The following is a 57671-nucleotide window of genomic DNA, read 5'->3' as shown; positions in this document are numbered from 1 at the left end:
TTTGCAGCGATTAGCAAAATTGGTCTGACACGCAATATATCAGTGCGACCATCAGTGATCTTTGGGGATGATACACTATTTATGGTTCCCTTGACTTTGGATTTCTCTCCCCGCACAGCAGGTTCGGTGGGCAATAGAACCTTTGCTATATCTCCTTATATAGGTGCTGGTGTTGCCATTGAAGCTAATCTCGATACTGATATTGGATTACTGCTAACTGGTGGTGTAGACCTTCCTATTGGTTCTCGATTTACGGTGACAGGTGGTGTAAATGCTGCTTTTCTAGATGAAACTGATGTAGGGCTACTATTAGGAGTTGGCTACAACTTCTAAGTAAATAGAAGAAAAACACGCGATAGGGTAGCACAGATGTGCTACCCTATTGTATTCAAAAAAATTGAAAACAACTATAATAGTAGGTTTGTATCAAACTGTATTAAGGTCGCTTGATGGCTAAAGTAAGCCCATCAGCGATCGGGACGAGGGAGAGCGTTACCCGTTCGTCATGATGTAACTTCTTGTTGAGCGCCCGGATAGCTTGGGTGCTTTCATCTTGATTTTCTGGGTTAGCAACTTGTCCTGACCATAAAACATTATCAATAGCAATCAATCCACCTGGACGCAACAATTGCAGCGATCGCTCATAATATCCATCATAATTTTCTTTATCAGCATCAATAAAAGCAAAATCAAATGTCTCGGCTTGTCCAGTTGCCAACAGATGATCTAAAGTTTCTAAAGCTGGTGCCAAGCGCAGATCGATTTTATCGGCAACCCCAGCCTCTTGCCAATATCGGCGGGCGATCGCAGTAAATTCTTCACTCACATCAGCAGCGATTATCTTCCCATCAGTCGGTAGCGCCAAAGCTACAGAAAGTGAGCTATAACCAGTAAATACTCCAACTTCCAGGGTTTTCTTGGCTCCAATAAGCTGCACCAAAAGTCTCATAAACTGCCCTTGTTCTGGTGAAATCTGCATTCCACTTCGCGGATGGCTGGCGGTTTCTTGGCGCAACTTCAAAAGAATCTCCGGTTCCCGCAACGAAACGGATAAAAGGTAATTATAGAGTTGGTGATCAAGACCTATAGATTGTTTTGGCATAGTAGGTAAAAGGATTGAAAGAATCTACAGTTATACTATCGCCTAAGAGTGGTTTATCAAGAATGCCCAGTCAGCTTAATCTCTATTGTCTTCGTCTGTAGCAAAAATAAAAAGGCATTAGCTTCAAGAAATTCTTAAGATTTGGGAAGACTAACTTTATATTGATGCGGTTATGGCTGACCTATAGCAATGAAGATTTCTCAGAAACTGGTTGGAAGTTTTGTTAGTGTTTCTTTATTAACAAGTGTTGTTGGTGGAGTTGCAATCACTCAAAGCCAAAAAATAGCTGAAAAGTTAGCGATCGCCGAAGCTGAACACGTTGCCCAAGTGCTTGCTGTTTCCATCGCTCACGATGCTTATTACGATAAAAAATCTATTACTCTTGAAGATTCAGACGAACTGCAACACTACGTAAATTTGCTGCATGATCTACAAAAGCGCGACCTCGTGGTAGTCAATCGGCAGAAGCAAATTTTGGCCGATGCCGTGCCTGAAAATGTCGGCACCATTTTTGAGCATGACCAAGGTAACGAAATTTACCAAACGATCCAGGATGGTAACCTTAGAAGTTTTTTGGAAAAGAGTGTCGATTATCCCCAAGGGATTAAACTCATTGTCACTCCCCTGAAAAATGAACAAAATCAGATCAATGGTGCTGTGATTCTAGAGTGGTCATCGCTGTATGACGAGGCAATTGCCCAAGCTAGACCTACAATGATTGTAATCAGTATAACCAGTTTAAGCTGTATCATTTTGGCATTGAGTCTAGGATGGCAAATTTCGAGCAGCATTGCTAAACCACTGCAATTAGTGACAGCAGTAGCGCAGCAAGTAACCCAAGAGTCTAACTTTGACCTGCAAGTACCTGTCATCACCAAGGATGAAACAGGCATTTTAGCGACTGCGTTCAACGATCTGATTAAACGTGTGAAAACACTGCTGACTGAAAAAGAGCAGCATTCAACAGAACTTCAACAAGCTTTAACTCAGCTTCACAAAACTCAACTTCAACTAGTCCAAACCGAAAAAATGTCGAGCTTAGGGCAACTGGTTGCTGGAGTTGCCCATGAAATTAACAATCCTGTGAGTTTTATTCATGGCAATATTACTTATATTGATAACTATACTCAAGACTTGCTGAAATTGGTTCAGGCGTATCAGGCGCACTACCCAAATCCGCCTCAAACGCTCCAAGCAACTTTGGATGAGGTGGAACTCGACTTTCTCAATGAAGACCTGTTCAAGCTGCTGCAATCAATGAAAGTTGGTACTGAGCGGATTGGGCAGATTGTTTTATCTCTGCGTAACTTCTCCCGCCTGGATGAATCTGAATTTAAAACTGTTGACCTTCATGAGGGTATTGAAAATACGTTACTGATTTTGCAACATCGCCTCAAGGCAAAACTAGAGTCTCCTGCAATTGAAGTGGTTAAAAATTACAGTCAATTGCCTTCAGTTGAGTGCTGTGCTGGACAACTGAATCAGGCATTTATGAACTTACTGGCGAATGCGATCGATACTTTGGAGGAATCTGCTCGACATCAGAGGAAAAGCAATCTACAAATACAGCCTGGTACAATTTGGATTTCAACTCAAGTGACTGCTGATAATCAGGTACAGATTGCGATCGCCGATAATGGTTCCGGGATACCTAAAACATTACAAACACGCATTTTTGATCCCTTTTTCACGACAAAACCCATCGGTAAAGGTACAGGCTTGGGCTTATCCATCAGCTACCAGATTGTCACGCAAAAGCATCATGGTAAAATGTGGTATAATTCCACACCAGGAGAGGGTACCAAATTTGTGATTGAAATCCCAATTTGCCAACCTTAACACAGCAACAAAAGCTACTGATGACAGTGGCATTTATAAGTCTTTAACCGTACATGATATTAAACCTCATGTCATGCCTTTTTCCGATTAGTCAAGCACCTGCTGCGGAAATATGGTTATCCAGCAGAAAATCAAGAGAAGGCGATGGTACTGCTACAGACGAGCAATTCGGAAATTTAAAAACTTGCCAAAATGGCAACCAGATTCTAATTAACCAAGTTAAATTGTACAAAGATAAACGACTTCAAGGGTTTTGTTATCAGGGACTACCACGTAAGTAAATTCCTTTTGTAAAACACTATTTATTAAGTGATTTACAAGAAAAAACTATCTCTACCAATTATTTGCAGAGGTTTTTCATCAGCAGATAAATATTAATAATCAGGTTTGGTATTTGCTGCAACAGGATTATAAATGCTTATGGGCGTTGTGGTTGAAGATACGTAGGATGTGTTAGCGACAGCGTAACGCATCAAAGCTGTGATAATAGTGCGTTACGAACTCCGTTCTAACACACTCTACAATACCTAATTTCGTTCAAAAATCAAATAGTAATCCTATAATCAGGTTTGGTATTTGCTGCAACAGGATTATTAAATGCTTATGGGCGTTGTTGTTGAAGTACGCATTAACCCTAAAATGAGGGCAACGTCTGTATACATTCCTGTTCACTTCAGCAGCAAATGGCTGAGTGGGAGTTTGAAAGCTGACTGATATGCTTCCTCCCACTCTCTTTTTATTTTTCTATTGATAAATAAAGTTTCTCTGCCCGTAACTATGAATTATTGGTCAGTATCCCGTAAAAACTCAATAATTGCTGCATTCAGCACTTCAAAAGCACCAGAAGAGGCATCATGATAACAGTTAGACAAAATTTGTAATTTAGAATTGGGGATATACTGATGCAGTTTTTCACCATGACTAGCAGGAAACCAACTATCTTGATCCCCCCACAAAACTAATGTAGGACACTTAATTGCACTTAGGTTATTTTGAATTTTGGTGAGCATATTCGGCTTATTTTCTTGCCAATTCTCAATTTCTCTCGCTGCTATTTGTAATTCTTCAGCGACCTTTGCAACTGTACCAGGTAGCTCAATAAACGGGTAAGTTATCCAAAAGACATCTTCCTGTGTCAAAATTGATGGATCAAATAATACTCTACGTCTTTCTATCGCCATAATTTCTCTAAATAGAGGTGCAAACAAATATGCAAGACGTAAAGAATCAATTGTTTGGATTATTTCTAAAGGCGTTTGGGCAAGCAACCACATAGCCCAATGGGGTAGACGTTCGGCAAATATAGGTACGTTTACGACTACAAGCTGCGCGACTAACTGCGGATTTTCTTGAGCAATGGCAAGGGCAATCAATCCCCCCAAAGATTCAGCCACAATTACTGCGGGTTCGTCACATAATGCTTCAATAACTCTTTTAAACTCAATAACTTGATGACCGTTGTGTTCTCTACGCGAAAATGGTTTTTCAGAAAAACCAAAGCATTTAGCATCAAAACAAATTACTCGAAAATATTTAGATAATGGTGCTATACTATGACGCCAATTATAGCTCCAGCTACCCATACCATGTAATAAAATTAGTGGTTTACCTTTACCTTTTTCGCCATAAGCAATTTGTACAGGATACCCTTGTGCATCAGTAATAATTAGACTTTGCCGCCCTTTAGGAAAAGTAGCTTGCCACCAATCTTTCATTCCGTTATCAATAAATAATTTAACCGCCAGTTAAGGCGTTCCACAGCATTCTAACTAGTATTACTGGTAATGCTACTAAAACAATGGCAATCAGCAACAATCCTACCAAAACACCAAAGATAAACCACCTGTCTGCACTTTTTTGCTGGCTAGGAAACTTTAAGTAATCTTCCAACAGCTTGATATTATTAGTGTTAGCTCGCCAGGCAAAATCAAAAAAGTCGCCCAAAACTGGGACAGCGCCTACTAAGCCATCAATGATCACATTTAGAACCATTTTGCTTAAAGTGGCTCTAGATACACCTAGCCGCGCTGCTTCTAGGATGATGTAGCTAGAAAACATGATTCCTAAAAAATCACCACCAATAGGTATTAATCCTAAAATTGGATCTAGACCAAAACCAATCTGTGTACCAGGAATGGTAATAACATTATCTAGCAGCCGACTTAACTGGCGTAGGCGCTTCAAGGTGGGTGCTTTGGCATCAGGTTCAATCATCGAAAATCGAAAAGGAGAATCAGGCATGAAGGCGATCGCTAAGTTTGTCTTGAATCGTTAGATATTCTACTCCCCTATTGAACTTTTGCAAAAATTTTCTCAGGGATTTATAACGATATTTACAAATTAATGTTTTTTACGAGATCCTGACGTGCTTTTGGGCGCATATCTTCGCCGACAGTTACGTTCAACTGATCGCCGATTAACAGAACCGCAGCACTCATCGATAGCCAAAGCATTAAAACTATCACAGCCCCTACTGCACCATAGACTTTATTATAATTCCCAAAGTTCGCCACATAAAGCCGAAATAGAGCAGACAATATTGCCCAGAAAACAGCTGCTAAAATTGCTCCAGGCATCATTGGTGTGCCTGAGTTCCACTGGCTTGGGCCATAGCGATAGACAAAGCTAAAAGCAACAGCAACAATACTTAAAGCTAAAGGCCAGCGTAACAGCTGCCAAAGATGCAACAAGATGAGCAAAGAACTATTTCCGCGCACTACCATTCCCAGCAGCAAATCGCTGGTAAACACTAAGAAAGAAGCCAACACTAAAAGCAACATAGTACCGACTGTCAATCCCAGAGAGACGAGCTTGGCTTTCCAAAAGGGACGGATGTTTTCTGAAGGAATTTGATGGATTTGGTCGAAGGCAGTCATAGCAGTACTCACTGCCCCAGAAGCAGTCCAAATTGCTAATACGAAGCTCAGAGAAAATAAACCAGTGTTTTTAGAGTTGGTAATTTCTGTAGTGGCAAAATCACGAATCAGAGCCAGGGCTTGGTCAGGTAAAACTTGACTCAGTTGTGCCGCCAGTTGTTTAAAAGTAGCTTGTAAAGATTCTGCCAATAAGCCAATGGCTGTAACGATCGCAAGAATTGCCGGAAACAGCGATAACATAGCATTGAAGGCGATTTCTGAGGCGAGTCCAAAAAGTCGTCTTTCCATTGTCCTAGCAAAAGTTTTTTTGAGAGTGTGCCAATTGAGGTGGCGAAAGAAGCGTAAAAAACGAGGCTTTGGCATGATTTAGAGTTAAAACTAGTTAGCTTTATTAACTACTTTGCCAAATTTTGCGTAGCGATCGCATTTATCTTTTTTCCGCAATAATACTTAGTGGGGAGTGGGGAGTGGGGAGTAGGGAGTAGAGGGGGCAGGGGAAGAAAACTAATGACAAATGACAAATGACAAATGACCAATGACTAATGACTAATGACAAATTATTTATGAATCAAGATTTAACGCAAGAGTGGTTGACCGAAATCCAGACACTCAAAGAGCAGATGGCGGGGCTTCAGAGCGATCGCGATTCTGCTTGGGAAAGTGCCCAAAAATGGCGTCAGCTTTACAACACAGAAGCAGAACAACGGCGCACGGATGCTCAATTGTCCCAACAGGCGATCGCATCCCTCAAGGCAGAATTGCACAAACTTCAGGGTCTTGAGATGGAGACACTGGCTGCTGGAACACCAGTAACAGCGATCCAACAAGAAATAGAACAACTAAAATCTGTAGAGGAATTGCAAGCTAAACTCATCGCCGTAATCAAAGAACGCGATCGCCTCTTGCAAGCTTTGAAAACTGAGCAGGATAACCACGCTCAAACCCGCAATAGCCTTACTACTGCCTTGGGTGATGCTATTGATAGCTTGACACAAGAACGAGCCGCAGCAGAAAAAGAGAGTAAATAAGCTTTTTTGAATTAAAAATTCTTTTCCCCTGCCCCCTGCCCCTATTCTTGTCTCGGCTGAATGCCAGATACGAGTAATGCCTCTATCGATTTGCTATCTAGGGGTTTAGAGAAGAAATATCCCTGTGCGTGCTTGCATTTCATGGCTCTAAGTAGTGCCAGTTGCTCTACAGTTTCTACGCCCTCTGCTATTACATCTATATTTAGACTCTGGGCTAGGGTGATGATCGCTTGAACAATTTCCAAGTTTTCGCCGTTAGCACCAATTTTGGTAACAAAAGAACGATCAATCTTCAAGGCATTACTTGCAAAGCGGTGCAGGTAGCTCAAAGATGAATAGCCTATACCAAAATCATCTAAGTGTATTTGGATATTCATCTCTTGCAGTTGCAAGAGCATAAAAGTTGCTGATTGCATATTCTCCATCAGTACGCTTTCGGTAATCTCCAGCTTTAAATTGCTGCCTTCCAGACCAGTCTCTTGCATAATTTGGGAAATATGCTCAATTAGCCCAGACTGTGAAAACTGTTTAGTGGAAAGATTTACACTGATTGTCAAGGGTGGGTCAGCAGGAAATTGTATTTGCCAAGCACGCATCTGCCGACAAGCTTCGCTCAGTACCCAATAACCAATAGGGATAATCAACCCAGTTTCTTCTGCTAGTGGAATAAAGTTGTCTGGAGAAACTAAGCCCTGTTGCGGGTGCTGCCAACGAACGAGAGCCTCGAAGCCAATAATTTTGTAAGTTTCTAACAACACAATTGGCTGGTAGTAAACCTGAAACTCTTGGCGTTCAATTGCCCCCCGTAGATCCATCTCTAACTCTAATAGCTCCGTTACTTGCCTGTACATGCTTGAGTCAAATATCTCATGGCGTGCCTTACCCAATGCCTTAGCACGATACATTGCAATGTCAGCATCGCGCAGTAGTTCTTCTGGTAAGTTGTAATTACCCTTATTTAAAGCGATGCCAATGCTAACGGTGGTAAATACCTCATATCCACTAAGTTGGAACGCAGATGTCAAAGCTTCGTGTATCCGCTCCACTACGCCAATTACGTCATTGATGTTGTTGAGATCCTCAAGCAAAATTGTAAACTCATCTCCCCCTAGACGCGCAACTGTATCTCCAGCACGCAGGCAGTTCTCCAGCCTGCGAGCAAGGGCAGTTAGTAATTGATCGCCAATTGTAAGGCCAAGACTGTCGTTGACAACTTTGAAGCGATCTAGGTTAGGACTTACGCAAAAATTGCTAAAAAGCTTAATTTCTCGAACCGCCAAGACGCCAAGAGCGCCGAGAATTCGTAGAGTGTGCGTAAGTCCTATAGGTCTAGAAAGAGAACAGCAAATGTATAGTTTGTACGTCGTTTTGACAGCATCAGCGCCCGTTCTAGTCGTTCCATAAATAAGGCGCGATTTGGCAAACCGGTTAGTATGTCGTGAAAAGCGTCATAAATTAATTGCGCCTCTGCAACTTTTAGAGCAGTAATGTTCCGAGAAATACTTAAAACAAAAAATACTGAGCCATCGCTAGCTAATTCAGGCACAAGACGGGTATGGTAATGTTTTGTTTGGGAAGCGATCGCTAAACTGCATTCAAACTCCGTCTCTTGCTTAGTTTCAAAAACTTGCCCAAGCTTGCGATCGTATATCCGACAAAATTCTTCTGGCAGATTTAACTCTGCGTTTGTTTTGCCAATAAATGTTTCGGCTGATATTCCTGTAACCTTTTCGATAACTGGATTAACGTAAACGTAGCGCAATTGAGTATTAAATCGGGAAATAATATCAGGTGCATTTTCAACTAGTGCTTTGAATTCTTGCTGGCGACGCGCTAGTGCCTTCAATATCTGCTGACGCTCGGTGATATCCTGAAAAACGCAAACTGCACCCGTGATCTTACCGTTGTCATCTTTAATCGCTGCAACACTATCATCAATTGGGATTTCTGTACCGTTTTTAGTAATCAGTATCGTTTTTTCTGGTAGACCGACATTAACGCCAGACTCAAGGACTTGCTTGATCGGACTTTCAATTATTATCCGAGTCTCTTCATGAGCAATATTGAATATTTCTGTTGCTTCTTTACCAAACGCATCAGAATAATTCCAACCCGTCAGTTCCTCCGCCATAGGATTCATAAAAGTTATAGATCCAGATGCATCGCTAGTAATTACAGCATCTCCAATACTTTTAAGTACAGTAGTCAACCATTGTTCATTCTGTTTTAATTTTTTTTCCGTTCGATGTTTGGAAAGTGTAATTTCAATAGTGAACTTTAATTCCTTTTCTTTGAAAGGCTTGAGAATGTAGCCAAATGGCTCTGTTTCTTTTGCTCGATTCAATGTTGATTCATCTGCATTAGCAGTAAGATATATTACTGGAATTTTAAAAATATTATGAATTATTTGAGCGGCCTCCACACCGTCCATCTTTCCTTTGAGATGAATATCCATTAAAACTAAATCTAGAGAATTATCTGCTGCTTTCTTAATTGCTTCTTCTCCAGAATCGGCAAGCCCCATAACAGTGTATCCAAATTTTCTTAGCCGATTTTGTATATCCATTGCTACGATGATTTCATCTTCAACAACTAATATATTTACTGCGCTCATGATTTTTAAACTTATAGTTTCAGAAATTCTTAGTTGGGAATATAATTTTATACTCTACTCCGTTATAGCTGATAAAATCGATATTGCCTTGTAGCTGATGTGTTAGACCTTTGACTAATCGCAAACCTAATGATTCTGTAGCTTGAAAGTCAAAATCTTGGGCAAAACCGACACCATTATCACTGATAGTAAGTTTAAATAAATTTGCTTCTATGGAGCAGAAGTCAATACAAATTTCTCCCAATTCTCTTTGGGGAAAGGCATATTTTAGGGAATTTGAAATAAGTTCATTGATAATCAAGCCGCAAGGAATAGCTGCATCAATGGCTAAAAAAACCTCCTCAACATTCATTTTTAAGGTAATAGCACTGGAATTAACGTTATATGAATAAAATAAATTAGTTACTAAATCTTGGATATAATCAGCAAAATTAATCTTTGCTAAATCTTGAGATTGATATAATTTCTCGTGGATCAGAGCCATTGAGTCAATCCGGTTCTGACTATCTTTGAATACCTCAAGGGCTTGATTGTCCTTGATATACTCTGCTTGCAGGTTGAGCAGACTAGAAATAATCTGCAAATTATTTTTGACCCGGTGATGAATTTCTTTTAATAGCACCTCTTTCTCTTGAAGCGATGCTTTAATCTGCTCCTCTGCTTGTTTACGCTCCCGTCTCACTAGTGCCTCACGTAACTCGCGGGCAACAGCAGGGATAAGTCTTGCTAAATTGCCTTTGATGATGTAATCATGGGCACCAGCTTTCATGGCTGCTACTGCGGTATCTTCACCAATAGTGCCTGAGACAATAATAAATGGCAAGTCAAGTCCACTTTCCTTGACTTGCTTTAATGCAGCAGGAGCGCTAAAGGTGGGCATAGAATAATCGCAGATGACAATATCCCATGTTTCCCCTGCGATCGCAGCTTTCATGGCTGTGGGTGTATCAATCCGTTCAAAGGTTACTTGATAGCCACCACGTTGAAGTTCACGCAGCATCAACAAAGCGTCATCTTCTGAATCCTCAACAAGTAATACGCGCAGTGGTATACCCATGTAATTCGTAATTCGTAATTAAGAAAGTCAGCCCTGCCCCCTGCTTATACCCCGATACAGTTCAGTTAAGCTTTTTTCTCTCCCCCTGCCTCCTCTGCCTCCCCTGCTCCCCCTGCCTGCCTTAACAGATAAATTTGCTTAACTAAACCGTATTGGCTTATACCCTTGGCGGTGATTCGTTTAACACAAACCAGTACAATCCTAGTTGTCGCACTGCTTCACTGAATTGAGAAAAGTCTACTGGTTTACGAACATAGCTGTTGGCACCCAAGCTATAACCATTGATTAAGTCTTGCTCCTCTTTGGAGGAAGTGAGAATGACGACGGGAAGGATTTTTGTCCTTTCGTCGGTTCGCAGGTGTCGCAAAACTTCCAAACCATCCATTTTAGGCAACTTCAAATCTAGCAGGATGAGATTTGGCATAACGCTCATGTCGCGATCAGCGTATATACCTTTACCAAAGAGGTAATCTAGGGCTTCTACCCCATCGCGTGCCACTATTACCTCGTTCAGAATATTGTTTTTCTTGAGTGCGCGTAGGGTTAGCGCTTCATCATCAGGATTATCTTCTACAAGTAAAATCATGTTGTGTGTTCTCCTATAGATTAGAGGGTGAAGTAAAATGTTGCGCCTTGCTCGACTGCACTTTGGGCCCAGACACGGCCACCATGACGGTGGACAATGCGCTGCACAGTAGCTAGTCCGATGCCAGTGCTTTCAAACTCAGTCATGGCGTGCAGGCGCTGAAAAGCACCGAAGAGTTTGTCAATATAGGCCATATCGAAGCCTGTGCCATCATCACGGACAAAATACACATAGGTGTCATCTTGCTGTAAAAGCCCAAATTCTATGCGTGCTTTTTGATTTTTCCCTGTAAACTTCCACGCATTACCCAGTAGGTTTTCTAGCACGATCCGTAAAAGATGAGTATCACCATTGGCAACCAATCCCGGTGTAATTACAAACTCTACTTGGCGTTCTGGTTGTGTTTTGTGCAACTCTGTGGCGATCGCTTCTACCAGTGCGCTCAGATCCACATTTTCATAACGCATCTCACTACGCGTCAGTCGTGACAGATTCAGTAAATCGTCGATCAGTTGTGCCATTCGCTGGGTGGCTGCACGCACTCGCTGGAGGTAGTTTTGGCCTAGTGCGTCGAGGTTATCACTATAATCTTCTAGTAGCGCTTGGCTAAAGCCGTCGATGCTCCGCAAGGGGGCCCGCAGATCGTGAGACACAGAATAACTAAATGCTTCCATCTCTTTATTAGTGGCTTCGAGTTGTGCTGTGCGTTCTGCAACTCGCCCCTCAAGCTCGACGTTCAAGCGCAGAATCTCTGACTCTGCCCTTTTACGCTCATTAATTTCAGTTTGCAATTCTTCGTTAGTGTTTCTCAGTTCGGCAGTCCGTTTGCTAACCTCTATTTCTAACTCATCACGAGCTTTTTGCAGAGAATTTTCCATCCGCTTGCGTTTGGCGAGTTCCTGATTGGTGATCATGGCTGCTAAACCGACGATCGCAGAAGCAATAACGCTGCCAAAAATAGTCAGCAAAGTTGTTTGATGAGCGCTGATGTTCGCCTCTATCGACCTCTGTTTTAACAACTCATTCTCTTCTTTCTCCATATCTCTAGTCAGCATTCGGATGTCCTCCATGATCTGCTGACCCTGATCTGTCTGAAGTATTTGCAGCGCGGATTCTAAATTTTTGCTCCTGGCGTTAATCGCCTGTTCCATCAAAACTAGTTTTTTGGCAACCAGGGGTTCAAGGCGATCAAGCCGCCGTTGTTGATTGGGGTTATCCGCAGTCAATTGCCGCAAAGTCTTAATTTTCTGAGTAATCTCGCTAGTTGCAGTGCGATAGGGTTCTAAATACCGTTCTTTACCCGTGAGAAGATAGCCCCGTTGTCCAGTTTCTGCATCTTTAATCTGTGACATAACTTCTTTAGTCTTTTCCAGCACCTCGCGTGTATGTGTTACCCATTGAGCGTTTTCTCGATACTGAAGCAAACTAAGATACGAAATTACACCAACACCAGTCATAATTGCGACTGCTATTAGAAAGCTGCCCGTATTCTTTTTGTAAATAGCCCATTCCATTTTTTACCTTCCTAGTTGAAAAAGTAGCTGCTGACTAAATTGGTAAAAACGGTGAGCCAGCTCTGTAGACGGGTAACACCTATTAGTGCAGCGTTAACGACCTTAGAAAGTCCTTACCCCCTACCCCTAAGCAAGCTACGCGTTAGCGTCGTACCCCACAGAAGGAGAAGAGTGACTAGCAGCTCAAGTCCAAGCGGCTATATCTTCGTTCTAACCAAACAAGACACATGAAAAAATTGGCTTGCTGAATAAGAAAACCTATATAGAGACGCGATATACGCGATATATCACGTATCTACATCTTGATTCATACTCTAAATCAGTAATGCCAAAAGTTTTTCACGGTACTACTCGTCATAGTCGTGCTAACTGATACCAAGTTTCTTAACTTCTAGAGCAAATTAGGTCTAATTTCTAATAGCTCTAATAAAGGATACCTACATTAATTAATTATTGGGAGCGTATATTTCCTGACTCATAAGAAGGCAAATAATAAACTTTATTGAATTATTCAGTATATCCCGCAGCCATTTTCTAGATATTTTCGCTTGCATAAATCATGTAAATATGCTATTTGAATTCAGGAATTACACTTAAAAAGCTTTACCTATATTAGCTTGATATCAGCTTGATTTACTGAATGTTTAGACTAAATAGAGACATAAAGTAGTGTCAGTGACGCTTCAGAATTGCTGGAATAAAGTAAAAATAATAGGGTCTGGGGATAATTAACTTATGCAACCAACTCAAGGCAAGGTAAAGTACCCATGTTTAGGCCCTTAATTATGATTGTTACTGCCGCTATACTTTTTAGCAGTTCCTTGACGCTGGCACAGACTAAAAACCCCAAAGTACCGGATAAATTTCCTCCTAATCCCCTAGAAATTACCACACCCGATCCACTGCTACCACGTCTGCCCAAAGATAAACAGCCGTTAACTCTCCAAGAACAGCAAAAGTTAGAACCGGCGCTAGATGCATTAAATCAAGAAGCAGCAGCGAAACTGCAAGCAGGAGATCAGGTGACTGCGTTTGAAATTTGGAACCGGGAACTTCGTTTGCGCCGCTTTTTAGGTTCATTAGCAGAGGTACAAGCACTATCACGAGTCGGGGCGATCGCCTGGAAGCAAAATGATGCACAAGAAGTACAATATATAACGCAGCGATTGCAAGCAATTCAAAAACAGGCACAATCTCAGAAAACAACTGCCCCAATTGATCTCCAATTGTGGCGATCGCTAGGTCAAGCTTATCAAAATGTGCGATCGCCACAACTCGCTGCTGAAGCTTACGACCAAGTTTTACTAGTGGTGCGGCAGCAAAAAGATACAACAGCACTCATAGAAACCCTCAAGACAATTGGAGAGGTACATTTGAGTTGGTTTGATTACCCCAAAGCTGCGCCAATCTACGAGGAATTGTTGAGTTTAGCTAGTTCTCAAGGCGAACGTGTAAACGAGGTAATATATCTCCAACAACTGGCTGAAATTTACGACCGGACAAACCAACCACAGCAGTCTTTGAATGTACTTAATAAACTAGTAGAAATTTACGTTAGTGAAAATAATCTTACTGAAATACCAGAATTAAAGCTAGCGATCGCTTCAGATTATGAATCTCTAGCAAAGAAAGATCCTAACTTACTGCTAGAAGCTTTTAATAATTATCAAGAAGCTTATACTACTGCTTGGCAATTAAAGGAGTACGTTCGTGCTGGTGAAGCTTTACAGAAGTTAATTGCGCTGTATCGTTCTCAAGGACAAACAGACGAGGCTTTGCAGGCTAGCCAAATTCTTGTGGAAACAGAGACGCAAGCGGCCAATTTTTACGGGCTGATGCAAGCTTATGACCAAATTGGGCAATTGTATCTAGAACGCAAAGAATTTCCTCAAGCACTAACAGCTTTTCAAAAAGGGTTAGAAGTAGCGCAACAACTCAAACATGAGGAAGCATACTTTGCTGGGCAAATTAAAAAAGTCTCGAAAGAAAATTTTTAATACCAATTATGTATAGGAATCCGGTTTGATTTCTGAAAATATACGTAGGATGTGTTAGCACAGAGAGTACGGCATCAAACCCTTGATAATAGTGCGTTACGAACTCCGTTCTAACACACTCTACAATACTTAATTTCGTTCAAAAATCAAATAGTAATCCTATATAAAGATGTACAGAATATTAAACGAACCGCCAAGTACGCCAAAAATAGAGAGTTACTCATTTAGTACAGCTTCACATTAAATTGGTATCAATTACAATGTAATTTTGAAAACCAGCGTAGGCGCAGCCCGCCTTCGGCATCGCTTTACCATTAAAGCCGCAAACGCTTATACCAATTCTCCAAAAGGATGCAACAGATATAAATTACGAAAGCCTACTGCATCTAAGTTTTTTAATTGCGTAAAGCCTGCGGCATAGCTGCGCTTAGAGTGTAGCGGGGCGTTAGCCCATTGCGTTAGCGTAGCGGGGCGTAGCCCATTGCGAATTGCGAATTGGTATTATTTGCTAAGATTTTCAGTGCGACAACATTGAAACAGGGCAACTTCTCATCACTATGCCAACATCTACAATTGACGATAAAGATGCAGCAGCTATCCAAGCTGCCAGAATTGGGGTTGCAATATGCGATCGCACCGCCTGGGGACGTATCAAAGTAGCTGGCGACGATCGCCTCAACTTCTTACACAACCAAAGTACTAACAATTTCCAAATACTTAAGCCAGGACAAGGTTGTGATACAGTTTTCGTGACTTCCACAGCCAGAACAATTGATTTAGCAACCGCCTACGTTAGAGAAGATGCAGTAATCCTGCTAGTTTCACCCAACCGCCGCCAATATCTCATGGAATGGCTGGATAAATATATTTTCTTTGCCGATAAAGTGGAATTATCTGATATTACAGAATACACCAACACCTTCAGCCTCATTGGCCCACGAAGCGACGCTGTTTTAGAAAAGTTGGGTATTGGCGAACTCATCGGGCAACCTTACGGAAGTCACAAAGTATACACCATTGCTCCGGCTGAAGGAGTGCGGATTGCTGTGGGTAGTGGGTTAGCTGCTCCCGGATATACTTTTACTTTCCCCAATACTGACAAAGCAACAGTGTGGAATAAATTGTTAGAAGCTGGGGCAGTAGAAATGAGCGATCGCGCTTGGGATGCCTTGCGAATATTACAAGGCCGCCCCGCCCCAGATGCGGAACTTACAGATGATTACAATCCTCTGGAAGTTGGTTTGTGGCAAACAATTTCTTTTACTAAAGGTTGCTATATTGGGCAAGAAACTATTGCTCGATTAAATACATATAAAGGTGTAAAACAACACCTTTTGGGTATAAGACTCAGTGCCCCTGCTGAAGTTGGAAGTGCGATCGCAGTTGGAGATGAAAAGGTCGGCAAACTTACCAGTTATACAGAAACGGCTGATGGTTACTTTGGATTAGGTTACATTCGCACTAAAGCGGGTGGCGTGGGGTTAAAAGTCAAAGTGGGAGAAACTGAAGGTGAAGTCATAGAAATCCCGTTTGTTTCTCATGATTACCCATAACTAATTCAAGTCAAAATATCTTCTTCTTTATTCCTAGCGCCGTAACAAAATTCATCTACCCAAGAAGCTATACTACGGGCATTAGTGGTTTCTAGATTCACTTTGCTCTTAACATTTTCTGGTTGAATATTCGGGCGTTTGCTGTTGCTTTTAACCTCAGTAGTAATTGCTAGCAATGCTCCTGAAGGGAGCCGCCCAAGGGGCGATGTCTGACGACAAGCTGCAAAGCAGCTACGCACCGGTTTACCATTACTATTAATCTCAGTGGTAATTGCCAATGATGCGCCCACAGGGATTCGGACAGATGACGCGTTGCTATTAAGCTCAGTAGCTAATGCCACAGATGGCATAGTTTTGGCTTTAGTGTTAACCTCACTGGTCATTGTCGCCGATCCTCGTGAAGGCAACTGACCAGAGTGCCAGCGTACTGGTTGATGTTCCCTTAGCAAACCAGAGGATGGCGTTTTTACCGGAGTATCTGGAGCAATTTTAGTTGCAGCTACTACCAACTCCGGTTTGCGTGTGCGAACTACCTCAGTAGTAGCTGTAATCGATGGCACAAGTTCATCGGCGCGTGATAAGTTGGGATCTAGAGTCTTGGCAAGAGAATGAAGCGCAATCTTGCTGGCAGTTAGAGCCGATGACAAATATTTATCTTCAAAATGCTTCTCATCTGGCGACTTGCTTTCAACTTGGCTTATTGCCATAGAATGGTCTAATTTCATTAAATGTAACTCTTCATCAGGGTTGAAGTTAAGACCTAAAGCGGCGACTATTTTATCTGGATCGTTATTCAGCTCCAACATAAAAGCAAGTATTTCATCAAACTGGGGTTCTAAAACAGACAGTGTTGCCAAAATAAAACCGGACAAAGGACGGCGCAGACCATCGTAAGTGCCCCAAATTCGCATTTTGACCAGCCACGAAATATTTTGCTCGTAGTAACTCAGCCATTTTTGTTTTAAGGATTGACGCAGCTCTTGGATATTCATTGGATGCCTCACTTCAGTCAACAAGATTGCAGAGATTGATATTATTAATTAGTTTGATTTCTGGGGATGAAACCGATAATAGAGCATCTGTTGAACTCTTTGACCACCTAGCAAATGATTTTCTATCAGTAGAGATACTTCATGGGGTTGAACGCCGCTATACCAGATCATATCGGGTAATACCAGCACCATCGGCCCATTGCCGCATTGTCCCAAACAGCTGCTAGCAGTTACTGTTACACCAGGGATTGGCAAAGATGCAAAAGCTGCTAAAACCTTAACTGCACCTTGCTTTTTGCAAGTGCGATTTTGACAAACCCGCACACACTTAGGAGCAGATGGTTGGTCTATTGTAGGGAAGTTTGATGGTTGAGTTATGTTTGACATTTTTTAACGAACCACAGAGGCGCAGAGGACACAGAGGAGAGAGAGATGGGGAGAGAGGGAGATGAGGGAGAATAAATAACCCATGCCCCATGCCCAATGCCCAATTCCCCATAATTAATCTATTGAAAGTCCTTTTGAGGCTAGCCATTCAGGGTTAAATATCCGCGACTGATACCGGGAACCACTATCACATAAGATAGTGACAATGGTATGTCCTGGCCCCAACTGCTTCGCTAAAGCAACAGCCGCGCCGACATTAATACCCGTTGAGCCGCCCATTAACAGCCCATCTTTTCTTAGCAGTTGGTAAACTACCCGTAAAGCTTCTTGGTCATCGATTTGAATGGCATCATCGGCAGGTGCGCCTTCCATATTGGCTGTGACACGACCATTACCAATGCCTTCAGTGATGGAATTTCCTTCTACATTGAGTTCGCCGGTTTTGACATAGCTATAAAGTGCACTACCCAGTGGATCGGCAACAACGCATTTAATCGCCGGATTTTGTTCTTTCAAGTACAACGCTACACCAGCATAAGTACCAGCAGTACCAGTTGCAGTTGTCCATGCATCTATTTTACCATCTGTCTGTGTCCAAATTTCCGGCCCTGTGGTTTCGTAGTGGGCGCGGCGGTTGGCTAAGTTATCAAACTGATTCGCCCAAATAGCGTTTTCCAACTCAGCAGCAACTCTGCCAGATAGCTTAACATAGTTGTTTGGGTCTTTATAGGGTACAGCAGGGACGCGACGAACTTCTGCGCCTAGTGCTGTCAGTGCGTCTATTTTTTCTTGTGACTGAGTATCGGGAATAATAATTAGGCATTTGTAGCCTTTGGCGTTGCAAATATGCGCCAGCCCAATGCCAGTATTACCAGCAGTTCCTTCTACAACTGTGCCACCGGGTTTGAGTAAACCTTTCTCTTCTGCATCTTCAATAATATAAAGTGCGGCGCGGTCTTTGACGGAACCGCCAGGATTGAGAAATTCAGCTTTAGCGAGGATTTCACATCCTGTTTCTTCACTGAAACTGTTTAAGCGAATTAGGGGTGTGTTACCAACAGCGCCGACGAAGCCATTCTTAATATCCATTTTGGCTATACCTGTGTGAGTATCTATAAAAATTTTGGCTTATAGCGATCGCATAATTTACAACTAATTTGCCTAAAATCCCATATCGCATTTCCCCACTCAGCAAGCCAACAATAATCATAGTTGTCTAAGCGATCGCATCTGGTAATCTGATATTCAGGGTTAGCATAAGCTGGATATATTGTCGCCAATTAATTCTAGATTAACGCGATCGCATTTCCCCTTATTCACTCGTTGAAACTTGACTGCGGTCAAACAACCACCCATCGCCGACAATCTCCTCTAGGCGTTGATTGAGTCGGGGGAGGAAATATTCTGGATCGTTTAGCCGTTGCTGAGTAAACCAATGTTGCTTGCAAAATGTTCGCTTCTTCCTGCTCAAACCCTAGTAGCGCAACTCTGGGATCTTCAGGAGAAGTCGCCATGAACAGCAACCGCAATGGGCGATTTTGCACGCCAATCACTTGAGTTTGACGCTGCTGCACAGAACGCACTGGTAAGACGGAAATATCCTCGCGTTCTAGTAAAAACCCTCCACCATCATGTAGCAATTCCCAAGGCAAATGTGCCAATCCCAAGGCTACCCGTTCGGTTTCGGGGTTCAACCCCTGCGCTTCGCTGGTTTGAATCAAATCTAGATAAATCGTTTGCTCATCCGCGTCATTCAGCGACTTTCTCAGCCATCCCTCATTACCATCCAGCCATTGATAAAGTCGCCGTCCCAACTGCTTGAGATCGGGTAAGCTATCTTTTTGTTGAGAATAATAATTTTGCTCACACAAATCAATGAGCTTTCCCAACTCCGTTTTATCCAGGCGACGTGAGCCATAATCACAGCGTAGTTCAAAAGTTTGCTGTTGGCTGAGGGCGAAGGTGAAGTTTAGGGGCATGGCTGACAGCAGTGGTTTCCACAGTAACCTTCACCCTATTATTACCTTTTTCCCGAAATTATCGCCGATATTCGCCGCCGCGATCGCCGATTAGCTGATACAAATCGCGGGATTGGCGAGATAGTGCATTGATGCGATCGCAGTTCAACTATAAAAAAATCTTTGCTGTTGTTAGGGCTGTGGCTATATTGATTGATTGTTATATTCGTCCAAAACACAAGTCCATTCGTCCAGAACACAAGTCCGTTCGTTCAGAACACAAGTTCATTCGTTCAGAACACAAGTTCATTCGTCCAGAACGCAAGTCCATTCGTTCAGAACACAAGTCCGTTCGTTCAGAACACAAGTCCGTTCGTTCAGAACACAAGTCCGTTCGTTCAGAACACAAGTCCGTTCGTTCAGAACACGAGTTTTTTCTCAACTATTTGTTGTTTAGTTTCGTGTAATTACTGAGCTAACAATCAAATCTTATTAAAAAAAATACTTATTTTTGCAAGCTTTACTGAACCACTACATTATCCCATTGAGCCACTCTAGAAAGATAAGTTTAGTAAAAGGTATGCATTGATGCCACGCCAAAAAAGAACCTCTCCTGTACTAGAAAAAACCGAACAGAGAGTAATCGGATTTAAATCGATTGATTCCAGCCTTGACTTTGGTGATTCTATCAGTTTAAAGAATTTAACTGAGTTAATCGGGCAACTCCGCAACCAGATTGACCAGTATAATATGATGCTAACTGCCATTGACTCAGCAAAGGCAAAAATAGAAACCCTTGAAAAGAGCATTCGGGAAACTTCAGAGCGCTTAGTCAGTGGTGTAGCATTGAAGTATGGCAAAGACAGCCGGGAATACGAAATGACAGGCGGGACACGCAAAAGCGATCGCATTCGTAAAGCCACTATCACCCGTTTAAAATCCACCGCAGACTTAAAAGCAACTTCTAAACAGACGGCGTAACCAACAGAAATTAGGCATCATTTACAGTGAATGATGCCTATTAGACATCTCCGAAAACGAATGTAGAGAGGTTGCAATGCAACGTCTCTACAAGGGTTTCAGGTAACGCATAATTAATTTCTGGAGATGCCTATTGCGTAGGCGTAGCCCGCCGCAGGCATCGCATGATCGCACTGTTAAGCACTTCCTTTGATTCTGGAAAGCAAATGCATTTTGTGGTGGCTAACTCTATAAGTTTAGTAAGTAATCAAAATTTAAATAGTAATTTTACTGTGGTTTTTAAATATATACGTAAGTTACAATACAGCATAATTAACGAGTAAATGCTGACATTTTTTCATTGTCTTAGACGGGATGGATATCGATGACATCTGAAAGCAACCGCGAAAAAGAACTTGAACAGCGAGAACGTATATTACGAGAACGAGAAGTGGAATTGCGACTCCGGGAAATGGAAAGTAATATCCATGCTACCGATGCGGCTTTTCATCAAACTGTGAAGCATCAGCCAGAAAATTCCCAAAAACCTTGGATGAATAAAGTAATTTTGGGTGGAAAGCTGTTTGCTCTTGGTGTGGTAGCACTAGTTGCTGTGAGAATAGCCTCAGTGTTGGCTGGATTTATTATTGTTGGTGCGCTGGGGTGGATGTCTTACAAATTATTTTTGGAATCTAAAAAAACCAATCTTTAATTAAGGTGTATTATTATGACTGATCAAGTAGCAACTGATAGATTTATCCAAGATTTAGAGCGGGTTGCTCAAGTGCGATCAGAGATTTCTGTATGTTTAAGTAAACTAGCCCAAACAATTAATCAAGCTGAGTTGGCTGGAGATTCTTCATCGGGAAAACTCAGTTTAGAACGAGATATTGAAGATATTACAGTAGCTAGTAAAAATCTCCGCCAAGGTGTATTTCGCCTTTTAGTCTTAGGTGATATGAAACGTGGGAAAAGTACGTTTCTCAACGCCTTAATTGGGGAAAACTTATTGCCAAGCGATGTTAACCCTTGTACCGCAGTCTTAACAGTTTTACGCTATGGCCCAGAAAAGAAAGTTACCATTCATTTTAATGATGGAAAAAGCCCACAACAGCTAGACTTTCAGAACTTTAAATATAAATATACCATTGACCCGGCTGAAGCTAAAAAACTAGAGCAGGAGAAAAAACAAGCATTTCCCGATGTTGATTATGCAGTAGTTGAGTATCCCTTAACGCTACTAGAAAAAGGAATTGAAATTGTTGATAGTCCGGGATTGAATGATACAGAAGCGCGAAACGAATTATCTTTAGGTTATGTAAATAACTGCCATGCAATTTTATTTGTGATGAGAGCTTCTCAACCTTGTACCCTGGGTGAGCGTCGCTACCTAGAAAATTATATCAAAGGTCGAGGATTGACAGTTTTCTTCTTAGTTAATGCTTGGGATCAGGTGCGAGAATCATTGATTGATCCTGATGATGTTGAAGAATTACAAGCATCTGAGAATAGATTACGGCAAGTATTTAACGCGAACTTAGCAGAATATTGTACTGTAGAAGGTCAGAATATTTATGACGAACGAGTGTTTGAGCTTTCGTCAATTCAAGCACTGAGACGACGGTTAAAAAATCCCCAGGCTGATTTAGATGGGACTGGCTTTCCAAAGTTTATGGAAGCCCTTAATACTTTTCTTACCAGAGAACGTGCGATCGCAGAACTCCGTCAAGTTAGAACCTTGGCTAGACAAGCCTGCAATCATACCCGCGAAGCAGTTGCTAGACGTATACCATTACTTGACCAAGATGTAAATGAGTTAAAAAAACGTATTGATTCAGTAGAACCAGAGTTTAACAAACTCACAGGTATTCGAGATGAATTCCAAAAAGAAATTATCAATACCAGAGACACTCAAGCAAGAACGATTTCCGAATCTTTTCGCGGCTACGTTTTAAACTTAGGTAACACCTTTGAAACCGATTTCTTACGCTATCAACCTGAATTAAATTTGTTTGATTTTCTCAGTAGTGGTAAACGAGAAGCATTTAACACCGCACTACAAAAAGCCTTTGAGCAATACATCACTGACAAATCTGCTGCTTGGACATTAACTGCTGAAAAAGATATCAATGCCGCTTTTAAAGAACTTTCTCGCAGTGCTGCACAATATGGCGCGTCTTACAGTCAAGTCACAGATCAAATCACAGAAAAACTCACTGGACAAAACGTCAAAGTAAATGCCACTACTACTGCTGAAGAAGATAATTCTCCCGGCTGGGCAAAATGGGCAATGGGATTGTTATCACTATCTAAAGGAAATCTTGCTGGTTTCGCACTAGCAGGAGCCGGATTTGATTGGAAAAATATTTTGTTAAACTACTTTACTGTAATTGGCATTGGCGGAATAATTACAGCAGTGACAGGTATTTTCCTTGGCCCCATTGGGTTTGCACTGCTAGGTTTAGGAGTAGGATTTTTACAAGCAGATCAAGCGCGTAAAGAGTTAGTTAAAACTGCGAAAAAAGAGCTAGTCAAACATCTACCCCAAGTCGCACATGAGCAATCTCAGGTTGTATACAATGCTGTAAAAGAGTGTTTTGACTCTTACGAGAGAGAAGTGGGTAAGCGGATTAATGATGATATTCTTTCTCGCAAATCTGAATTAGATAATCTAGTGAAGCAGAAACAAACCCGTGAAATAAATCGTGAAACTGAGTTCAACCGTTTAAAAAACTTACAAGAAGATGTAATAGCTCAGTTGCAAAAAATCGAGGCGGCGTATAGCAATTTATTAGCTTATTATAGTTGATAAATCTCATTACTCTCGTTCGCAGCTAGAAGCTGGGAATACCTATTGGGAGGCTCCGCCTCCCATAACTATAAGAATATGAGGTAATTGCATTACCAGGCGGAGACTGGGAACGAGGAACTATGCAACAACAGTATGAAGGTTATAAGGATTTAGCAGATTCTCTCAAATCGGCATCTGCATTACTGAATTTAGAACGCAAATCGCAACTGCATGAAGATATAATTACCATCTGCAATCATCTCGTTAATCCTAGCTTTCGGATTGCGGTATTTGGCCCCTTTAATCATGGCAAATCTACCTTACTGAATGCCATGTTAGGAAATCGCACCTTACCAATTGATTTAATCCCCACTACAGGCGCAGCGATTACTGTCAAGTATGGTTCTGATGTGCGAACTCGCATCATGTTGGTAGATGGTACAGAAATATATCGCAGTGGTACAGAAGTTTTACAACAATTTGCTATTCTTGATGGCAATAGGCAGATGCGAAAAGATGTAGCATCTGTGGAAATTTTTTGTCCGCATCCTTTCTTAGAAACAGGTGTAGAATTTTTAGATTTACCAGGAACGAATGATAGAGATGAACAAGATAATTTAGTCCGAGAACAACTTTTAGGTGCAGATTTAGTTATACAATTATTAGATGCACGTAAATTAATGACTTTAGGTGAACGGGAAAACTTACGAGATTGGTTATTAGATCGCGGTATTAAAACAGTTATATTTGTCGCTAATTTTCTTAACTTACTCGAACCCGACGAGCAAAAACAAGTTCACAATCGCTTGCTATTTGTTGCAGAAAGCTTTCGAGCCGAATTACCTCCAGGTTTTAGTAATTTATATCGCGTTGATGCTTTACCTGCTTTAAGAGCCAGATTAAAAGGTGATGTTGCTGCTGCTAATAGTAGCGGTTTAGCGGCTTTTGAAACAGCTTTGCAAAATATTGTAGGGATTTTGCAACCAAATCGTGGTAGTGTGCGTTTGCCAAGAGTGCAAGCGATCGCTTCTCAAATCCAATACTCATTAAAAGCTAAAATTGACCCGATTGCTCTTGAAATAAAATCCCTTGATGATAAAGAAAATACTAAAATTGAAATTAAACGAAAAGCCGCTAACTTAATCTATAAAGGTTTTTCTACTAGCGTGGGAGAGTTACGCGATTGGCTAGCATTACCCAAGCTACTGACAAAATATCAAGCTGATGCGGCAGTTGCATTGGCAGAAAATAAATTTAAATATTGGCAAACAAATACTCTTAAAAAAGACCTAAACCAATTACAATTTGCTGTGGTAAAATGGCTTTATCAAGCTTACGAATTTTTCCAAGAAGAACGACCACAAGATTTAATAATTCCCTTTCCTAGCGAACCACAAATCATATTACCATCAAAGCCAAGCAATACTGATGATTTGAGTGAACCTGGTTCTATCGCTGTTGGTGGCGGTATTGGCTGGTTGTTAGGCGGCCCAGTTGGTGCTGCTGTCGTCGGCAGTATTTCTTATTTGCTAAACAAGAATATCCAAAAACAAGACGAACAATTAGCGAAGGAATCTTATCATCAGGAAGTTGCTAAACTTTGTATAACTGCAATTGAAGATTATTTATCTAGTTTCAGCAGTCAAGGATTATCTATTTTGGCTGAATATGAACAGAAAGCCGAAAAAGTAATTTGTTTTGAAATTAGTCAAGAGCCGCTAGAGATTACTAAAAAACGTGAAAGTTTGCAACACTTACAAAACGGTTTTAATCAGTTATTGCAAGAGTTAGAGAAAGTAAAAATATCATCAAATTATCAACCTTATAAAGATATACCCAAATTCAGTAATACTAATAGAAAATATTCACCACAGCCAGAGAGAGTTCAAACTTACCCTCAAAAAGATACTAGTGTTAAGCAACAACAGGAAAGTACTGCTAAGAATACTCAGACAAGGGTAAAATCTGTTTCTCCACCACCGCCAAAAGTTTCTCCCTCTCCACGCAAAGAAGACTTAGAAGCGAAATTTCGTGATTGGGAACTGAATGAGGAAATTGCGCGAATGAAAGCAGAGATGCAATCGCCTAGTTCTCAAACTGGTAAACAGCAAAATACAACTCAAAGCAACAAAGCACGTAACCAACCAAAAACCCAGACGGAAAAAGATAAGATTACTCGCGCCTACAGTATTTTAGGATTGCAAACAAATGCTTCTCAGGCTGAGGTAAAGCAGGCTTATCGAACTTTAGTAAAAAAATGGCATCCAGATTTGTTTGTTAATCAGCCACAATTGCTAAAACAAGCACAAGAGAAAATGCACTTAGTAAATGAAGCTTACACAACTTTGAGTGATAAATGACCAACCAGATCCCCGACTTCTTAAAGAAGTCGGGGATCTTTAGATTTCAGTCTAGCAATTTGATTAGAATTAGAAAATTGTTAGGTGAGATTTATGCAACTGCTATCTTTGAGGAATGGGTTTTTGGCGTTAACATTAACTGCGATCGCTTCAGCAGGTGGGTTAATCACAGGCTGTACCAATACTGCTTCCCAGAACCAAAGCCAAACCCTAAAGGAAACTGTCACTAATGCTAATGACAAGCAGATGATGAATCACGGTAGTGGCATGAATCACAATATGGGAATGGATTTAGGCCCAGCCGATGCTAATTTTGATTTAAGATTTATCGACGCTATGATACCACACCATCAAGGGGCTGTGGAAATGGCGAATGTTGCGCAACAGAAATCAAAACGTCCTGAAATCAAAAAATTAGCAGACAATATCATCAAATCGCAAAACCAAGAAATCACTCAGATGAAGCAGTGGCGACAAGCTTGGTATCCCAAGGCGGGAGAGAAACCAATAGCTTACAACAGTCAAATGGGTCATACGATGGAAATGTCGTCTGACCAAATGAAAACTATGATGATGAGTCAGGATTTAGGTGCAGCTGATGCGGAATTTGATCTGCGCTTTATCAATGCGATGATTCCTCACCATGAAGGGGCTGTAACAATGGCGCAAGATGCCTTAAGTAAGTCTAAGCGCCCTGAAATCAAGCAATTAGCCCAAGAAATTATCAAGGCACAAAATATAGAGATTAAGCAAATGCAGCAGTGGCGAAAAAGCTGGTATAACAAGTGAGTCTAATTTGTAATTCGTGCGTTTCCGAAATCAGTCTCGTTTCCTGGCTGACTTATGGGGGTGTCAATACTGCTGGGTTAAGGATTTTTAACTCGGAATTGGGTTTCGGGAAAAGGTTACTGGGTTTAGGTTAAAGGTTTTTTCTTTCCCCTTTCCCTTTCCCCTTTTCCCCAAAACCCGACAAGTATTGATGGGGGTGTAGAGCAGGTCAAATGAGGAAAATTCATTTTCAGCAACGGGCGCAGCGCAATAATTGACTTGATAACAGTCTTTCACCTCATCGCTAGTGACTTGGCTTTCTCCCGACAAGAGCAGAATCAATACTGCTCGGGTAAAGGATTTTTAACTCAGAATCAGGTTTGGGGAAAAGGTTACTGGGTTTGGGTTAAAGGTTTTTTCTTTCCCTTTTCCCTTTCCCCTTTTCCCCAAAACCCGACAAGTATTGAGAGCAGAATAACCTTGTTAACTTGATCCTGCTCTGCCCAATATGCGATCGCACCGTAGTCGATTAGGTAATTGATGGTATTCAAGGTAAAGGAAAAACAGAAAACTGTAGTATGCGGTATGTAAAACTTAACTGCAATTCCTTTGCTTAACTTTTCGTTATATACTTAGAGATTTTCACAATCACAGCTTAAGCTTTTACTTTTAAAATGAAAGACAGTAACATTTGTTACTACTTGTCATTTTAATTAAGTAATAAAACTTAAAAATCCGATAACTTATTTTTATTCAAAAGCAATAGTAAAAATACTGTAAATAGTAAAATTTTAGCAATAAAAATAACTGTTATTGTTAATAACAATTTTTCAAGAAATGGCTATAAATACTGATTGATTTAATAAAATTAGAAATTATATTTGTTTATAAAGAAAGGAATTTTAATCAATAATTAGAATTTGATTTCATCTAAAACTTACTTACGTAATATTAGTTTGATTAAATAAATCTCCTTTCTTTGGCAAATATCCTAGCTAGGCTTGATCAGCCATTTTTCAACTAGCTAATAACATTGAATATTAACATTAAGTCAAATTTTACTAGCAATTAGGTGCACTATTCAACAGTATTTAATTTGTTTAAATACTGCTCTGCCAATGTGAAAATATTCAATGTTTATAAATTGTCAAAAAGTGGCGTTTTCAAAATAAACACTGAATCTGGAGCAATAAGAAATGGTTACTACAACTGCTAGAGGCATAATTGAAAATTCATATCTTAAACAAGATAGATTGCATCATAATTCTTCAGTTACTATAGTTATTCCATGTCTTAATGAAGAAGGAAATTTAGAAAGACTCCTACTTAATATAGAAGAAACATTTGAGGATATGGGCTTTAGTTTGCCAGTACTAGTGGTTGATGATGGTAGTACAGATAATAGCTATCAAATCCTCAAGCAAATGAGTGAAAAATGCGATTATTTAAGAATAATTCGCCATCCCTACAGGCTTGGTGTAACTGGAGTATGGAAGACGGCATTAGATGATGTCAAAACTGATTGGATATTTTGGGGACAAGCAGACTTAGAGTCAGATCCTCGGACTGACTTACCATTACTATTAAAAGCTTGTGTACCAGGGGTAGATGCAGTGGCTGGTTGGCGGCAAAAACGGGGTGATGGGAAGATTCTTGCTTCTAAATTAGCTAATACCACTTGTCGTTTACTCTTCGGTTTAAAAATCCATGATATGAACTGGATTAAACTAGTCCGTCGTGATTTATTATCGACTCTGCCAGTAGAAACAATTACCCATCGCTACTTATTGGCAGTATTAGCAGCACAGAAATATAACGTTATAGAAGTTGCTACACCTTGGCATCCTCGGCACTCTGGAACAAGCAAATTTGGCAAAAAGCGTCTTCTTACTTCAGCTATTGATTTTGTCAAGTTATGGTGGTGGTTTCAAACTCAAGGTCGTCTAATTAATCAACGCCAAGATAAAAAGATTGATTCAGCTATAAACTATGTTGGTGTTATTCAACAGGAAATAGTCTAATCAATTAAACTATCCAAAAATAAACCCAGAGAGAATTAGTCATATTCTCCTGGGTTTCATTTTTATCCTAAATGTAGTAATTTTTTCACATCTATGAATATTGAAGATAAACACATTCTTGTTGTCACTTCTGTATATCCTATGACTGCTGACGGCAATCATGGTGCTTTTGTACGTGAGGCAATTTTACGCTTGCAAGCAACAGGGGCTAAATTTACAGTATTTGCTCCTGCCTACGAAGGTTCTAAAAGCCACGTATTAGATGGAGTAAAAGTATATCGCTTTCGCTACTGTCCAAAACGTTTTGAAAATTTGGCAAGAGATGGTGCTCCTACCAAGTTGCAAAGACAGCCTCTTTATTTGATAGCTGCTGCTTTTTATATCTTGTTTGGTATGTTGCAATTGTTTTGGGTATGTTGCAAGGAAAAGCCAAATTTACTCCAGATTCATTGGCCTTTTCCTCATGGGTTAATTGCTTTACCTGCGAGTATATTATTAGATATTCCGATGGTATTTAGTTTCCACGGAGCCGAACTCATGTTAGCTAATAAGTTCAGCTTTGTGACACATATCCTCCGTTGGTTAGTGCCTCTGGCTAAAGGTGTGACAGCCAATTCTTCTTTTACTAGTGGGTTGATTCGTAAAATTTATGATGGGCCTGTTACCGTTATCCCTTACGGTATGACTATAAAGCCAAAGCCACCTAAAAAACGTTCCCCAGAGGAAGTGCGATCGCTCCTGTTTGTTGGTAGGTTAGATGAACGTAAAGGTTTGCGATATTTATTAGCAGCTCTACCTTCGGTTCTAGCGAAATATCCTGTACGCTTACGCATTGTGGGTAAGGGAATTCTCGAAGATGAGATTAAATCACAGTGTGATGCAATAGGTCTAAATGATGTAGTAGATTTCCTTGGCTTTGTTAGCAAAGAAGAATTAGCTGATGAATACGCTGGATGTGACATATTTGTACTACCGGCAATTGTAGATAGCAAGGGCGATACTGAAGGCTTAGGAATAGTAATAATAGAAGCTTTAGCCCACCAAAAGCCTGTAATTGCAAGTGCTGTAGGCGGAATTGTCGATGTAATCCATTCTGGAACTACAGGATTATTAGTACCAGAAAAAGACCCAGAAGCTTTAGCACAAGCAATCTTGACTTTATTATCCAATCCCACTAAAGCCCAAACAATGGGTCAACAAGGTTTAGCAGATATACAAGTTCGTTTTAACTGGCATCACATTACACCTATGTGGCAGCAAGTATTGGCAAACGCATTGAACAACACTGTAACCGGAAAAGCTACCGGAACTATTGCTTAGTAAAAATTTGCGATTAATTGTGATTTTTATGAGGAATGTTAGTTTGTTCTCCATTCAGGGAAGTATTCATATAGCCTTTACACGATTAATTGCAATTTTCATGAAGAATGTTAGTTTGTTCTCCATTCAGGGAAGTATCTATATAGCTTTTACAAAGGTACTTAAGTAAATCAGACTTGAATAAGGTTCCCGTATACTATGACACAACAACGTCTTCTTTTAACTCGCGGGATTCTCACTACTTGCGTAGTAGCCCCTTTAGGTTTAATGGGGATTTTAAGCTTTACCGTACTTTTTCCTGCTCTCAAAGACCCAGGATCTAGATTTTACTCTTCAGGTTTTGGTTATCCAGCTTTACAACGTATGGCTGGCAAACCTATTCAAGTAGAAACTGCGTTAGTCGCGTCAAAAGCTTTAGAGGATAATCTAGCCGCTCCTGGTGAATCTGTTGGTATGCAGCAGGTGAATGTTCGTTCTTTAGTATCGGGGCCTGTAGAAAAACTTTTCGTTGAGGAAGGGCAATGGGTGCGCCGAGGTCAACCTCTGCTTCAGTTACAAAAAGCTCCCTTTGTAAATCAAGTAAATACGGCTCGCAATAATCTCGCTATTGCGGAAAAGAACCTTGCAACCGTGCAAAGCTCCGTATCACAAAGGTTATCAGACTTGAAAGAGGATGTTAGGTCTGCTCAAGACAGGTTTTATACAGCTAAAACTAGATTAAGAACAATTGACAAACTTGCAGATCAAGAATTAAACAACAATGTGCAGGCTGCTCAGGTAAGGGTAGTGACTGCTGAAGAGAAACTTAGACAAATTAAAATTTTAGCAGATCAAGGAGCAATATCCAAGTTTCAACTCTATGATATGCAAGATATCTATGCAACTCGCAAAAGAGAACTAGCAGCTGCTCAACAGGGAATTATTAGTACCCAAAGCCAGCAATTTACTAACCAAGATTTCTACATTGCTCGCCAAAACGACTTGATTTCTTCTCAGCAAGCTCTGTCATTAGCCCAGCAGACACTAGATAAAGATGTAAAAAATGCTCGGCTAACAGTTGACAACAGGAGAATAGAACTCCAAGAGGCTCTGAGAAATTTAAGTAGAACAGTTATATATGCTAGCACCGATGGTTTAGTGAGTTCGGTAAATATTAATGCTGGGGAAATAGCGGATGCACGAGACCGTAACTCGTTAGTAACCTTAACTCAGAATGTTGTATTTAAGGCTTACATTGATCAAGCTAGGCTTAACGCTGTGAAAGTGGGCAATAACGCTATAGTCCGGTTAGTAGCATACCCTGGACGTACTTTTGAAGGAAGAGTCATTCAGCTCAATCCAACCGTACAAACTAATACCAATAAGCCTAGTAAAGTGGGTATTGACCGACAATTTACTTATTCTGTTTGGGTTGCTGTTAATAATTTACAAATGCCTCCAGGTTTGCAAGGTTATGTGCAGTTTACTGATCAAAGTAGAACAGCTTTAATGATTCCAGAAAGTTCTGTTACTCATTTGTCTGCTGGTGAAGGTATGGTGATGGTTGCCGAAGCAGGCAAAGCTGTCGTGAAAAAAGTCAGGTTAGGAAGAACATTTGATAATCAACGCGAAGTACTAGAAGGCTTAAAACCTGGAGAACAGGTAGTACCTTCTCCCTTAGCTCTAAATCCAGGCGATCGCCTAGAAGCTAAGTCTGCATTATTGCCAATCGCAGAGAGAAATTAGCAGATGAATCAAAGTTATTGGACTAACAGATTTTTTGCCTTTATTAATTGGTTTAATCGAGAAAGGGTTACTCTGTTAATCGGCTCTATTTTACTATTACTAGGAGCCATCTATCCTTGGTATCGGTTACCTCCAGAAACCCTAGAAGCATTCGGTACAAATCTATTTTGGGCAAATGCTGTGAGAGTGCCATTAGCTTTGTGTGCGATCGCAGGTTTTACTTACACTTTTATATTTCATATTCGACAAGCTCCACGCTTAGTTTTTTGGGGTGCATTAATACCAATCTTACTTTTTCCCTATTTCATTACAACTTGGTCGCCTGCTGTATCTTTTATTGCAGCAGAGTACTATAACCAGGGAGAAAAAGTATCATCTCATGTAGACAAAAATTTCTCAGAAGTTCAAGCTCAATGGAAACAGAATATAGTTTTAGATAATCCAGATATTCCTACTTCTACTTTTGGCCTAAAAATTGAGGATAGCCGATTTTTTCAACTTCCATCATGGGATAAAGTTATCCTTGAAGGATTTAGCTATAAAAATAGTTTTTTTGCTTTTATTGGACAAGGTTGGAGCTTTAGCCTAATTGGAGTGCTAATCTGTCTAATGGGCTTTTATCTAGCCTGGGAACAGCAGGGAATTAATTCTCTAACTAAAGACATGAAAATATTAGTGCCTGTGAGCTTACTATTATTTTCTGCTATTTTAGGCTCTCACATTTATTTTAATATTATTAATTATCAATTAAATGTGCAGTTTGCCAAAGGTGAATATTCTCAAGTAGTAAACACCAGCCAAGTTTTAACAAGATTGTATCCACCTTTGCAGGGAGATGAAGAATTTTTAGAGCGCCTGGCTAGAGCAGAGTTATATACAGATGTTCCTGAACCAGGATTAGTTAATTTCATTCAAGGTCTAGAAAATTATAAAGATAGTAATTTTTTAGAAGCAGAAAGCTATTTTCAAAAATCTTTAGAGATTCAGCCTAACCGCTTTTTAGTAAGAGGATATTTGGTTGCAGCACTTCTAAATCGAGGAACCAATTATTTCAACGAACCTAATACTAGGAATGCTGGCACAGCAGCAGATATTTTTGAAAAAGCATTCAGCATATTTCCGGGTCATGTTGAGGCTTTATATGACCTGATGCTAGCCAGGGTTGTTAATGGAGAATTTCAGAAATCGGCTGAAGTTGCTAAAAAAATTATAGATGGCCAGAAGTACTTTCAAGAACCAGGGATTGGTTTAATGGGACAAGCCTATGTCCATCTAACTTGGAATGAATATAACAAAGGCAATATTAGTAAAACCTGGGAAAGATACCGTCAATCGGTTGATACCAAAGCTTGGAATGAATCAGGAATAGAGGAATAATAATGGAACGTTCAGAGCGTTGGTTGCCATTGGGCTTGATATTAGCTTTAGGATTACTATTGGGAAGTTTGATATTTTCTATTTGGGAGAAAATACCTACTTCTGTAGAGCGCGTAAATTGGTCACAACAAGCCCAATGGATTGGGCCTCAAACACCTAACTACCGTTTTTATACACGCAATACCTTTAACTTACCTGATAATGCAAAAGCAGGCTGGCTAAGATTAAGTGCTGATAATGACTTTAGTTTATATGTAAATAACAGACCTATAGCAAGAGAAAATAGTGTTCTCAATAATTCTCTTGGATTAGGTGCAGGATTGAGAATACCTTTTCAAGGCATTAATGATAGTAATCATTACAATACTAAAACATCAGTCAATTATTTACTGGCTAGTTCCAATGATTGGAAATTAACAGCATATATAGACATAACTCGTCATTTACGTCCAGGTAAAAATGTTATTGCATTAGAAATTCAAAAAGGACAAACTACTCCTCGTGTAGTTGTTGAGGGGTGTGTTTATCCTACAGATGATGCTACACCGATTAGTTTATCAACAGGAGAAACCACCTGGAGAGTTTCTAATCTGTCAGAAACTCGTCAATCTCTCCAATGGTTTGACCGAGATTTTTCAGATGAAAATTGGCCAGAAGCTAAGGTACTGGGTTCAGTTCGAGAAGCAACTTACAGTCGCTTAAGTAAAAATTTGTTTGACCGCCCTCTACAGGGAAATTGGATTACAGGAAATCAAAATTCTCAAGGACAAGTATGGCTCAGAGGTAGTTGGCAGATACCAATAGATCAGATTTCTCGCGCTTATATTCGATTTGCTGGGCAAGGTGCATATTCTCTGTTAATCAACGGCAATCTTGTTAATAGTTACACAAAGGGAAATAGCAACCAACTGCATCTTTTAGAAATTACAAGCTTGCTTAAACCTGGAAATAATACATTAGCTGTAAGCTTAATTAGCTCACTAAATACAGTATTAACAGAGACTAACTCTATTAACCCTAATAGTATTCTTAATTTCTTTCTAGATGGATGGGCAGAAACAACAACAGGCGAAATTGTTGGCGAAATTACTACTGATAATACTTGGACAGGTTTAAATCAACTTGTATCTAAGTGGACAGAAGGTGCTGGTGAGGATAAACCTGTAAGTCTTTTAGGTAAACCTAAAGCAGAAGGTTTCCAACGCAATTTTGAAGGTAATGCCTATCTGCTCAATTACCCTAATTATTTATGGCATCAAAGTCTATGGTTAATAGGAGGAGTTGTCTTTGCAATAATTTATGCTTCACTTTTAGGTTTATGGCTGGGATATGGGAATCGTTGGTGGGATAACTTTGTTGCAGGATCTGCAATACTCTCACCAACTACTTTGTTTTTAGCCGCCATTGGTTTGCTGAAACATCGCTTTGCAGAAGCAGAGGTTGGATTATTGTTTGCCCAGCCAAACAGTAACTACGTAATATTATTTGGGTTTACAGCCATAATTGTATTGACATTAGTTTACATTCGCATCAATAGAAAGATTAATAAATTACCTCTATCTTTGATTTGGTTCTCGCTGGGTTTAGTGGCTTGTGTTAGTTTCAGCTTGGCATCGGGTGGAAATATCTTTCTTGTCTTTAGTTTAGCGTTTGTAGCAGCGATTATTGCGTACATTTTCGTTTGGATGCAGAGACGGGAAGAATCACCAATCCAAGTATTGCAAGATAAATTTAATCTTATACAGCAGAGATGGTCTATTTGGGGCGAGTGGATATTTCTCATCCTCATCGTCAGTGTAGGGTTTGGGCTAAGGGTTCATAACCTCGGTTTTATCGACTTAGACTCTGATGAAAATACTTCCCTAGATGCTGCTAGAGGTATCTTACGCACGGGCACACCTATAGCTACTTCTGGTATTTGGTACACTCGTGGCCCTTTTTATCACTACTTGCTGGCTCTTTGGTTACGACTATTGGGAGATTCTATAGTTAATGCTCGTTTGTTATCCGCACTTTGGGGTACAGCTACTCTAATTTTAGTCTATATATTTGCTCGTCAGCTTACTGGAAAAGTTTGGATTGCTCTACTAGTAACAGCAATTTTAGCTATCAACCCTTGGGAACTTTGGTATTCACGCAATATCCGGTTTTACCAGGTTCTACAATGTCTAACTATTCTATCTTTGTGGTCATTCTTCAAGGGTTTTATTGAAAAATCTGGAAAGTATTATCAATACCTTTTCTTTATCGCTCTTACTTTAACCTTAATAACTCAAGAGATTAGCTTAACTCTAATGCCAGTATTCTTAATTGGTTTCCTTTATTTTTATCGTCCGTTTAGCTTGTTGCAAGACTGGCACATTATCTTAGGATGTGTAGTTACTTTAACTATTTTTATATATGACCTTGGTTTTGCGGCTATCCGTCTTTTAACTCCTTTAGCTGCAATATCTGACAGTACGGCTAGTTATCTAAGGCTACATTTTTCTGATGTCACAATGCTAATTTCCAATATATTTATTGGTTCTAATAGGATGCAAATAATTTATAGTTACTTCTTCTGTATAGGAATACTTTACTTTTTTAAAAAATCCAACCTTATATTATCTTTCTTTTTTATTTTGTTTATATCTCAAGTAATTATTGTAACACTTCTTACTTATCAATTAGAAGAACGCTACATTTACAGTGTTTATCCAATATTTATTTTGCTAGCTATTTATAGCATGATATGTTTAGTAGAAACTATTGGGGATCACTTACAGGTAACAACAAATGGATTTATACCTGTTAGAAATGCTATGTTGATATCTAGTTTGATAATAATAATTGTCAACTCACAACCAACTGAAGTATTAGCGGCTTATTCAGAAGTAATTAATAGAAGTAATACTAAAATTTTTGGGTATATACAACAACATAAAAATTCAGCAGATATAGTTATTTCACCTACACCTTCATTTGCTGCAATTAACTTAAACGGGTTAGATTATTTTTTAATGGGAACAGAGTATTTAGATGCTATTTACTGGCATAACGGAAAATTAATTGATAGGTGGGCTGGTGGAGTAGTAGTCAATAATATAGATCAAATAAATCATATATTAGAAAAACATCAACGTGTCTGGATTCATATAGATGATGCCAGAAGAGGGAGATTTGAACGTACTACTTGGGAGTATATCGAAACATTAGGTAAACCAGTTATAGATAGTTTTGGAACTCGTTTGCGATTTTGGCAGCTAGAAGATGGATTACCAAAAGTTATACCCAATCAAGGCAAAGATTTAGGTGCTTATTAATTTATATATCTGTACTTATAAACTGATTAATACAGGTCTACATATACAATATATAAGAAAATGAAAATCAAACCAATCATATTCATCAAAACAACAGTAAGTATTGGTCTACTTGCTTTTGTATTTACTCGCATAGACTTTAGTCAAGCTTGGACTCAGTTTAAACATTTATCTTTACCCTTTATCATCCTAGCTTTAGTCTATTACACTGGTTGCCAATTGTTGAGTTGCTGGCGCTGGCAGGTTGTTCTTAATTCGAGCGGTCATTCAGCACCAATGAGCAGTTTGCTGAACAGCTATTTTGCAGGAATGTTTCTCAACATTTTTTTGCCAGGCGCTCTTGGAGGAGATGTATATCGTGTTTATAGAGTTGCTCAAGTAACGAAAGATTCAGAAGTTGCATTAGTATCTGTATTTTTAGAAAGATTTACCGGGTTAGCAGCTTTATCTGCTTTGGCTTTAATTGGTTTGCCTCCCGCTTTTCAATTAATAGGACGCTGGGATATTATTTTGTTATTTCTTGCTTGTGTAGGTGCTTTATTAGGAGCAGTATTACTCATATCAAGTCCCAACCTATTAATATTAGCAGAACCTTGGTTAGAAAAGTTTCGCCTCGGCAAAGTAGCTGCTCGTTTTGCTAAAATTCAAATTTTGTTGCGAAAATTCGCTCAGGATCGTACAGCCCTAGCTGTATCAATGGGGTTATCAATGTTACTCCAATTGGCTATAGTTTATTACCACTACCTTGTGGCGCAACAGTTAAAAATACCTATTTCTTATTTACAGCTTTTAGTATTTATTCCCATCATCGTAGTAGTTACCTTGCTGCCCATATCTTTAGGAGGGCTGGGTCTAAAAGAAGGTTTATGGATTTACCTGTTCAATCGTATTGGCTTAACTACAGAACAGGCTCTGCTGTTATCCTTAACAATTACAGCCTTAAGCTGGCTGTTGAGCTTGCCAGGAGCTTTTATTTTGCTTTTGGATTCAACAGGATTTCAATTAGCAAGGCAAGGAAAAATGGAATGAAATAGCAGGATAACAACTTTGAGATCGGGAAGGAGAAATTAAACGGTGAAAAAGCAATATTTAGCAGCTTGGTTAGTTTTGTTATTGCTGCTAATGACTAAAAGTACTATGGTTTTTGCTAAACAACATAGCAATTATCCCAATAGGCAGTTTGAAGTAGGTTTAAGAACAGAGCAAAGTAATCTATCTCAGCGTCAATTATCCCAAAAAACAGATTTTGAGCATGAATCAACTGATTTAATCGCAAATGTTATTTACCGACGTTTGTCAGGTTTGTATAAATCAATGATGCCTAATGGCGCTAACGGTACAAACGTGCGTTGGCTGCGTAATCAGGCAAGAGGTTGGTATATCGAAGACCAGCGATATGGGGAAGACCTAATCATTGGTGGCTTGATTAAGAATGATCCACAAGCCATTCAAGCAGGATTTAAGATGTTTGATTGGGGGTTTGCACACCAAGTTGATGATGGTAGCTTCTTTATAACAGGAGATCGCTTTCACAGCACATCTTTCTTTGTAGAAGCTGTTACTCATGCCCTTTTAGTAATAGAACAATCTCCATATTCTGAAAAGTATGCTGACCAAGTAGCCAAATATAAATTTTTGGTGCATCGTGCAGCTAGATGGATAATTAAGCCAAATATCTGGAAAATCGGAATCGGACGTAATAAACCATACACCCATCGACGTTACTTAGTTGCAACAGCTTTAGGACTTACCGGTAAATTAACAGGCGATCAAGAACTGATTGAGTACGCCCATAAATCTATTGAAGATGGTTTATCTCTGCAACGTCGAGATGGGGTTAACCCGGAAAAGAATGGACATGACAGTAGTTACCAGATGGTAGGTGTGATTTATGCCCAGCGATGGGTGACATACTTTCCGCAAGATGAAATAACCTCTAAAGTTGTAGCGATGATCAATAAGTCGCTGCTATGGGAGCAGACAAGAATCTTGCCTTCTGGAGAAATTAGCACTGAGGGCAATACCCGCACTGCTGGACAGGAAAAAGGACGCTCTGGTAAGGTAAAAAGTATGGATAGGAGAACAGCATTACGTGCTTTTGCTTATTGGGCATCTGTTACAGGTAATCAAAAGTGGGAAGAAACCGCTCACAAAATAGCAAGTTTTTACTATAAAACTCGTAGATTTTAACAGAAGACAATTGTTGAATTAGGAAATATAATGCTCTATATAATTTTAGAGTTTTCTCGCGTTCTTTCATCTACATCTATAGTTTGTTCAGTGAGTTCCACTCAACCATTAGGATATGTCCCTTCAACAGTAGTCAACATTTTTAACCTCACTGCTTGTGAATAGTTAAATTGCTTTATAGAACTTTAGCTACCAAACTTTACTCATATTAAGAATAAACCCAGGCAATACCGACTCACCGCTAACGGTAGTAGGATTATCTAAACATTCCTCTGACAATCCAGGACGATAAATATAAACTTTACGCTGCTTACGATCAATTAACCAGCCTAACTGTATTCCTGGCTCATTCATATATTCCTCCATTTTTTCCTTCAAAGTCTGGAGGTTGTCGCTAGGAGATTTGAGTTCAACTACAAAATCTGGACAAATGGGAGCAAACTTTCGCTGCTGTTCTGGAGATAGAGCATTCCACCGTTCTAGTTTAATCCAGGAAGCATCTGGAGAGCGTTCTGCACCTGTTGATAGCTTAAATCCAGTACTTGAGCTAAAAGTTATACCTGTACCATCTTGTTCTGACCAAACCCATAGCTGTCCTGAGATATTAACTTCTCGGTTTCCTGTCTCTGAACCAGTAGGAGGCATAATTACCAATTCTCCGAATTTATTTCGCTCAATGCGTAAGTCACGATTCACCTGACAGAATTCAAAAAATTGTTCGTCTGTCATTTGCATTGATGACGGAAATTGCAAAACCAAAGGGGATGAGAACATAAGGATTTCCTCCAGGTTCGGATGCCTAGCCGACTAACTATATTCTCACGCAAAGAAACAAAGACGCAAAGTTATATCTTTGCGCCTTTGCTTTTTATCCGAAATCATTTTCAGATTTACTTGTTAGGCTGAGGAGTCATCCGCAGATAAGGTTTGATTTCCTCGTAACCTTTGGGGAATTTCTCTTTGAGTACTTCTGGATCTTTCAGTGAGGGGACAATTACAACATCCTCTCCATCTTTCCAGTCAGCTGGTGTCGCCACGCTGTAATTATCAGTCAATTGCAGAGAATCAATCACCCGCAACAGTTCATCAAAATTGCGTCCCGTGCTGGGAGGATAGGTGAAACTCAGGCGGAGTTTCTTATTGGGATCAATCACAAAAACCGATCGCACTGTCACAGATGCATTAGCGTTGGGGTGGATCATGTCGTAAAGCTCAGAAACTTTGCGATCAGCATCTGCCAAAATTGGGTAGTTGAGAGTGGTGCTTTGAGTTTCTTCAATGTCTCCCACCCAGCCTTTGTGAGATTCTACATCATCAACGCTGAGTGCGATCGCTTTGACATTACGCTTGTCAAATTCTGGTTTTAGCTTGGCAACTGTGCCTAATTCTGTTGTGCAAACAGGTGTAAAATCAGCAGGGTGAGAAAACAGCACAACCCAGCTGTCACCTGCCCATTGGTAAAAATCGATGTCGCCGTGTGTTGAGGCTTGCGTAAAGTTGGGTACTGTGTCACCTAGACGGAGAGCCATGAGAGATTCCCTGTAGTTGAAAGGCATATATATTCTAGTATCCCATCATGACATAAAACCCCTATTCCCCAATCGGACTTTAGCTGTTTGAAACAAAATTTTAGGTTGTCAGTACTCTCGGATATAAGTATGCGGGAGGTAAAAATTAGTAAAAAAGACTAAAGATTAGGTATTGAAAATCGCATACTTAAATCTGTTGTCTGCGTTGGGTTAAATTAATTTCTTGTAGAACTTACGCATTGACAGAAAAGCCAAAATAACAGGTAGAGTTTTCAAGGCTGATAGCTAGATTTTTCAATGAGATTTTAGCGATGCCTGCGGCGGGCTACGCCTACGCACTCAATCAAAGGTGATTGATAAAAGCCCGAAACAACGTATTTAGGTTGATGCACAAGATAGTTATTTTGTACAGTGCGTAAGTCCTATCTTGTCCAGAATTTTTTGGTAGGCTTGGATTGTTTGCTTTGCGATCGCATCCCAGCTAAAATTCTCCAATGCATATTTTTGGGCGTTTAATCCCCGTCGTTGGCGTTCTGCGGGATTTTCCAAAGCTTCTTGCAGTAACTCTAACAGTGCTTGCACATCTGTTGCACCCACCCAACCCGACTCGCTATCACGTATCTGTTGACAAATATGAACTTGGTCAGAAATGACTACGGGTATACCTGCTACCATTGCTTCAGCTACAGCAATCCCAAAATTTTCGTAGTAGGAAGGCAAGACAAATAAATCAGCAGCTTGTAGTAAACTAACTTTGAGTTCACCAGTAACAAAGCCAGTAATTGTAGTGTGCGATCGCAGTGGTGAATTTTGAATTTGGGATATTATCTTTTTTTCATAATCTGGCTCTTGGGGATTTGTCCCAGCTAAGACAAAATGAAACTTATAACCAATAGCTAACAGCCTCTCTAGCGCCGGAATCAACAAATTTAACCCTTTTTTCGGATCAATTCGTGACATAAACAATACTAAAGGCACATCCTCTGGTATTTCTAACTGACTATATACATTTTTAATGGGCGATTGAGAGGGAATCACACCCAACGGAATCACCAAATCTGGCGTAGATACTCCAAATTTTTCTGATATTTTAGCTTCTTGTTCGCTAGTAAAATGAATAGCTGCTGCACCAGCTAAATTTTGACGTTCTATAATTGCAACATAAAGCTGTTTTAATTGTTTTTTCTTCCGTAAATCAGCCGGATCGAGAGTACCTAAAGGACGGAAAATATAAGGTAGATTTTGCTGACGACACACAATAGCAGCAGCACTACTTATAGGAGAGAATAGAGCATGAATATGTGCTATGTCAAACTCGTGAGCATGACGTTTTAGCCAGTTTAATAAATCCAGGGAAAATTTGTAGCGACGAAATGGAGCGCAATGAAAGTAAATTATTTCATAACCATTTTGTTTAATAGGGCGATTTAAAGGTACATCTAGAGATGTTTGACCATTATCACCATTACTATCAGTTGTAAGAATTGTAACTTCCACTCCCTCTTTTACCAAAGCTGGAGCTAGCCCTAATACCATTTGACTGGGGCCGCCGTAAATTAGAGAAATTGAGGGAACAATTTGTAATATTTTCATTTTTTTGTCATTTGTCCTTTGTATTCACTAATGACTAATGACTAAATCTTGATAAAACTCTAATTGCTGTTTAGCCAAAGCTTTGTTTGTATATTTAATCATTGCTTTTTGATAACCCATTTCACCCAGAGTATGAGCAAAATCTGGTTTATCCATTAATTGAACTAAGCAATTAGCAAGGGCTTGAGCATCACCTTCAGGAAATACTAAACCAGCATCGCCAATTACATAGGGAATTTCACCAGAATCAGAACCAATCACAGGTACTTGGCAAGCCATTGCCTCAATTAGCACATGACCAAATTGTTCTTTCCAGCCAACAGAAGTTAAGGTTTTAAACTTGTAAGTTGTTTCTGAAGGCAGTACCAAAGTACTCATTAAATTAATATACTTTGCAACTTCGTTATGGGGAACACTTTCTATCAAAGTTAATCGTTCTTCAATATTATTTTCTGCCGCAATTTTGAGTAATTGGCTTTGCAACTCTCCTCGTCCCAGTAGAAGTAATTTCCAAGGTTTATTTTTCAAAGTGATTAAGGCTTGCAAAAGCGTTAACAAACCTTTCTCTTGCACAAATCGTCCAACAAAACCTACAATAAAATCTTCTTTTTTAATATCCAACTTAGCTGCTAACTCTGGTTGAGCTTTGGGAGTAAATAAACTTTCGTCTACACCCAGTTGCGGCATAACTTTAATTGCCCCTTTATATCCCCGTTGCCGCAAAACTTCTACTCCATCTTGATTACCAGAAATAATGCCGTGGCTGTGATTGAGGTTATATTTTTCTAATAAAGCAACTGGTAATTTCAATTGATATGGTAAATTCCACCAAGTAAAAAATACATTTTTTGCCTTGAGTCCTAATAGCTGATTTAAGACAATCATCTGAGTATAAGCTAGTCCTCTAGACCCTTGTTCCACTTGGATGATTTGGGGACGAAATTCTTTTAACAAAAAGATCAAATCAGCGCCAAAGGTAAGGAGTCCCTGATGATTTTGGCTAAAATTAGAAACGGGAACTATTTTAAATGTGCCTTCATCACGGTATTCAGTTTCAATAATTCTGTTTTGCACGCCACCTGGTTTCCAGCGCTTTGGAACTACAACCGTCACTTCAATTCCCGGTTCTAGTTGAGATAAAGAACGTAGTTTTTCACAGTTGAGGTCTACGATATAAGTGTGACTAGCAACTAAAATTCTCATTTTTCATTTATTCTTTGTTATTCACTAATGACTAATGACAAATGACAAATGCCTAAACTTGTTCATCCAATCGGCTGTAAATTTGACCATCGTTCCATAGTGATTGAATGACAGTACCCAAGGCTTTGAAAAAACCTAAAGTGTAAAAAATAGCGCGAGTGGCAATTTTTATGGGCGAACCGCTTTTGTGACAAGGTGGGCGTCCCAGAACGTGACAGTCAAATAAACGGGCATATAAGCGTAAAGCTTGAGTTGCAGTCAGGTTTTTCAGCCCTAGTAAAAAATGGTTGTGATAAAAGGTGAGTTGATATTTTAGCGATCGCATACTAATATCATGACAACCCCCTGTTTCTTCGCCTAAATGCACCAAGTGGGCTTCTGGGTCGTACCAAATTTTATACCCCGTCTGTCGCACCCGCAAACAAAAATCTGACTCTTCGCGTACAGCACTACCGCGAAACCTCTCATCAAACCTTAGTCCGTACTTAGTAAAAATTTCGCGGCGAAATGACATATTACAACCCCTCGCTGTCAGTACTTGCTGGGGTTTAATGGTATGTACTAAATCAATATGATACCAAGCAATTCCTGGGTCCATAGCTTGAGGAGGCAGATATTCAATCTCTAAATCTCCTCCAGAATCACCCAATTTCATTCTGTCAAATACCCGTCCGGCTACAGCCCCCACGTCTGGATTTTGTAGATAATTTTTCACATGGGCTGCTAACAATCCTGGGGTTAGCTGAACATCATCATCAATAAATAATATTATTTCACCAGATGACCGCCGTACTGCATAATTCCGCGCTCCTGGCAAACTTGCCCAATCTAAGCGCAACCACTTAATTTTACCTGCCCCCGCCATCTCTTCTAGATAGGCTTGAATTTCTGGCTGGTGTTTTGCGGTTTGGTCTACCACTAAAACTTCAAAATTTGGATAGTCTTGTTTCAAAACATCTACAATGCTATCTCGTAAGGCTTCCTCTCGACCATAGGTCGGGATAACCACAGTAATTAATGGCCAATTATCCATAATTTTTATTAAGTGATTTTTCTACTTTGATAATAACCTTATAAAACTTAATTTTCATTTACTTCAATAAGCTATTGTTGCTTTAATTTCAAGTTAGTCAATAGCCTAAGTCCTGCTTAAAAGCTGTCTTTAATTCTTTATTCTCTTGCTGCTGCTGCATAAAGCTCATCAAATAACTCATTTTGCTTTTCAGAGTTATGCACAATTTGCGCTTGAGCTAACGCTCCTGCGCTTAAAAATTCGTAATGTTCTCGCTTATCACTTCTATCAAGAAATTGAATAATTTGTTGCAATGCTTGCTCTGCCAAATAATCATAAGTACTATTTAAAATTTCCCAATATTCATTAGTTTTAGTTTTTTCTTCATACAGCCAATTGCTCCAGTGCCTAATTTCATTAATTGGTAAATTTAAAATATAGCCATTTTCGCCATGACGAATAAACTCTGGTAAGGCACATACATTTGTTGTAATTGCAGGAGTTGCAACTGAAAAACCTTCGATAATACTATAGCCATAAGTATCATGTAATGTCGCCATTAATTGAAAATGACTTTGCGATAATAACTCAAGAACTTTGTCATTAGGAAGATTTTTATGAAAGACAACATTATTTAAATCCAACAGCTTTAAATCCTCTACATATTTGGTTTCATCGGGAAAATCCGTCGGTACTCCTGAACCATGTCCCAGATCGGAAATTATATGTAGAGTAATAGGTAAACCTAATTTTTCAGCTTTTTTAGCAAGTCTTAAAGCAACAACTCCGCCTTTGCGGGCAATGTGATTTCCTATAAATATAAGCTGAAGGTTTTGCTGTTGATGATAAAGTTTCGATTCATTAACCCTTACTGGAAAGCTTGGATGGATTACATCCAATTTTTTACTTATTTTTTCTTTTATCTTCCAACCTTCTATCCGCTTAATTAATCTCAATTTGGCATAATCTGAGATAGCTATCAGTTTATGGCAATTTTCTAGTACTAATCGATTATTTAACAATTCATAAATTGCCGCTTCACCTTGATTTTGAGGATTTCTATATAAAAAGCGATGATCTTCAAAGGTGATAAACCAAGGTTTGTTTGTATATAAAATTTTGTTGAAAGAATGAATAGCTTGGTATCTTCCCCATACAGGTTGCCAGGGAAAAAAGCTGCTTAAAGGATACCAAATTTTTTCTATAGGATATCTGCCTGTGGGGAAAGGTTTGGGGCGGATGAGTATATGCCGAGAATTTCGAGGTAGATTTGGAGTACTAAGGTGCTTTTGACCTACTATGATAACTTTTGCCATTTTCCTTTTAATTAAATTGTTTTTAGACGTTTTTTCTTATTCTTTTGCTCAGGGTTAGCATCTTCTATATCTTGTTTCTCCAGTTCAGGCAATTTAAAAAGAACTCCCGCAAAAAACCAATAATAGACAGCAACCGGATCAACATCCAGAGGATAGTAATAGGTGTTGTAGCTAATAAACAATATAAACACCCACAAAGCTGCTCCGTAACTGCGGAAATTACGGTTCTTTATGGAGCGATAGGTTTTAAAGCCAATAATTGTTAAATTTGTTACTAAACCCAGAAAAGCTAGCACTCCAATAATTCCAACTTCAAAAAGTACTTTGGGATAGTAGGTTTCCACTAGCTTTGTTTGACCCATTACGCGGGCAGAGTTAGTTGCTCGACCTAAGCCACTTCCTAATGGCCCGTCTACGTTTTTCCAATTTTCTTGAAATTGCTGAACGATAAAATCTTGAGGTGGTGAAGCCTCCCATCGACCTGTAAAACTCTCGGTTCTCTCTTGGACGACAGCAGGGTTAGTCACCATTGCTATTCCTAAAACTAGGGCAAGTCCTATCCCTATGGGAATAAATCGTTTTAGGTTGCCAATTTGACCAGTAAGCAATAGCAAAATTCCGAAGCAGATTGGTACTAAAGCTAAGGCGATTCTCTGTCCAGAAATTACAGCATTGATAAAGACTGTCACTAAAGAACCTAAACCGACCAGCCGCCATATTGGGGAGGGGTCGGTGAAACCGGTGGCAAAGGTAAAAAAGGTGCTGGAAATTAAGAACCATGCCCATTGCCAAGGAGCTACAAATGTCCCTGGTAGGCGAATAACTCCTTCTTCGGGACTATATAAGAGCGCTCCACCAAAATAACAACGGGCTTCTAATGATGTGACAAATAGGGCATTTCCTTCAAGACCCCTAGTGCCTTGACATACACCAGTTAGTAGTAACAGGTATTGAATAAATCCCAGCACACAGCAAACCAGTATTAGGACAATCTGGAGGCGCGATAAAAATAGAAAATCTCGTTTATCACGAATTAGATAGTAAGCGCAACCAATCAAGGGGACATAGCCTAAAAATACTTTTAGTCCCAGAATGCCCATACCTAATGGTATTTCTTGGGGTGCTTTTTCCAATAATCCGACGCTAGGCGGGTTAAACTGCTGTCCACCATTAATAAATAATAGTGTTAGCAGACTACAACCTAAAACAATATAAAGTGGAATTTTAATGCCTTGGGGAAGAATTAGGGGTAGCCCCTGTTTACGGCAAGTCTGCCAAAGTCCAATTAGAGCTGGAATATAAAAGGCATCTTTAGCTAATTGGAGTATGGGACTATTGCCCAAGTAGTAGGTGATAGTACCCCCAATCGGTACGTAAATGATGAAGGTATATAGCGCTTGACGGGGGTATTTGTAGGAAAGGGATATGATAATTATCCCTAAGACACCAGGGATTGCTGCTTTAATTCCAGCTACGAAAAAAAGCACAATGCCAATGAAGAAACCGCCAAAGGTGGCGGTGGTGAGTAAGCTAATGAGTTCTTTACGTGCTTGGGCTGCTTTGCGCTTTTGAGCTAACTGTTCTTTGAGGTTAAGGGTAGAAGTTTCCTTTTTAGCCTGCTTTTTCGAGTTTTTAGATGGTCGGGATTTTGATTTTATTTTCGGCATAATGGTGCTGTAGCCTATCAGCCTCAAGGAAATATATTATAGTTGACAAATTTCTCTGGATTGCTGTAAGTCATACAATCCGAATTCATCCATCACTGATTTATTTAATAATTTGCGATTAAAAATGCTAAATTTTAATCTTTTTGATAATTCAAAAAGATTTTCTCCTGTATCCAATATATAAACTGCACCTGGGAATGGTAATGCTTTAATAGGTTTTGCTCTATTATTTAAAATATCTTTGACTTTAGCGTGGTCTATATAATATCTATAGTACCCATAGCCACGATTATATTCTGCGGTTTCAGGCAAATTATTCAAATCATATCGGATAATGTTACAACTGCCGCACATTTTATAAAAATTGTTTCTTTTAATATATATATAATTACTGCCTTCTTGATATTTATAACCTTTATTTATAAACCATCCATTAGAATCTGGATATTGTTGAATAAATTTAGCTAAATTTTTACTAACACAATCATCAGCATCAACTGTCATAGTGTGAGTGGGAGAAAATTGACGAGCATAAACTAATCCTTTTAAGATTTTACGCCCTTTATCCGTATCTCCTTTAGCTACAAGGTTAGTTTCGTTTGGAGGAGAAAAATCAACTGTAATATATGTGATATGAGAATGAGTGAATTCTATTTTTGGCTTTTCGTGACAAACAACAATAACGTGAAAGTTAGGTGAGGTTTGATTATAAACTGATTTAATGCATCTTTCAAATAATTGTGTAACACGTTCCCAGGAATTGGAAACTTTTGCACTTTTGAGTGGGATAACAAAAATAAGCATAATATTATCTTAGAACATATAGCTAAGAATCTCGAAATAAATAATAACACGTTCAGAGTGATGCCAGGACTAATTATCTTGACACAGTGAGTTTTGTTGATAAGTAATAAGTCGGTCATGATCTAACAATGCAAATACAAATGTTACAGCTTCTACAAATTAACCAGCCTTGGTCATTAGTAGAAGCTGTGATGAAAAATTGGCGCTTGTTAAAAGCTGAGATAATAGCTAATTTAGTCCATCAGATGGTGTTGAACTTTTGAAACTAATTCATTTGTCCAGTAGTTGGTAAGTTCTGCATTAGCAGCTTCTACCATAACCCTGATTACTGGTTCTGTACCAGAGGCGCGAACCAGAATTCTGCCGGAATCACCCATTGCAGCTTCAGCAAGAGCGATCGCTTCTTGGACAGGTTGACAATCTTGCCATCCTAAACGGCGATCGCGATCTACAACTCGCACGTTTCGCAACAATTGCGGATAGGTCTGGAAGCTTTGATCTACTAATTCACTAAAGGGAACACCTGCCTCTTTCACCAAAGCTGCTATATGTAATGCTGTTAACAAGCCATCTCCAGTAACAGCATAATGACGGCAAAGAATATGACCTGATTGTTCGCCGCCCAGCATTCCCCCAGTCCGCAACATTTCGGCTTGTACGTATTGGTCGCCAACTGCGGTACGAATTAGGGTACCGCCAATTTGTTGCCAAGCTTTCTCAAAGCCTAAGTTAGCCATGACTGTAGATACAATCAGGTTATCTGGCAGTTGTTGGTTTTTTTGTAAGTGGCGTCCCCACAGATAGAGAATATAATCGCCGTTAACTTGCCTGCCAGTATTGTCTACTGCTAAGACGCGATCGGCATCCCCATCAAAGGCAAAGCCAATATCGGCGTTGTGTTCTTTTACTGTGCTTGCAAGAATATCTAGGTGCGTGGAACCGCAGTTAACATTAATGCGATCGCCATCTGCTTCGTTATGCAAGCAGATTACCTCTGCCCCCATTTCTGTAAATACTGCTGGTGCTAACCCGACTGCTGCACCCCATGCCAAATCTAAAACAATCTTCATCCCCTGAAGCTTTATGGCACTGTTCAAGGGTTTTTTCAACGCCTCGCTATAATGCCCCACTAACTCGAAACGGGAGTAATGCCGTCCGCAATTACTCACTCTAGCAATAGGTGATATTTTGCCACGCAACCCGGCTTCAATTTCTGCCTGCAATATTTGGGGTAACTTCCCACCATCAGCACTAAAAATTTTAATCCCATTGTCTTCTGGGGGATTATGGCTGGCAGAAATCATCACTCCGCCAATGGCATCACTGATACTGGTGAGATAGGCAATGCAAGGAGTGGGGCATAATCCCAAATACCAAACCTCTAATCCTGCTGCTGTTAACCCTGCACTCAAAGCCATTGCCAGCATATCGCTGGAATTTCTAGAATCTTGTCCGAGAATGACTGGCCCTACCTGAGTAGCATAGTTACGTAAAACAATCCCCGTCCAAAAACCAACTTGCAATGCTAGGGGGGCACTCAATAATTCTCCCACTCGTCCCCGAATCCCATCTGTGCCAAATAAAGGATTTGCTGGTAATGAGATTAAATTTAGTTCAAAACTGCTCTCAATCCCTTTCCCCAATCCGTCAATTTCAGAAGCAGAATCCCCCGGAATGCCCGGTGTCCGAGTTATAAATGAAACCATTTGTTTCAATACTCCACACAATCACACTAGAAAATAGCATTTAACACTTGATTCAACAATTCTGACAGAAAACTTTTTCTCAAATCTTGAACCACAAAACCGAATCACTGGAATTAGTGGCTAAACAACCTTCGTGTAGCCTTCCGTAGGGTAAATCCCCTTTGAAGTTCTGATCTAAATCTATAAAAAACTGTCATTTAACGGAACTCGCATTTTTCATGTTAGGCGATATGATAGCGATCGCGTTAATGGGATGCTCTCAAAGCTAGTTTTAAAAGAAAATTGAGTTTCTTGCAATTGCAAAGCCAAGAACCTAGATTTTTTGCCTAAAAACCTGATTTTTCAACTCGGATAACAGTGTTCAGATATCAGTTTAACAAAGAAGAGCGAACAATTTTGAACCGCATTTTTCTGTAAAAATGCATAATTGCCTTTCCAAGTTTATCTATAGCTTTGCTCATGAAAGAGCGCTTAGGGTATAAAATCTTTTCGTGATCTTCAAAATACTGAGAAATTTCGTCCCTATTTGATTGACCTTTGCTAATTTTTACTAACTCAATTTTATTATTGAAAAATGAAATGCCTTCCATCTCACTCCATCTAACTGCCAGCCCAGCTTTATAAGCAGCTAAACCTATTGCACTCCCTTCACCTTCATAAATTCCATTTAGCTCAAAGTAATTAGCAAGCATATCCCATTGTTGCAAAAACTCAATTTCTTTACCTGAATCTTTAGTGACTGAGAATAAGTACTCGTGAACAAAACTAATATCTTTCCAACTTGTTTCTAAATTAAGAACTTTTGTTGCATTTTTAACAACTGTAAATTCTCTCGCAAATTTACTACTAGCAGTTCCTGCAATAACTTTAGTAAATTTTTTTGGCATATCCATACAAGCTCTAGCGCTAATTCCTGGTGTTAGCAGCCATTGCATATCTTCTGGCACTGGTGCCAAGATTCGCATATCTGAGTCGATGAATATACACGAGTTAAAGAGTGACAAAGCTTTTGCGATCGCAAATCTTTTATCGTGGTAACATTTGACACCCTGCTGTTGATGCTTAAAAACTAAAACTTGAGAATATTTACTAAATTCTTCAGGATGATCAGTTAAGATAATAAAAGAAGTATTCGGGGAATATCTCTCTATATCTTTTGCTAATAAAGAAGCAAGGGCGCTATATTTTTTCCCTAGTGCTAAAGTACAAAAACAAAAGTCTTTTTTTGATTGAATCATTTCTTTTCCTGTTATTTTTCAATAAAGAGATTGAGACTTTAAAAGTAGCTATTTTCTTTTTACAAGCTATTAATTGATGTCAAAAAACATCAGAAATCAGCTATCTATTAATGAATAAATAGCTAAAACCCACATTAAAGCTAAGATTGAATGATTAAAAAGAAAGTGTTTCTTCCGAATCTTCCACTTGTTTTTCTTCTGCCTTATTCATTCAAACTAAGTAAAACACTATTTAATTTTTTCCAATTCCAAAAGAGAAAGCTATAGCTTTGGCAATTCTGATTTGAAAAAAACCTCATGAGGTAAGAAGAACCGCCAGAGAAAACCGGGAGGTAGTACTGCGCTAGATTCAGCATCTATAGGTAAATATTGAGAACGATAGGTTTTGATCGCCTCATTTTTTTTGGATTGCACTGTGTGAATAGATAATCGATAAGCACCTGCTAATTCGTCCAACTTGAGATCCCGAAATAGTAAGGATTTCCAAAGCAACCAGATGGCATACTCCCACAAATCAACCTTCACTCCAGCTTTGATAATCGCGGTCTTAACAAGTTGATAAGTAATCTCATGATCTCGACTCCGATCTTTTTTGTGAGTTACGTAAACTTCTTGAGGGCCAAAGGTATGCAACAATTGCGCCATTTCTTCAATGGTTTGCTGCTGTTCGGCTTCTGTCATCTTGTGTAGTGAGCCATCAGATTTATTAAGAAAGTGAATATCTTTTGAATCAACACCCAGAATGTTTAAAGCTGTCAGTGCTTCTTGTTTGCGAATTTGAACAATTTTAGAGCGGCTAATCTTGGTATTATCTTGATGGGAACCCCCTCCATCTGTGACAAAAACAACCTTAATAGGTACACCTTGTTCTCGCTTGAGTGCAATAATTCCACCACAGCCCAGTGCTTCATCATCTTGATGAGGAGCAAACACAATCAGCGATTTATTGCTAACATTCAGTGGTTGACTACCTCGATACAAAAGCCAGTAGAACTGTAGCCGGATTTGAAGTTCTCGCAATCGATAGTTAAACAGCCATAGCTTGTTGTGCAAACTAACCTTTAAACGATTTAAAATATTTCCCATATTCATATTGTTTATGTAATATTTATTGGAATTAGCTAGCTTAAAGGTTGAAATGTAATTTATTGGGTAGTTACAACCTAATATATTACAGCGCTTCCGGCTATTATGCAATACAGCTTTTCTCCTTGCCCTCTCCTATCAAAGCTTTCAGATTTGAGGATGTACCTCATAGCTGCCGGAAGTGCTGTAATATGTCAGTAGTCATAGCTAAAACAGTTTCTATGTCTATATTTGAGAATTCAAGTTAACTAAATCATTGAGATAAAAATTGCTGTATAATACATCATTAATAATGAGAATATACGTTTTTTCCTCAGCTAATCTATTTGTAATATATCACTTGCATATTGTATGCTCCTCAGTATCTGTACTTAAATTAGTATTAATTTTTGATTTTTTTGAGATAAACACTGAAATAAAAACAACTCGTTAATTTATTAACTAGGCATTCATCTAGGTAGAATTAATCCGAGGATTAAGAGATGTTTTATTTGGGCATGAAGTTACCTTAATTTAAAAATCTACGCTACTGTTGCGTGTTATTGCTTTCGTAATTTTGGAAATACAAAAGCTGATTTTATGACTGGAAAATAGGGAATGGGCAATGGTGAGGAAGTAATTTTCATGCGTACAGGGCAATTATTTCCTTAGATTTTTAATGTATAAAATAATACAATACTATTATAGCTTAAAAAATTTTAATATAAATTCTCATCAAATAGTTTTAAGGTAACGTTTTAATGGCTTTTTTAGCCGTTAGTGAATTAAAACTTCGGCAGTTAACTTTTTAAAAGTTGAGAAATTTAGCATGAGCAGCAATTTAGCAACCAAATTACGTGTAGGCACTAAGAAAGCCCACACCATGGCAGAAAATGTAGGTTTTGTCAAGTGCTTTTTAAGAGGAGTAGTCGAGAAAAACTCTTACCGGAAACTAGTTGCTAACTTCTACTTCGTCTACTCAGCGATGGAAGAGGAAATGGAAAAGCATCGTCAGCACCCAATTCTTTCTAAAATTAATTTTCCCCAGCTAAACCGCAAGTACACCTTAGAGCAAGACCTAAGTTATTATTTTGGTACTAACTGGAGGGAGCAAATTAAGCTATCTCCGGCAGGTGAAGCTTATGTAAAGCGCATCCGAGAAATATCTGCCACAGAACCGGAACTATTGATAGCTCATTCATATACTCGTTACTTGGGTGACTTATCCGGGGGACAAATTCTCAAAAATATTGCTGTAACGGCGATGAATTTGTCTGATGGACAAGGAACAGCCTTTTATGAGTTTCCAGAGATTCCTGATGAGAAGGCATTCAAAGCCAAATATCGTCAAACTTTGGATGAATTACCCCTCGACGAGGCTACAACCGATCGCATCGTTGATGAAGCTAACGCCGCCTTTGGCATGAACATGACGATGTTCCAAGAATTGGAAGGCAATTTGATTAAGGCGATTGGAGTAATGCTTTACAATAGCCTTACAAGGCGTCGTACACGCGGCAGTACTGAACTCGTCACAGCTGAGTAAACTTTATTAAGTAAAATTTTGTAAATCTAGGGGCAAGCTTCCTGGGTTCACCTGAATCAAATCAGGCGATCGCGGGGATGTTGCCCCTACTGTTGTTAGCGATCATGGCTATTATGTTGTAGCTTGTTAAGGTCTTGTGCTGCGTGTTGATGACCAGGATTTAGTCTAAGTGCTTCTTGAAAAGCAGCGATCGCTTCATCGTTTCTATCGCTGTAGTTAAATAATATATACTTACCTAGTCTGTAGTAAATACCAGATATCGGCTTCGGCTGAACTTTAGCAGCGAACTGGTGAAAAACAGCTATAACAGAGGAAAATCACTGCTTGTCAATATATATTCATCAGTACACCCATTGGGTTCAAGAGCAATTACTTGACAAAATGCAGCGATCGCTTCTTCTAATTTTTGTATATCTAACAACCACATTCCTAACTCAGTGTATATCTGAACACTAGGCTCGATGAGGAGGGCTTGTTGATAAAATGTCAACGCCGTTTCTGTTTTATTCTAATAAGATAATAGCTTTGCTAATCTTACATAAGCTAGAACATCATTAGGTTTTTGTTTGATTACCGATAGCCAAAGGTCTTCTGCTTGCTGGTAGTTTCCTATGTTTTCAGCATATTTTGCTTGTTTTATTAACAGCTTAATAGTTTTAGCAGAATTCATTTGCGGTAATCTCGCTAATTCCTATCTACAGAATATATAAACCCTGATTCCTAATCTAGTCAGCGATCAGGGAAAATATCAAGAGGCACAATTAATTAAATAATGGCAACAAAAATTCCTGTCACAGTAATTACAGGCTTCTTAGGTAGTGGAAAAACCAGCCTAATTCGCCACCTGCTACAAAACAACCAAGGACGGCGCATTGCTGTTTTAGTCAATGAATTTGGCGAACTCGGTATTGATGGCGAATTGTTAAAATCCTGTCAAGTTTGCCCAGAAGATGGTGAGAGCGACACTAATATCTTTGAATTAACCAATGGCTGCTTATGCTGCACCGTCCAGGAAGAGTTTTACCCGATGATGCAAGAGTTAATCAAGCGGCGGGATAGCATCGACTGCATTTTGATTGAAACCTCTGGTTTAGCCTTGCCAAAGCCACTGGTGAAGGCTTTTCGCTGGCAAGAAATTCGCAACGCCGCTACTGTGGATGCGGTGATTACTGTGGTAGATTGTGCGGCGGTAGCTGCGGGAACATTTGCTAGCGATCTAGAGGCGATCGCAGCCCAACGGCAAGCAGATGATAGTCTAGAACACGAAACACCCTTGCAAGAACTATTTGAAGACCAACTTGCTTGTGCAGACTTGGTAGTATTAAATAAAATTGACTTGGTAGATGCCGAGACAAAAGCAAGAGTTGAGGAATTGATTAAGCAAGAGTTGCCCAGAGTGGTGAAGATTGTCGAGAGCAATGGTTCTCAACTAGATGCATCTATATTATTAGGATTCCAAGCCGCAGTAGAAGACAATTTAGATTCTCGCCCTAGCCATCACGATACCGAAGAAGACCACAATCATGACGAAGAAATTATCTCAACTAATTTAATTTTGGATCGTACATTTGACCCAGAAAAGTTGCAACAGCAGTTGGAAAAATTAGCACAAGAACAAGAAATTTACCGAATTAAAGGTTTTGTAGCAGTGCCAAATAAATCCATGCGTTTAGTGATGCAAGGCGTAGGAACCCGATTTGATAAATTTTATGATCGCCCTTGGAAAACTGAAGAGGCTCGGCAAACCCGCTTAGTTTTTATAGGGCGTGATTTGAAGTCTTCAGAAATTGAATCGCAACTTGTAGCTTTATAAATATACCTAGATTCCCGACTTCGTAAAAGTTGTCGGGATTTATTCGGAAAGTTGCGAGTTATAAACCATTAGTTAATTCTGAGCAAAAAATAATAGCTAAAAACCTTGCAATTTACAAAACTATGACCATCTCCCAACTATTTAACATTGCTAACCTTTTCGTCTTGCCTTTTTGGGCATTGATGATTTTATTACCAAATTGGAAAGTTACACGGCAGGTAATGTCATCATATTTGCCTTTTGTGCTGTTAGCTGGAGCGTATGTGTATTTGTTTATCAACAGCATTACGCCAGAAAATGCCCAAGCTTTATCGAATCCCCAATTAGCCGATATTGCGCGATTTTTTACAGATGAAACGGCTGCTGCAACGGGTTGGATTCATTTTTTAGTGATGGATTTATTCGTCGGTCGCTGGATTTATTGGGAAGGACAAAAAACAGGTATTTGGACAATTCACTCTCTGGCTTTGTGTTTATTTGCTGGCCCTATAGGATTACTGTCTCACATCTTGACCGACTGGATTGTTAAGACATTTTTTCCTAAATCTCAGCAGAATGAAACGGTGACGGTGGGAGAAAAAGCTGCGTCATAATCTGGCACATAGTTATATATAGCAATGATAAATTCTTTGTGAAAAGCCAGATCCCCGGCTTCTTAAAGAAGCTGGGGATCTGTAGATTGATAATTAGCAAATCAGTTTGCTTTTAAGCTAATTAGCATTTAAATTGCACAAGAGTAAGGCTGGAGCTGCTTGCTACAAACAAATCACTCTGAAAGTTACCACATGAACCGTCCAACTCAAGTGACTTGAAAATGATTAACCGTTGTCGTGTCTATAGTCGGCATCTAACCAACAGCGTGGTAAAACTTCACCTGAAGGAAAAACGAGATTTTCTTTTTTAAAACTTTCAGGTTGCTGTTCTTCTTGACCTTCTTGATCTTTTGCGTGAACAACATCATTATTCGGGTCAATTAATTCCTGAATTTCAACAATCTTTACCAATTCGCCACTATCTTTGACTTGTAAAAGCATAGAAATTACCTCAATGAGTTTGCATGAATGTTCAAAGCGAGTCTCAAGATCAACTCGCTCAGATGTGAACCGATTTTGAACGCGGAGATTCCTTAATTATTAAAGGAAATTTTTATCAGATATCCATACACAAATTACACGAGATTGATTTGTGTGTATCTGGAAAGTTCATTTTTATAAAATAGGCGCAGTAAACATATACCTAATTCCGAAGCTAAAACCGAATCAGGGAATGCTGATTAATAAAATTGTCCAACTAAAATAATCTTAGTTTTAGCAATTAGAAATCACGTTGATATTTTTCCAAGATATCTATTAAAGCTACTTGGCATTGCAGGGGTAGTAAATCGATTAAGGGAATTTCACGTTTTCCGCCGCCAATTTTTATTGGAATCGATCCCAAGACTTGTAAAACTCGGTTTTCATTTACAGCGTTGGAAGTAATTAAAGGATACAGTTGCTCGGCAACAACTGTATGCAGTTTGGCATTAGATAAATAAAGATGCCATTTAGCAACGTCTATGTAGACATTTTCGCCAATTTCAGCTGCTAGGGCTTCTAGTAGTTCTGTGGTGTTAGTCTTAGCCATAAAAATAACCCTACATTAAGAAAAAGCGCGAAATCTCAGGCTTTTTTATATTATGGCTCAATTAACAGCCTAATCCTACTACCAGAGGTTACAATCGCCCCAGCATGAGTAATCCATCTTCAGGTGGATTTTGGCGGAGTTTCGGTGTAGTTAGCGATCGCACTAATATAAATCAGATGCACCAACACTATTCCTGTCCAACTTAAAGTCACCCAAGGCAGCCACTCCCAAGTAGTGCCTTTCAAGATGTGGAAAAACCACAAACCAGAATTAATAGTAGCAGCGATCGCTACATGCACGGCAAAATTCATTCTGTCATCGATCTTGCGGTAATCAGGGTCTTTGCGATCGGGTTTGCGAGGCCAACGAGGAGGCATAAATATTTGTTACAGATTTAAATACACCCTATTCATTCTAAGGTTTTTATGGCAGTGGTTGCTATTAGACCCTTATAACCAGTCATAATTGAACTGGAAGTCAAGAGCCTGTGGGTTAAATCAGATGACGATCTTTGAGCAAATAGACCCCGATCTCCTCTATCCAGATAGCGACGGCAAACCAATGGCAGACAATACAGAGCAATATCGTTGGATTGTCCTGATTAAGGAGAATTTAGAGATTCTGTTTGCTAATAATGATCATGTTTTGATTGCAGGAGATTTGCTCTGGTATCCCGTCCGTTCTCGACTGATTACACCGACTGCACCTGATGTGATGGTTGTCTTCGGTAGACCAAAGGGAAAACGTTGTTCTTATCGTCAGTGGCAAGAAGATAATATTCCACCGCAAGTAGTCTTTGAGATTCTTTCTTATAGTAATGATACCAAGGAAATGGAGCGTAAGCTGGAGTTTTACGATACATACGCTGTTGAAGAATATTATTTATACGACCCTGAAAGTTTTCAACTAGACGGCTGGTTGCGGCAAAACAATCATTTGAATAAGCTATGGCAAATGGATGGTTGGCTTAGTCCCCGCTTAGGAATTAGATTTCAAACAGGTCTTGGAGAGTTAGTAATTTACCGTCCAGATGGACAGAGATTTTTGAATTCCCTGGAACTCAATCAACGCGCAGAACACGCTGAGTTCTTGCTAGAACAAGAACGCCAACGGGCTGAACAGTTGGCAGCATATTTGCGTAATCTTGGTATTGATCCTGATAATCTTCCGTAACTGGGGAGTGGGGAGTGGGGAGTGGGGGAGCAGGGGAGGTAGGGGAAGAAGAACTATTGCTATTGA

51 protein-coding genes (1 of these 51 running past the window's edge) are annotated in these 57671 nt (G+C 39.6%); 22 read left to right on the top strand and 29 right to left on the bottom strand.

Annotation, left to right across the window (positions count from 1 at the left end):
- A protein-coding gene (locus CDC33_RS26960) for a fasciclin domain-containing protein (protein ID WP_109011531.1) crosses the window boundary here: on the top strand, positions 1-333 show its 3' portion. The gene continues 1374 nt to the left of window position 1, outside the view; only the last 333 of its 1707 coding nucleotides appear in the window; its start codon lies off the left edge, out of view; its stop codon occupies positions 331-333.
- A 103-nt stretch (positions 334-436) separates the two neighbouring features.
- On the opposite strand, the gene CDC33_RS26955 is transcribed toward CDC33_RS26960, so the two are convergent.
- The gene (locus CDC33_RS26955) at positions 437-1102 is read right to left on the bottom strand and encodes a class I SAM-dependent methyltransferase (RefSeq protein ID WP_109011530.1); all 666 of its coding nucleotides are present in this window, start codon (positions 1100-1102) and stop codon (positions 437-439) included.
- A 189-nt stretch (positions 1103-1291) separates the two neighbouring features.
- Here CDC33_RS26955 and CDC33_RS26950 point away from each other — a divergent pair, with 189 nt between their 5' ends.
- Positions 1292-2941, top strand: a complete 1650-nt coding sequence (locus CDC33_RS26950) for a sensor histidine kinase (RefSeq protein ID WP_109011529.1) — start codon at positions 1292-1294, stop codon at positions 2939-2941.
- A 68-nt stretch (positions 2942-3009) separates the two neighbouring features.
- Positions 3010-3222, top strand: coding sequence for a hypothetical protein (locus CDC33_RS26945; RefSeq protein WP_146195862.1), 213 nt, complete (start codon positions 3010-3012; stop codon positions 3220-3222).
- Positions 3223-3723: 501 nt separating this feature from the next.
- Here CDC33_RS26945 and CDC33_RS26940 read toward each other — a convergent pair.
- From CDC33_RS26940 to CDC33_RS26930, 3 genes are all read right to left on the bottom strand, one after another.
- Positions 3724-4656 (bottom strand): alpha/beta fold hydrolase, encoded by a 933-nt coding sequence (locus CDC33_RS26940; RefSeq protein ID WP_109011527.1) that lies wholly within the window; start codon positions 4654-4656, stop codon positions 3724-3726.
- Positions 4657-4675: 19 nt separating this feature from the next.
- On the bottom strand, positions 4676-5182 hold the full coding sequence (locus CDC33_RS26935; RefSeq protein WP_109011526.1) for a DUF4112 domain-containing protein: 507 nt from the start codon (positions 5180-5182) through the stop codon (positions 4676-4678).
- 92 nt (positions 5183-5274) lie between these two features.
- Positions 5275-6180, bottom strand: coding sequence for a YihY/virulence factor BrkB family protein (locus CDC33_RS26930; protein WP_109011525.1), 906 nt, complete (start codon positions 6178-6180; stop codon positions 5275-5277).
- A 200-nt stretch (positions 6181-6380) separates the two neighbouring features.
- Here CDC33_RS26930 and CDC33_RS26925 point away from each other — a divergent pair, with 200 nt between their 5' ends.
- Entirely contained in the window at positions 6381-6845 is a 465-nt protein-coding gene (locus CDC33_RS26925; RefSeq protein ID WP_109012721.1) for a hypothetical protein, read from the top strand.
- Between the two features lie 41 nt (positions 6846-6886).
- Here the strand turns inward: CDC33_RS26925 and CDC33_RS41410 are convergent, their stop codons facing one another.
- The 5 genes from CDC33_RS41410 to CDC33_RS26905 all read right to left on the bottom strand — a co-directional run bounded on the left by CDC33_RS41410 (position 6887) and on the right by CDC33_RS26905 (position 12616).
- Complete coding sequence (locus CDC33_RS41410) at positions 6887-8125, bottom strand: putative bifunctional diguanylate cyclase/phosphodiesterase (protein WP_181374144.1); 1239 nt, start codon at positions 8123-8125, stop codon at positions 6887-6889.
- Positions 8126-8166: 41 nt separating this feature from the next.
- A complete protein-coding gene (locus tag CDC33_RS41405) occupies positions 8167-9459 on the bottom strand; it encodes a GGDEF domain-containing response regulator (RefSeq protein ID WP_181374143.1) in 1293 nt (430 codons plus the stop codon).
- Positions 9460-9478: 19 nt separating this feature from the next.
- Positions 9479-10516 carry a sensor histidine kinase gene (locus CDC33_RS26915; protein WP_109011524.1) on the bottom strand — a complete coding sequence of 346 codons (1038 nt, stop codon included), beginning with the start codon at positions 10514-10516 and terminating at the stop codon, positions 9479-9481.
- A 157-nt stretch (positions 10517-10673) separates the two neighbouring features.
- Positions 10674-11102, bottom strand: coding sequence for a response regulator (locus tag CDC33_RS26910; RefSeq protein ID WP_109011523.1), 429 nt, complete (start codon positions 11100-11102; stop codon positions 10674-10676).
- Positions 11103-11122: 20 nt separating this feature from the next.
- Positions 11123-12616, bottom strand: a complete 1494-nt coding sequence (locus tag CDC33_RS26905; protein WP_109011522.1) for a sensor histidine kinase — start codon at positions 12614-12616, stop codon at positions 11123-11125.
- Between the two features lie 767 nt (positions 12617-13383).
- Here CDC33_RS26905 and CDC33_RS26900 point away from each other — a divergent pair.
- Positions 13384-14613 carry a tetratricopeptide repeat protein gene (locus CDC33_RS26900; RefSeq protein ID WP_109011521.1) on the top strand — a complete coding sequence of 410 codons (1230 nt, stop codon included), beginning with the start codon at positions 13384-13386 and terminating at the stop codon, positions 14611-14613.
- Positions 14614-15170: 557 nt separating this feature from the next.
- Entirely contained in the window at positions 15171-16166 is a 996-nt protein-coding gene (gene ygfZ / locus CDC33_RS26895) for a CAF17-like 4Fe-4S cluster assembly/insertion protein YgfZ (protein WP_109011520.1), read from the top strand.
- A gap of 5 nt (positions 16167-16171) precedes the next feature.
- Here the strand turns inward: ygfZ and CDC33_RS26890 are convergent, their stop codons facing one another.
- The 4 genes from CDC33_RS26890 to CDC33_RS26875 form a co-directional block, all read right to left on the bottom strand.
- Positions 16172-17158 (bottom strand): DUF5331 domain-containing protein, encoded by a 987-nt coding sequence (locus CDC33_RS26890; RefSeq protein WP_109011519.1) that lies wholly within the window; start codon positions 17156-17158, stop codon positions 16172-16174.
- Between the two features lie 48 nt (positions 17159-17206).
- Complete coding sequence (locus tag CDC33_RS26885) at positions 17207-17545, bottom strand: (2Fe-2S) ferredoxin domain-containing protein (protein ID WP_109011518.1); 339 nt, start codon at positions 17543-17545, stop codon at positions 17207-17209.
- Between the two features lie 114 nt (positions 17546-17659).
- On the bottom strand, positions 17660-18634 hold the full coding sequence (locus CDC33_RS26880; RefSeq protein WP_109011517.1) for a cysteine synthase A: 975 nt from the start codon (positions 18632-18634) through the stop codon (positions 17660-17662).
- Positions 18635-18885: 251 nt separating this feature from the next.
- On the bottom strand, positions 18886-19524 hold the full coding sequence (locus CDC33_RS26875) for a CHAT domain-containing protein (RefSeq protein ID WP_244919361.1): 639 nt from the start codon (positions 19522-19524) through the stop codon (positions 18886-18888).
- Between the two features lie 567 nt (positions 19525-20091).
- Here CDC33_RS26875 and CDC33_RS26870 point away from each other — a divergent pair.
- The 12 genes from CDC33_RS26870 to CDC33_RS26815 all read left to right on the top strand — a co-directional run bounded on the left by CDC33_RS26870 (position 20092) and on the right by CDC33_RS26815 (position 38317).
- Positions 20092-20484 (top strand): hypothetical protein, encoded by a 393-nt coding sequence (locus CDC33_RS26870; protein ID WP_109011516.1) that lies wholly within the window; start codon positions 20092-20094, stop codon positions 20482-20484.
- 364 nt (positions 20485-20848) lie between these two features.
- Entirely contained in the window at positions 20849-21175 is a 327-nt protein-coding gene (locus CDC33_RS26865) for a DUF3040 domain-containing protein (RefSeq protein WP_109011515.1), read from the top strand.
- 15 nt (positions 21176-21190) lie between these two features.
- Complete coding sequence (locus tag CDC33_RS26860) at positions 21191-23272, top strand: dynamin family protein (RefSeq protein ID WP_109011514.1); 2082 nt, start codon at positions 21191-21193, stop codon at positions 23270-23272.
- Positions 23273-23394: 122 nt separating this feature from the next.
- Entirely contained in the window at positions 23395-25614 is a 2220-nt protein-coding gene (locus tag CDC33_RS26855; RefSeq protein ID WP_109011513.1) for a dynamin family protein, read from the top strand.
- Between the two features lie 93 nt (positions 25615-25707).
- The gene (locus CDC33_RS26850; RefSeq protein ID WP_109011512.1) at positions 25708-26403 is read left to right on the top strand and encodes a DUF305 domain-containing protein; all 696 of its coding nucleotides are present in this window, start codon (positions 25708-25710) and stop codon (positions 26401-26403) included.
- A gap of 1175 nt (positions 26404-27578) precedes the next feature.
- On the top strand, positions 27579-28403 hold the full coding sequence (locus CDC33_RS26845; protein ID WP_109011511.1) for a glycosyltransferase family 2 protein: 825 nt from the start codon (positions 27579-27581) through the stop codon (positions 28401-28403).
- 93 nt (positions 28404-28496) lie between these two features.
- Entirely contained in the window at positions 28497-29723 is a 1227-nt protein-coding gene (locus CDC33_RS26840; protein WP_109011510.1) for a glycosyltransferase family 4 protein, read from the top strand.
- Between the two features lie 198 nt (positions 29724-29921).
- Complete coding sequence (locus tag CDC33_RS26835; RefSeq protein WP_244919360.1) at positions 29922-31448, top strand: efflux RND transporter periplasmic adaptor subunit; 1527 nt, start codon at positions 29922-29924, stop codon at positions 31446-31448.
- Positions 31449-31451: 3 nt separating this feature from the next.
- The gene (locus CDC33_RS26830; protein ID WP_109011509.1) at positions 31452-32825 is read left to right on the top strand and encodes a tetratricopeptide repeat protein; all 1374 of its coding nucleotides are present in this window, start codon (positions 31452-31454) and stop codon (positions 32823-32825) included.
- A 2-nt stretch (positions 32826-32827) separates the two neighbouring features.
- Positions 32828-36127 carry an ArnT family glycosyltransferase gene (locus CDC33_RS26825; RefSeq protein ID WP_109011508.1) on the top strand — a complete coding sequence of 1100 codons (3300 nt, stop codon included), beginning with the start codon at positions 32828-32830 and terminating at the stop codon, positions 36125-36127.
- Positions 36128-36187: 60 nt separating this feature from the next.
- Positions 36188-37156 (top strand): lysylphosphatidylglycerol synthase transmembrane domain-containing protein, encoded by a 969-nt coding sequence (locus CDC33_RS26820; protein ID WP_109011507.1) that lies wholly within the window; start codon positions 36188-36190, stop codon positions 37154-37156.
- A gap of 45 nt (positions 37157-37201) precedes the next feature.
- The gene (locus CDC33_RS26815) at positions 37202-38317 is read left to right on the top strand and encodes a hypothetical protein (RefSeq protein ID WP_109011506.1); all 1116 of its coding nucleotides are present in this window, start codon (positions 37202-37204) and stop codon (positions 38315-38317) included.
- Positions 38318-38506: 189 nt separating this feature from the next.
- Here the strand turns inward: CDC33_RS26815 and CDC33_RS26810 are convergent, their stop codons facing one another.
- The 11 genes from CDC33_RS26810 to CDC33_RS26760 form a co-directional block, all read right to left on the bottom strand.
- Positions 38507-39091 (bottom strand): Uma2 family endonuclease, encoded by a 585-nt coding sequence (locus tag CDC33_RS26810; RefSeq protein WP_109011505.1) that lies wholly within the window; start codon positions 39089-39091, stop codon positions 38507-38509.
- 116 nt (positions 39092-39207) lie between these two features.
- A complete protein-coding gene (locus CDC33_RS26805; protein ID WP_100900226.1) occupies positions 39208-39846 on the bottom strand; it encodes a peroxiredoxin in 639 nt (212 codons plus the stop codon).
- Between the two features lie 399 nt (positions 39847-40245).
- A complete protein-coding gene (gene hpsP / locus CDC33_RS26800; protein WP_109011504.1) occupies positions 40246-41439 on the bottom strand; it encodes a hormogonium polysaccharide biosynthesis glycosyltransferase HpsP in 1194 nt (397 codons plus the stop codon).
- A gap of 27 nt (positions 41440-41466) precedes the next feature.
- Complete coding sequence (hpsO, locus tag CDC33_RS26795) at positions 41467-42642, bottom strand: hormogonium polysaccharide biosynthesis glycosyltransferase HpsO (RefSeq protein ID WP_109011503.1); 1176 nt, start codon at positions 42640-42642, stop codon at positions 41467-41469.
- A 52-nt stretch (positions 42643-42694) separates the two neighbouring features.
- Positions 42695-43675 carry a hormogonium polysaccharide biosynthesis glycosyltransferase HpsN gene (gene hpsN / locus CDC33_RS26790; RefSeq protein ID WP_109011502.1) on the bottom strand — a complete coding sequence of 327 codons (981 nt, stop codon included), beginning with the start codon at positions 43673-43675 and terminating at the stop codon, positions 42695-42697.
- A 137-nt stretch (positions 43676-43812) separates the two neighbouring features.
- Positions 43813-44970 carry a glycosyltransferase family 4 protein gene (locus CDC33_RS26785; RefSeq protein ID WP_109011501.1) on the bottom strand — a complete coding sequence of 386 codons (1158 nt, stop codon included), beginning with the start codon at positions 44968-44970 and terminating at the stop codon, positions 43813-43815.
- Between the two features lie 11 nt (positions 44971-44981).
- On the bottom strand, positions 44982-46637 hold the full coding sequence (gene hpsL / locus CDC33_RS26780; protein WP_109011500.1) for a hormogonium polysaccharide biosynthesis protein HpsL: 1656 nt from the start codon (positions 46635-46637) through the stop codon (positions 44982-44984).
- Positions 46638-46673: 36 nt separating this feature from the next.
- Positions 46674-47441, bottom strand: a complete 768-nt coding sequence (locus CDC33_RS26775) for a glycosyltransferase family A protein (protein ID WP_109011499.1) — start codon at positions 47439-47441, stop codon at positions 46674-46676.
- A 233-nt stretch (positions 47442-47674) separates the two neighbouring features.
- Positions 47675-49147, bottom strand: coding sequence for a phosphoglucosamine mutase (gene glmM, locus CDC33_RS26770; protein ID WP_109011498.1), 1473 nt, complete (start codon positions 49145-49147; stop codon positions 47675-47677).
- Between the two features lie 368 nt (positions 49148-49515).
- Positions 49516-50385 carry a hypothetical protein gene (locus CDC33_RS26765; protein ID WP_244919359.1) on the bottom strand — a complete coding sequence of 290 codons (870 nt, stop codon included), beginning with the start codon at positions 50383-50385 and terminating at the stop codon, positions 49516-49518.
- 261 nt (positions 50386-50646) lie between these two features.
- Positions 50647-51471 (bottom strand): PIG-L deacetylase family protein, encoded by an 825-nt coding sequence (locus CDC33_RS26760; protein WP_369694357.1) that lies wholly within the window; start codon positions 51469-51471, stop codon positions 50647-50649.
- A gap of 808 nt (positions 51472-52279) precedes the next feature.
- Between CDC33_RS26760 and CDC33_RS26755 the strand changes: the two genes are divergently transcribed.
- Entirely contained in the window at positions 52280-52996 is a 717-nt protein-coding gene (locus CDC33_RS26755; protein ID WP_109011496.1) for a biliverdin-producing heme oxygenase, read from the top strand.
- Positions 52997-53297: 301 nt separating this feature from the next.
- Here CDC33_RS26755 and CDC33_RS26750 read toward each other — a convergent pair whose 3' ends face one another.
- Together CDC33_RS26750 and CDC33_RS39115 are read right to left on the bottom strand one after the other, a co-directional pair.
- Positions 53298-53486: a hypothetical protein gene (locus CDC33_RS26750; RefSeq protein ID WP_109011495.1), complete on the bottom strand. Its 189-nt coding sequence runs from the start codon at positions 53484-53486 to the stop codon at positions 53298-53300.
- A gap of 18 nt (positions 53487-53504) precedes the next feature.
- Positions 53505-53666 (bottom strand): hypothetical protein, encoded by a 162-nt coding sequence (locus CDC33_RS39115; RefSeq protein ID WP_181374140.1) that lies wholly within the window; start codon positions 53664-53666, stop codon positions 53505-53507.
- 102 nt (positions 53667-53768) lie between these two features.
- On the opposite strand from CDC33_RS39115, the gene cobW reads away from it, so the two are divergent.
- Both cobW and CDC33_RS26740 read left to right on the top strand, forming a co-directional pair.
- Positions 53769-54809: a cobalamin biosynthesis protein CobW gene (cobW, locus tag CDC33_RS26745; protein ID WP_109011494.1), complete on the top strand. Its 1041-nt coding sequence runs from the start codon at positions 53769-53771 to the stop codon at positions 54807-54809.
- 122 nt (positions 54810-54931) lie between these two features.
- Positions 54932-55402: an ABA4-like family protein gene (locus tag CDC33_RS26740; RefSeq protein ID WP_109011493.1), complete on the top strand. Its 471-nt coding sequence runs from the start codon at positions 54932-54934 to the stop codon at positions 55400-55402.
- Positions 55403-55627: 225 nt separating this feature from the next.
- On the opposite strand, the gene CDC33_RS26735 is transcribed toward CDC33_RS26740, so the two are convergent.
- The 3 genes from CDC33_RS26735 to CDC33_RS26725 form a co-directional block, all read right to left on the bottom strand.
- Entirely contained in the window at positions 55628-55843 is a 216-nt protein-coding gene (locus CDC33_RS26735) for an acetyltransferase (RefSeq protein WP_109011492.1), read from the bottom strand.
- Positions 55844-56123: 280 nt separating this feature from the next.
- Entirely contained in the window at positions 56124-56432 is a 309-nt protein-coding gene (locus tag CDC33_RS26730; RefSeq protein ID WP_109011491.1) for a DUF3181 family protein, read from the bottom strand.
- A 119-nt stretch (positions 56433-56551) separates the two neighbouring features.
- A complete protein-coding gene (locus CDC33_RS26725) occupies positions 56552-56809 on the bottom strand; it encodes a hypothetical protein (protein WP_109011490.1) in 258 nt (85 codons plus the stop codon).
- 124 nt (positions 56810-56933) lie between these two features.
- On the opposite strand from CDC33_RS26725, the gene CDC33_RS26720 reads away from it, so the two are divergent.
- Entirely contained in the window at positions 56934-57605 is a 672-nt protein-coding gene (locus CDC33_RS26720; protein WP_109011489.1) for a Uma2 family endonuclease, read from the top strand.
- The last annotated feature ends 66 nt before the right edge of the window (positions 57606-57671 follow it).

This window comes from Nostoc commune NIES-4072 (genome assembly GCF_003113895.1).
GTDB classification, from domain to species: domain Bacteria; phylum Cyanobacteriota; class Cyanobacteriia; order Cyanobacteriales; family Nostocaceae; genus Nostoc; species Nostoc commune.
The sequence above is the reverse complement of the archived record's forward strand: the minus strand, read 5'-3'. Positions and strand labels throughout refer to the sequence as shown.

Excerpts from the sequence above, each read along its gene's own strand:
- CDC33_RS26955 (WP_109011530.1), bottom strand. The coding sequence starts at position 1,102 with ATGCCAAAACAATCTATAGGTCTTGATCACCAACTCTATAATTACCTT.
- CDC33_RS26950 (WP_109011529.1), top strand. The coding sequence starts at position 1,292 with ATGAAGATTTCTCAGAAACTGGTTGGAAGTTTTGTTAGTGTTTCTTTA.
- CDC33_RS26945 (WP_146195862.1), top strand. The coding sequence starts at position 3,010 with ATGTCATGCCTTTTTCCGATTAGTCAAGCACCTGCTGCGGAAATATGG.
- CDC33_RS26940 (WP_109011527.1), bottom strand. The coding sequence starts at position 4,656 with ATGAAAGATTGGTGGCAAGCTACTTTTCCTAAAGGGCGGCAAAGTCTA.
- CDC33_RS26935 (WP_109011526.1), bottom strand. The coding sequence starts at position 5,182 with ATGCCTGATTCTCCTTTTCGATTTTCGATGATTGAACCTGATGCCAAA.
- CDC33_RS26930 (WP_109011525.1), bottom strand. The coding sequence starts at position 6,180 with ATGCCAAAGCCTCGTTTTTTACGCTTCTTTCGCCACCTCAATTGGCAC.
- CDC33_RS26925 (WP_109012721.1), top strand. The coding sequence starts at position 6,381 with ATGAATCAAGATTTAACGCAAGAGTGGTTGACCGAAATCCAGACACTC.
- CDC33_RS41405 (WP_181374143.1), bottom strand. The coding sequence starts at position 9,459 with ATGAGCGCAGTAAATATATTAGTTGTTGAAGATGAAATCATCGTAGCA.
- CDC33_RS26915 (WP_109011524.1), bottom strand. The coding sequence starts at position 10,516 with ATGGGTATACCACTGCGCGTATTACTTGTTGAGGATTCAGAAGATGAC.
- CDC33_RS26910 (WP_109011523.1), bottom strand. The coding sequence starts at position 11,102 with ATGATTTTACTTGTAGAAGATAATCCTGATGATGAAGCGCTAACCCTA.
- CDC33_RS26905 (WP_109011522.1), bottom strand. The coding sequence starts at position 12,616 with ATGGAATGGGCTATTTACAAAAAGAATACGGGCAGCTTTCTAATAGCA.
- CDC33_RS26900 (WP_109011521.1), top strand. The coding sequence starts at position 13,384 with ATGTTTAGGCCCTTAATTATGATTGTTACTGCCGCTATACTTTTTAGC.
- ygfZ (WP_109011520.1), top strand. The coding sequence starts at position 15,171 with ATGCCAACATCTACAATTGACGATAAAGATGCAGCAGCTATCCAAGCT.
- CDC33_RS26890 (WP_109011519.1), bottom strand. The coding sequence starts at position 17,158 with ATGAATATCCAAGAGCTGCGTCAATCCTTAAAACAAAAATGGCTGAGT.
- CDC33_RS26885 (WP_109011518.1), bottom strand. The coding sequence starts at position 17,545 with ATGTCAAACATAACTCAACCATCAAACTTCCCTACAATAGACCAACCA.
- CDC33_RS26880 (WP_109011517.1), bottom strand. The coding sequence starts at position 18,634 with ATGGATATTAAGAATGGCTTCGTCGGCGCTGTTGGTAACACACCCCTA.
- CDC33_RS26875 (WP_244919361.1), bottom strand. The coding sequence starts at position 19,524 with ATGCCCCTAAACTTCACCTTCGCCCTCAGCCAACAGCAAACTTTTGAA.
- CDC33_RS26870 (WP_109011516.1), top strand. The coding sequence starts at position 20,092 with ATGCCACGCCAAAAAAGAACCTCTCCTGTACTAGAAAAAACCGAACAG.
- CDC33_RS26865 (WP_109011515.1), top strand. The coding sequence starts at position 20,849 with ATGACATCTGAAAGCAACCGCGAAAAAGAACTTGAACAGCGAGAACGT.
- CDC33_RS26860 (WP_109011514.1), top strand. The coding sequence starts at position 21,191 with ATGACTGATCAAGTAGCAACTGATAGATTTATCCAAGATTTAGAGCGG.
- CDC33_RS26855 (WP_109011513.1), top strand. The coding sequence starts at position 23,395 with ATGCAACAACAGTATGAAGGTTATAAGGATTTAGCAGATTCTCTCAAA.
- CDC33_RS26850 (WP_109011512.1), top strand. The coding sequence starts at position 25,708 with ATGCAACTGCTATCTTTGAGGAATGGGTTTTTGGCGTTAACATTAACT.
- CDC33_RS26845 (WP_109011511.1), top strand. The coding sequence starts at position 27,579 with ATGGTTACTACAACTGCTAGAGGCATAATTGAAAATTCATATCTTAAA.
- CDC33_RS26840 (WP_109011510.1), top strand. The coding sequence starts at position 28,497 with ATGAATATTGAAGATAAACACATTCTTGTTGTCACTTCTGTATATCCT.
- CDC33_RS26835 (WP_244919360.1), top strand. The coding sequence starts at position 29,922 with ATGACACAACAACGTCTTCTTTTAACTCGCGGGATTCTCACTACTTGC.
- CDC33_RS26830 (WP_109011509.1), top strand. The coding sequence starts at position 31,452 with ATGAATCAAAGTTATTGGACTAACAGATTTTTTGCCTTTATTAATTGG.
- CDC33_RS26825 (WP_109011508.1), top strand. The coding sequence starts at position 32,828 with ATGGAACGTTCAGAGCGTTGGTTGCCATTGGGCTTGATATTAGCTTTA.
- CDC33_RS26820 (WP_109011507.1), top strand. The coding sequence starts at position 36,188 with ATGAAAATCAAACCAATCATATTCATCAAAACAACAGTAAGTATTGGT.
- CDC33_RS26810 (WP_109011505.1), bottom strand. The coding sequence starts at position 39,091 with ATGTTCTCATCCCCTTTGGTTTTGCAATTTCCGTCATCAATGCAAATG.
- CDC33_RS26805 (WP_100900226.1), bottom strand. The coding sequence starts at position 39,846 with ATGGCTCTCCGTCTAGGTGACACAGTACCCAACTTTACGCAAGCCTCA.
- hpsP (WP_109011504.1), bottom strand. The coding sequence starts at position 41,439 with ATGAAAATATTACAAATTGTTCCCTCAATTTCTCTAATTTACGGCGGC.
- hpsO (WP_109011503.1), bottom strand. The coding sequence starts at position 42,642 with ATGAGAATTTTAGTTGCTAGTCACACTTATATCGTAGACCTCAACTGT.
- hpsN (WP_109011502.1), bottom strand. The coding sequence starts at position 43,675 with ATGGATAATTGGCCATTAATTACTGTGGTTATCCCGACCTATGGTCGA.
- CDC33_RS26785 (WP_109011501.1), bottom strand. The coding sequence starts at position 44,970 with ATGGCAAAAGTTATCATAGTAGGTCAAAAGCACCTTAGTACTCCAAAT.
- hpsL (WP_109011500.1), bottom strand. The coding sequence starts at position 46,637 with ATGCCGAAAATAAAATCAAAATCCCGACCATCTAAAAACTCGAAAAAG.
- CDC33_RS26775 (WP_109011499.1), bottom strand. The coding sequence starts at position 47,441 with ATGCTTATTTTTGTTATCCCACTCAAAAGTGCAAAAGTTTCCAATTCC.
- glmM (WP_109011498.1), bottom strand. The coding sequence starts at position 49,147 with ATGGTTTCATTTATAACTCGGACACCGGGCATTCCGGGGGATTCTGCT.
- CDC33_RS26765 (WP_244919359.1), bottom strand. The coding sequence starts at position 50,385 with ATGATTCAATCAAAAAAAGACTTTTGTTTTTGTACTTTAGCACTAGGG.
- CDC33_RS26760 (WP_369694357.1), bottom strand. The coding sequence starts at position 51,471 with ATGGGAAATATTTTAAATCGTTTAAAGGTTAGTTTGCACAACAAGCTA.
- CDC33_RS26755 (WP_109011496.1), top strand. The coding sequence starts at position 52,280 with ATGAGCAGCAATTTAGCAACCAAATTACGTGTAGGCACTAAGAAAGCC.
- CDC33_RS39115 (WP_181374140.1), bottom strand. The coding sequence starts at position 53,666 with ATGAATTCTGCTAAAACTATTAAGCTGTTAATAAAACAAGCAAAATAT.
- cobW (WP_109011494.1), top strand. The coding sequence starts at position 53,769 with ATGGCAACAAAAATTCCTGTCACAGTAATTACAGGCTTCTTAGGTAGT.
- CDC33_RS26740 (WP_109011493.1), top strand. The coding sequence starts at position 54,932 with ATGACCATCTCCCAACTATTTAACATTGCTAACCTTTTCGTCTTGCCT.
- CDC33_RS26735 (WP_109011492.1), bottom strand. The coding sequence starts at position 55,843 with ATGCTTTTACAAGTCAAAGATAGTGGCGAATTGGTAAAGATTGTTGAA.
- CDC33_RS26730 (WP_109011491.1), bottom strand. The coding sequence starts at position 56,432 with ATGGCTAAGACTAACACCACAGAACTACTAGAAGCCCTAGCAGCTGAA.
- CDC33_RS26725 (WP_109011490.1), bottom strand. The coding sequence starts at position 56,809 with ATGCCTCCTCGTTGGCCTCGCAAACCCGATCGCAAAGACCCTGATTAC.
- CDC33_RS26720 (WP_109011489.1), top strand. The coding sequence starts at position 56,934 with ATGACGATCTTTGAGCAAATAGACCCCGATCTCCTCTATCCAGATAGC.